Below are 57,671 nucleotides of genomic sequence, written 5' to 3'. Positions count from 1 at the left end.
TCGAACTCCGTCAGGTGCGCACTGCCGCTGGGTGACCATGCGAAGGAGAGGTACGGAGCCCCCTATCTCACCGTCGGCCGCAGCGTCCTCCACCGGGAACTCGTCAACGCCCTGCGGCCGGACACCGTGCGGTACGGCAAGCGGCTGGTGGGGGTCGACGATCACGGCAAGGGGGTGCGCATGCACTTCGCCGACGGCACCACCGCCGAAGCCTCCTGCGTCATCGGTGCCGACGGCCTGGGATCCCAGGTCCGTGAGGTGATGCACGGCGCCGAACGCCCCGGTTTCTCCGGCCAGATCGCGTACCGGGCGACCGTGCCCGCGGACACCCGGATCCCCGTCGACAGGCGGTGCATCACCAAGTGGTGGGCCGACGAGAGCTTCGTCATCGGCTACCCGATCGATTCCCGCAGCGGTGACTACTACTTCGTCGCCGGCACGGCGGCCGAGGCGTGGACGCATCCACAGTCCTGGGTCGACGGCGACAAGGACGAGATGCTGGATGCCTTCGCCGGCTCCTGCGACGAAGTCCTCAGCCTGCTCCGTGCGGCTCGGTCCCTGAGCAAGTGGCCGCTCTTCGAGCGCCCGCCGCTCCAGCAGTGGGGCCGAGGGCGCATCGCGCTCCTCGGCGACGCCTGCCACCCCATGCGGCCGCACATGGCCCAGGGAGCGGCCATGGCCATCGAGGACGGCGTGCTGCTGCTGCGCTGCCTGGAAGCCGAGGAGGAGACCGAGGCGGCGTTCTGGCGCTACGCCGAGAGCCGCAGGGAACGCACCGGCCGGGTCCAGGCCGTGTCCGCCGAGAACTCGTGGCTCAGGGATCCCGAAGACCCGGCCTGGGTCTTCGGCTATGACGCGATGACCGTCGATCTGCACCCACCCGCACTGATCCGCAATGACTCGCACTGATCCACATTGATCTGCGTTGATCTGCATTGACTCAGGAGACATTCCACGTGTACGACACTGACGTCCTGATCGTCGGGAGCGGTCCCGCGGGGGCATCCGCAGGATTGATGCTGAGCACGTACGGCATCGACAACCTCGTGATCACGAAGCACCGCTGGCTCGCCGACACTCCGCGCGCGCACTACAAGAACCAGCGCACCATGGAGGTCTTCCGGGACCTGGACGTGGCGGACGAGATCCTTGCCAAGGCCTCGCCCAAAGAGGTCATGGGCAACGTCGTCTTCTGCACCAGTCTGGTGGGTGAGGAACTGGGCCGGCTGCCCTACGGCGCCAACAGGGCCCGACGGCAGAGCGACTACGCGCTGGCCAGCCCCGCCGAACACTGCGACCTGCCGCAGACCCTGCTCGAACCCATCCTGTTGTCCAACGCCGCGGCGCGCGGCAGTCACGTGCGCTTCGACACGCAGTTTCTGCGGCTCGACCAGGACAAGCACGGTGTCACCGCGCACGTCCTGGACAGGCTGAAGCGCGAGCGTTACGAGATCCGGGCCAAGTACCTGATCGGTGCGGACGGCGGCAACAGTCTCGTGGCCGAACAGATCGGCCTGCCCATGGAAGGGCACATGGGGCTCGCCGGCAGCATCAGCATCATCCTGCACGCGGACCTCTCCCACCTGGTGGCCCACCGCCCCGGCTATCTGTGGTGGATCATGCAGCCGGGTGCCGATGTCGGAGGCATCGGCATGGGCCTCCTGCGCATGGTCAGGCCGTGGAACGAGTGGCAGATCGTCTGGGGCTACGACATGAGCGCGGGCGAGCCCGACGTCTCGGAGATCGACGCGGTCGGCATCGCCCGTCAGCTGATCGGCGACGACTCGGTGGACATCACCATCCGCTCGGTCTCGACGTGGACGGTCAACCAGAAGTACGCCACCCGGTACTCCCAGGGGCGGGTGTTCTGCATGGGCGATGCGGTGCACCGTCATCCGCCGTCGAACGGTCTGGGCTCGAACACGTCGATCCAGGACGCCTACAACCTGGCGTGGAAGATGGCGATGGTCCTGAAGGGGCAGGCCTCGGACCGGCTGCTGCGTACGTACGACCAGGAACGCGCGCCGATAGGCAAGCAGATCGTCGAACGCGCGAACAAGAGCATCGAGCAGTTCGGCAGCATCTTCTCCGCCCTCGGACTGGACGCGAACCTGGACGCGGAGCAGATGCGCGTCAACATGCACGGGCTGAAGGACGCCACCCCGGCGGGCGCCGAGAAGCGGAAGATGCTGCGCGAGGCCATCGAGCTCAAGTCCTACGAGTTCGCCACGCAGGGCGTCGAACTCAACCAGCGATACGCATCGGACGCGGTCTGCCCGGACGACACCGCGGAGCCCGCGTGGCAGCGCGATCCCGAGCTGTACTACCAGGCGTCCAGCCGGCCCGGCGCCCGCTTGCCGCATGCGTGGCTCGACCGGCGGGGCACGCAGGTGTCGAGCCTGGACCTCGTCGGCAAGGGCAGGTTCACCCTGCTGACGGGGCTGAGCGGACGCAGGTGGCTCCAGGCCGTCGAGCTTCTCTCGGAGGAGCTGGACATCGAGATCGCCGCGCACGTCATAGGCCCCGGCCACGACGTGCAGGATCTCTACGGTGACTGGGCGGACGTCTCGGAGATACCGGAGGACGGCTGTCTGCTGGTGCGGCCGGATGCGTTCATCGCCTGGCGCAAGGCGGATTCCTCCGCGGCCGTGGACTCGCTGCGCGCAGCCCTGCGCGGGATTCTCGGCGATGCGGCAGCGGCTCGTCCGGACGTGGTGATGAACAAGGAGAAGAAGGCCGCATGACCATCCAGACGTCTTCGAAGGCGGAGTCCGCCGAGCGCGACGGCTCCGGGACGGGGGCCGCTGCCGCCGGCGACATCCGCAGGATGCAGGAACTGATCCGCGGCATGGCGGTCACCCAGATGATCGCTGCGGCCTGCGAGGTCGGACTGCCCGACGCGCTGGACGAGGACGGATCGTCGCTCACGTCCCTGTCCGGTCACCTGAAGGTGCACGCGGGCGTGCTGAACCGGCTCGCACGAGCGCTGTCGTCCCACGGCATATTCGAGGTCGACGCGGACGGCGGAATCCGCCACAACGAAGCCTCGCGCCTCCTGAGGACCACCACGACCGGCCCCTCGCTCCACTGGGCCGCACGGTTCTGGGCGATGCCGGGCATCTGGCGGTCCTGGGGCGCGCTGAGCCGCTCCGTCGGTACGGGCGGGGAAGCGTTCGCGCCGGTCAACGGCCAGGACTTCTTCTCGTACATGAACGGAAGTCCCGAGGAGGAAGCGCTCTATCAGCGCTACATGGCCAGCGGCTACCCGGGGCGCTACGCGGCGATCGCCGACGTGCTCACGGTGGCCCCGGGTGAACGAGTGATCGACGTCGGCGGAGGAACCGGCAGCCTGGCGCGGACGATTCTCGAACGGAACCCGGGCGCGCAGGCCGTGGTGTACGACCAGGCCAGCGTGATCTCGGCCTGGCCGGTGGCGCCGGGGGACGAGCGGCTGAGTACGCGAGCGGGGAGCTTCTTCGACGCGGTGCCCGCGGGCGGAGACGTCTACGTCCTGTCGTGGATCCTTCACGACTGGCCGGACGAGAAGGCGGAGTCCATCCTGCGCAACTGCCGCAGGGCGATGGAGGCCGGGGCACGCATCGTCGTCGTGGACCGCGTACTGAAGGAATCACCGCAGGAGTGCGACCCGCTCGATCTGGTGCTGGATCTGCAGATGCTGGTCCTGCACGGAGGGCGTGAGCGCACACTGGACGATTTCCGGCGGCTTCTGCAAGCGGCGGGCTTCTCCGCCCCCCAGGTGCTGTCCGCGCGTCCGGAGTTCTCCGTCGTCCAAGCACGTGCCGTGTAGACGTCGATTCCCTATTCTGTCGAGAGAGCAATGACCACTGAGAGTGCAACAAGTCGGACGGCGCAGCTTCGCATGTCGCGCGGACTGACCTTCCTGATGGCTCTGGCCTGCGGCGCGGTCGCGGCCAACATCTATTACGCGCAGCCACTGGTGGCTTTGATCGGGCCCGATGTGGGCCTGACGGAGAAGGCCGCGAGTCTCGTGGTGACCCTGACCCAGATCGGCTACGGAATCGGCCTCGTCGTACTGGTTCCGTTGGGTGACCTCTTCGAGAACCGCCGTCTGATCGTGGTCACACTGACGGCGTGCACCGCGGCGCTGCTGAGTGCTTCCGTCGCATCGAACGCCGGTTTCTTTCTGGCCACTTCGCTGGTCATCGGGCTGAGTTCGGTCGTGGTGCAGATGCTGGTTCCCTTCGCGGCTCACCTCGCCCCGGAGGAAAGCCGCGGTCGGATCGTCGGCAACGTCATGAGCGGCCTGCTGATGGGCATCCTGCTCGCGCGGCCCGTGGCCGGCCTGACGACGGATCTGCTCGGCTGGCGAGCGATATTCGCCATCTCCGCCGGTCTGATGCTGGTGCTTGCCGTGACCTTGCGCGCGGTCCTCCCGGAAAGGAAGCCGGGCACCTCCGTCCCCTACCTGGCGTTGCTGGGGTCGATGGGGCAACTCCTGGTCCGCACACCGATCCTGCGGCGTCGGGCGTTCTACCACGCCATGCTGTTCGGGGCGTTCAGTCTGTTCTGGACCGCGGTGCCGCTGATCCTGGCGAGCCCGGCGTGCGGTCTGAGCCAGGGCGGGATCGCCCTGTTCTCCCTGGCGGCGGTGCTGGGAGCGTTCGTGGCACCGGTCGCGGGCCGCATCGCCGACCGCGGTCTGACGAAACCCGCGACGGCCTTCGCGATCCTGGCTGTCGTGGCCTGTTTTCTCCTGGTGCTGGCCAGTGGCGGACATGCTGTCGCGGCCCTGTTCGTCGCGGCGCTCCTGCTCGACGTCGGGATCTCGTGCAACCTGGTCCTGGGGCAGCGAGCGATCTTCTCCCTGGGGGCGGAGATCCGCAGTCGGCTCAACGGCCTCTACATGGCGATCTTCTTCATCGGAGGCGCCGTCGGGTCCGCCGTGGCCAGTTCGGTGTACGCGACGTACGGGTGGTCGGGCATCGCATGGTGCGGTATCGCCTTCCCGTTGGTGGCCGGCCTCTACTATCTGACGGAGCTGGTGCCCGGACGTCCCGCGCCGGCCGAATGATCCGCCCCTTTCTCGTACCGACACCGAAGGCCGGCGAAAACCGGTCAACGGTGGCCCGGATGCAGGAATATGGGCATCGCCGCCCTCCGGGAAGCTAGGATTGTCCTCGCATTCCCGTGTTCAACGCGTGAACTTGCCTGAGCCGTCACGAACGGATTCGCTCTGCTCCGACGAGAGTGCTCATTCCTCGGAGCCGCCGAGCGCGTAGTCGTCACCCGACGCCGCTCCTAGCGCGCCATCTCGTAGTACCGATTCCCGGACCTACCGTCCGTGCACTGCCGAATTCCGCGCGCTGTCCTTCGAATCAGTCTTGCGAACGGGCGTCCTCCTCTCACCCCACTCGGGTCGGCAGGAGCGCCCAGCATTCGAGCCGAGCCAACAGGAAACGAGCAGATGACCGAAGAGATGACAGGCGCTCAAGCTCTGGTCAGGGCTTTGGAGCACGTCGGAGTGGACACCGTCTTCGGATATCCGGGCGGCCACATCCTGCCCGCCTACGATCCGCTGTACGACTCGACCGCCATCCGCCACGTACTGGTGCGGCACGAGCAGGGCGCCGGACACGCCGCGGAGGGGTACGCCCAGGCGACCGGCAAGGTCGGCGTCTGCATGGCCACTTCAGGACCGGGCGCCACCAACCTGGTCACTCCGATCGCCGACGCGTACATGGACTCCGTCCCGATGGTCGCCATCACCGGTCAGGTGCCGGGCGGCCTGATCGGCACGGACGCCTTCCAGGAAGCCGACATCTGCGGCATCACCCTGCCGATCACCAAGCACAACTTCCTGGTGACCGAGGCCGGCGACATCGCGCGCACCATCGCGGAAGCCTTCCACATCGCCTCCACCGGCCGTCCGGGCCCGGTGCTCGTCGACATCACCAAGGACGCGCTGCAGGCCCGCACCGCGTTCCACTGGGAGCCGGTGACGCACCTGCCGGGCTACCGGCCGGTCACCCGGCCGCACGCCAAGCAGATCCAGGAGGCGGCCAGGCTGATCTACGAGGCCGAGTGCCCGGTGCTGTACGTCGGCGGCGGGGTCCACAAGGCCGGCGCCTCGGCGGAACTGCTCCGCCTGGCAGAGCTGACCGGCATCCCGGTCGTCACCACGCTGATGGCCAGGGGCACCTTCCCCGACAGCCACCCGCTCCACATGGGGATGCCCGGCATGCACGGCAGCGTCTCGGCGGTGGGCGCACTGCAGAGGGCGGACCTGCTCATCGCCCTGGGCGTGCGGTTCGACGACCGGGTCACCGGGCAGCTGTCGTCGTTCGCACCGCGGGCCAAGGTCATCCACGCGGACATCGACCCGGCGGAGATCTCCAAGAACCGGGCGGCGGACGTACCGATCGTGGGTGACTGCAAGGAGGTCATCGGCGCCCTCGTCGACGCGATCGAGCAGCCCGGTGACTACGCCGGGTGGCGTGCGCAGCTCGACAAGCTGAAGGAGACCTACCCGCTGGGATACCAGGACTTCGCGGACGGCTCTCTGGCTCCGCAGTACGTCCTGGAAAGGCTCAGCTCCCTCGTCGGGCCGGAGGCCCTCTACGTGGCCGGCGTCGGCCAGCACCAGATGTGGGCGTCCCACTTCATCGGCTTCGAGAGGCCCGGCGCCTTCATCACCTCCGGCGGCCTGGGCACGATGGGTTTCGCCGTGCCCGCCGCGATGGGCGCCAAGATGGGGCGGCCGGACACGGTGGTCTGGGCCATCGACGGAGACGGCTGCTTCCAGATGACCAATCAGGAGCTGGCCACCTGCACGCTCGAAGGCGTGCCGGTCAAGGTCGCGATCATCAACAACGGCAACCTCGGCATGATCCGCCAGTGGCAGTCGCTCTTCTACGACGAGCGGTACTCCAACTCCGACCTGAAGACGGCCCAGCGCGTCCCCGACTTCGTGAAGCTGGCGGAAGCCTACGGCTGCGTCAGCCTGCGGTGCACCCGGCCCGAGGACGTGGACGACACGATCGCCAAGGCGATGGAGATCAACGACGTGCCGGTGGTCATCGACTTCGTGGTCCACGAGGACGCCATGGTCTGGCCCATGGTCCCCGCCGGGACCAGCAACGACGACATCAAGATCGCCCGGGACATGACTCCGCGGTGGGAGAGCGAAGACTCATGAGCACACACACCCTGTCGGTCCTCGTCGAGGACAAGCCCAGCGCGCTCACCCGGGTCACCGCCCTCTTCAGCAGGCGCGGCTTCAACATCGACTCGCTCACCGTCGTCGCGGCCGAAGGGGAGGGCTTCTCCCGGGTCACCCTCGTGGTCGACGCGGACGACACACCGCTGGAGCAGGTGACCAGGCAACTCGACAAGCTCATCAACGTGCTGAGCGTCACGGAGGTCGGCCGTACGCGGCCGGAGTCCGTGTAACGGCCGAACAGGAGCGGGGGACTCCGTCCCGCCCTCGGCGAGGCCGGCCGGACTCGTGCGAGTCCGGCCGACTTCTACGTGCCTCCGCGTGCCCCCGCGTACGTCCCTGTGCCTCCGCGGACGTCCGCGTAACCACCGCGCACGTCCGCGCACCTCCGCGTGCTCAGGCGTGCGGGACCGCCGTCGCGAGGACCACGTCGAACTCCTCCAGGCTCTGGGTGGTCGCGCGGGCCGTCTTCGTGGCCTCTCCGCGGATCGCCGCGATGGCCCCGCGGGAGGCCACGAGGGCGTCGCGGTCGGCGTAGAGCGCGCCGACCGCGGCCCGGCCCCGGTCGCGGTCGACGAGGAGGGAGATGCCGGAGAGGCCGGGGACCTTCTGGACCTTGGGCAGGGCCGTGTCGCGGAAGGTGTCCACCAGCAGGTCGACGTCCGCCGGCTCGACGTCCATGCGGACCAGGCGGAACCCCGCGCCCGGCCCGAGGTCCTCCGCGCGCCGCGCGACCGGCGCCTCCCAGTTGTCGATCGCCGTCGTCCGCGCGAAGGGCGAGAAGAGCTCCTCCCGCCGCTTGCTCAGGGCCTCGAAGCTGGCCTGCCGGGAGGCCTCGTCCTCCCACCACGACCCCACCAGGAGCTTGCCGAGCTCGCGGTCGACGAACAGCCCCATCCCGCGGTAGCCCGGCTGCGACGACAGCAGCTCGCGCCCCTCGGTCCTGAGCGCCTCGGCGACCCCGTCGAGCGCGGCCGGATCACCCGTTGCGTAGATGCTGCGAACGTACATAGTGCGCCATTCCTGCCTTCCGGTGGACCCGTGCGGGCTCGTCTTCCCCACTCCATGCGAGGGCCGGAAAGGGCGCTCGGCAACGCGGGCGGGGCAGTCAGGTGACATCGCGGGCCGTGGCCGGGGGCCGCGCCTCGGGCGGGCGGCCCCCTCGCCCCACGTATCCTCGGTTCCTCGGAATGGGGGAGAGGATCGCGGAGGTATACAGGTGGAGTTCCGGCTGCTCGGCTCCGTCGCGCTGGTGACGGAGGACGGGGACGTAGCCTTGGGGCCCGCCAAGCGGTCCAGTCTGCTCGCGATGCTCCTGCTGCGGCCCAACAGCGCGGTGAACGTCGGCCAGCTCATCGACGCCCTGTGGGAGGAGGAGCCGCCCACCCACGCCAAGACCGTCCTCCAGGGCCATGTCTCGCGGCTGCGCGCCCTGCTCGCCGAGCACGGCGCCGAGGCGTACGGGGTCGAACTCGCCACCCAGGGCACGGCGTACGTCCTGCGGATGCCGGAGTCTCTCGTGGACGCCCACCGCTTCGAGGAGCTCGTCGGGCTCGCCGGGGTGCAGCGCCGGCCCGCCGACGCCGTACGGATGCTGCGCGAGGCGCTGTCGTACTGGCAGGGGCCCGCGCTCACCGGCACCGTGCACAGCAGGCCCCTCGAAGCCGCCGCCGGAGGCCTGGAGGAGCTGAGGCTCGCGTCGGTGGAGGCGCTGGCGGAGGCGTACGGGCAGCTCGGCGAGCACGGCAGGGCGGCCGCCGTCCTCCGTACCGAGGCCGTCGCCCATCCCCTGCGTGAATCCCTCGCCGCCGCCCTGATGCTCGCGCTCGGACGCTCCGGCCGCCAGTCGGACGCGATCGACTGGTACCACCGGACCCGGCGGCTGCTCGCCGAGGAGCTGGGCGTCGACCCCGGCGAGACGCTCAGCGAGGCGTACGCGACGCTGCTCCGCTCCGCCCAGCCCGTCTCCCTCCCCCGCCCCGCCGCCGAGGTCAGGGCCCCGGCGCCCGAGGGCCTGCCGCGGGCCCCGCGCGGCTTCACCGGCCGCGGCGCCGAACTCGCCGCGCTCGACGCCGCCGTCCGCGCCGGGGACGGCCCGGTCTGCCTCGTCACCGGGCCGGCCGGCGTCGGCAAGACCGCCTTCGCCGTCCACTGGGCCTACGAGCGGCGCGCCGACTTCCCCGACGGACGGCTCTTCGCCGACCTGCGCGGCTTCAGCGACACCCCGGCTCCGGAGACCGCCGCCGTCCTGCGGGAGTTCCTGCTCGCCCTCGGCGTCTCCCCGCAGCGGATCCCGGAGACCGTCGACGCGCGCGGTGCGCTGTTCCGCTCGCTCACCAGCGGGCGGCGGCTGCTCGTCGTCCTCGACAACGCCCGCTCCTCCGAACAGGTCCGGCCACTGCTGCCCGGCGGCGCCCCGTGCACGACGCTCGTCACCAGCCGCGACCGGCTGGGCGGCCTCATCGCCTCCGACGCCGCCCGCCCCGTGCCCCTCGGACACCTGCAGCCCGCCGCCTCGGCGGCCCTGCTCACCACCGTGCTCGGCGAGGACCGGGTCGCCGCCGAACCGGCCGCCGCCACCCGGCTCGCCCGGCTCTGCGACGGACTGCCGCTCGCCCTCCGGGTGACGGCCGCCCGCCTGGCCGAGCGACCGCACTGGACCCTCGACGCCATGGTCGGCGAACTCGCCGACGAACAGAGTCGGTTGGCTCTGCTCGACGTGGAGGACCGGGGCGTCTCCGCCGCCCTCCGGCTCACCGTGCAGCAGTTGCCGGAGTCCGCCGCCCGGATGTTCCGCGCGCTCGGCCTGCACACCGGCTCCGACCTGGACCGGTTCGTGGCGGCCGCGCTCGCCGGAACGACACCCGGACAGGCCTCCGCCGACCTGGACCGGCTCGCCGCCGCCCACCTGCTCACCGAGGCCGTCCCCGGCCGCTGGACGCCGCACGACCTGGTGCGCCTCTACGCCCGCCACCTCGCCCCGCAGGCCGACCCCGAGGGCCTGGCCCGGCTCCTCGACCTCTACCTCTACACGGGGCTCGCCGCCGACGCGGCCGCGGAGCCCGGCTCACAGCCCTGCTACGCGCTGCCCGCCGACGCCCGACGGCCCGCCGCGACCCGGGAGTTCGAGGACCGTACGGCGGCGCTCGACTGGTACGCGGCCGAACGTCCCGCCCTGGAGGGCGCGGTCGCCGCCGCGGCCGCCCTCGGGATGCACGACCGGGCCTGGCGGCTCGCGCTCGTGCCGTGGCCGCTGATGCTCATGCGGATCGGGGACGGCTGGACCCCGCTCCTGGAGACCGGGCTCGCCTCGGCCGAGGCGGTCGGCGACCTCGACGCGCAGTCGCGCGCGCGTGCCCTGCTCGGCTGGATCCTGCACGAGGAGGGCCGCGACGCCGAGGCGCTCGTCCACCTGGAGAAGGCGCCGGGTCTGGCCGCCCGGGCGGGGGACACGATCAGCGAGGCGATCGGGTACGTCAACTACGCCGCCGTCCTGGACGCCACCGGGGAGCACGAGCGGGCCGGGCTGCTGATGCTGCACGCCGTCTCGCTCGCCGACCGCACCGGTCACCCCTCCACCCAGGTGCTGACCCTCCAGCACCTGGCGGGCCACTGCCTGAGGGCGGGGGAGTACGAGGCGGCGCTCGCGCACACCCTTCGCGCCGGGGAACTGGTCGCGCCCGACGCGGTGATCACCCGGGCCTCGCTGCAGATCACCCGGGGCGAGGCACTGGCCGGCATCGGCCGTCTGGAAGAGGCCGCCGACCAGCTGGAACGCGCCATCGTCGCCGCCGACGCGGCGGGTTTCACCGAGGGGTCGGCGCGGGCGGCGGCGCATCTCTCGCGCCTGACAGCGGATCGTTAGCGATACGCAAGCGGGACGGCAGCGGGGGCCGGGAAGCTGGATGCGGCACCGAGCGAGGTGCACCGGCGCGCGTGGACCGCACGCGCCGACCGACGCGTCAACGGGGGAGTACCACCATGCGCAACCACCGCAAGCACACCGTCCTGGCCGCCGCCGCCATCGCCGCCCTCTCGCTGGGCCTGACCGCCTGCGGGGGCGGGGACGACGCCACGGGCGCCAAGGACGCCGGGAGCGCGAGCTCCGCCCCGTCCACCGCCGGTACGGGTGAGGGCGGCGCGGCCGCCGGCGGCACGGCGGACCAGACCGCGTCGAAGAGCGGCTCGGGCTCCACGGGCGGTTCGACGGGCTCCACGGCCTCCACCGGCGGCTCGAAGACCGGCTCCAGCACCGGGTCCACCGCCGGCTCCACCACCGGCTCCACGAGCGGCCAGAGCTCCGCGAAGGCCCCCGCCTGCGCCTACGGCGACATCAAGGTCACGGCGGCGAAGGCCGACGAGGTCCCGACCGAGCACATCGTCCTCACCGCCACCAACACCTCCGGCCGCTCCTGCACCCTGCTCGAGTACCCGCTCATCGCCTTCGGGCCCATCCAGACCGCCAAGGACGTCCCGGCCGTCGCGAAGAGCAAGCCGGCCGCCCCGATCGTCCTGAAGGCCGGCCAGCCGGCCTACGCGAACGTGCGGATCGCGCTCGGCGGCGTCCACGAGGACAACAAGGTCGTGAACGAGTTCAACGTGAACCTCTTCGCCGCCGAGGGCCCGGCCGAGGGCAGCATCGTCGTCAAGGCCCCCGCCGGCGGCCTCGCGGTCGACGAGGCCGCCGCGAAGACGGGCTACTGGACGTACGAGCTCCGCAACGGCGCCGACGAGTTCTGATCCGTACGGGACGGCCGTGATCCCGGTGCGGCTTCAGGGACGGGTCCAGCCGTCCGCGAAGTCGCACCGCAGGTCGGTCCACCCCCGCAGCCTCTCCGGGGTGTATGCCGAGTCGTCGCGCAGCTGGGGCAGGGCGCCGACCCAGGTCTCCCAGAGGCCGCCCGGGGTGAGGAACCGCTCGGCGTACGAGGTGCCGAGCGCGGCGTCGAGCCGCAGCAGGGCGCCGAGGGCCTGGGGCTGGTCGTAGCGGAGGTCGGTACGGGGCAGGTACCTGTCGAGGTAGGCGACGAGGATCTCCGCGTCGGCGCGGGTGCCGAGCCGGGCGAGGGCGAAGCAGTAGGCCCCGCCCGCGTAGCAGACCTCGCTGGCCAGGAGCAGTTCGCCGAGCCGCTCGCGGAAGGAGGCCCGCCGGTCCACGCCGATCAGCCACGCCGCCGTGTACCGCGAGCGCCACTCGTAGGCGAGCAGCGCGTCCAGCTCGTCGTCCGTGACGGCTGCCGCGTCCTCGATGATCCGGCCGACGAAGCCGGGGCGCGGCGGCCGGTCGGGGTGCAGGTACCGGCCGCCGAGCAGCTCCATGTAGCGCGGCCGGCCCTCGCCCTTCGCGATCACGTACCGCTCCACCGCGTGACCGTGGCCGCTGTCGCGGGGGTCCCGCATGACGAGCCGGCCCGTGCCGCCCGCGGAATGCGCCTCGACGCCGGTCACCTCTCGACTGCCGCTCATGGGCGCAGTCTGCCGGGGAACGGCCCCGTACGGCCACGTGTTTCCGTACCGCCTGAGTGGTCGCCGGAACGGGCGGCCGGACGGACTGAGGCCCCCCGGCTCACGGTACGAGCCCCGTCTTCGCGCCCGCCCCGCACAGCGGCACCACGGTGAGCCCGGGGCGCGGCGGGGCCGCGCTCACCGCCGCCCAGCAGGCCACGCCGGTCGCCTCCACGAAGAGGCCCCGGCCGGCCAGGTCCCGCTGGGCGGTACGGATCTGTTCCTCCGTCACCGTCAGGAAGGTGCCGCCCGTCGCGCGCACCGCCCGCAGGATCTGCCGGGCGCGGGGCGGGGCCGGGATCGCGATGCCCTCGGCGAGGGTGGGGCGCGCCGCGGCCGGCTCGGTGAGGTCCTCCGCGCCCGCGTGGAAGGCGGCGGCCAGCGGGGACACGGCCTCCGCCTGGACGGCGACGAGCGCGGGCCGGCGCTCGACGAGCCCGTGGCCGTACAGCTCCTCGACGGCGAGGGCGGCGCCGAGGAGCAGGGTGCCGTTGCCGACGGGGACGACGATCGTGTCCGGGAGGCGGCCGCCCAGCTCCTCCCACAGCTCGTAGACGTAGGTCTTGGTGCCGTGCAGGAAGTACGGGTTGTAGACGTGCGAGGCGTAGAAGACGCCCGGTTCGTCCGCCGCCTCGCGCGCCGCGCGGGCCGTCGCCTCGCGATCGCCGGGCACCTCGACGAGCCGGGCGCCGTGCGCTCGGATCTGCTCCAGCTTCTTCGGGGACGTGCCCTCGGGGACGTACACGACGCAGTCGAGCCCGGCCCGCGCGCTGTACGCGGCGATCGCGGTGCCCGCGTTGCCGCTGCTGTCGGCGAGGACCGTGCGGGGCTCCAGGCGGCGGGCGTGCGCGGCGAGCATCACGGCGCCGCGGTCCTTGAAGGACAGGGTCGGCATGAGGAAGTCGAGTTTGGCCCGAACCGAGCCGGTGGCCGGGCCGGTGGAGCCGATGGCCGGTCCGGTGAGGCGTACGAGCGGTGTGCGGCCCTCGCCGAGGCTCACCTCGGGCCCGTACGGGAGCGGAGGGAGCGCCTCCTCGTAACGCCACAATGAATTCACACGTGACGCGAGTGACGGGAGGGAGACCGGCGCACTCGTGAACGCGAGGTCCCAGGGGCCGCGGCACTTCGGACAACACCAGGTGAGGGCGGAGACGGGGGACTGGATCCGGCAGCGAGGGCACTCGTAGGCGGTCATGGCGGCCAGCATGTCAGCGATGTGGCACGGGTGTTGCGGACGTGTGCGGGCCCTTGTGAGATTCCTATGGATCAGTCAATCTTTCGCTCGGCAGCCGGACGTTCGAGACGGCGCGGGCCCCTCGCGTCGTATTGACATGTCCATGTCGCAGCTCACGTCACAACCCTGTCGTGCTCCTGCCTTACCCCCACGAGGAGGACCCCCACATGTCAGTGATGCGCACACCGCGCCGCCGGACGGCCACCGCCGCGGCCATCGCCGTCGCCGCCCTCGCCCTCGGCTCCCTCACCGCCCTCCCGGCCGCCGCCGCACCGGCCGCCCCCGAGGGCGTCATCGAGAACGCCGGGGCCGAGGGCACCGTCCCGGGCAGCTACATCGTCACCCTGGAGGAGTCCGCGCAGGCGGAGACCGCCAAGGGCCGTGCCGTCGCCGCCAAGTTCGGCGCGAAGATCAAGCGGACGTACACCTCGGCGATCAACGGCTACTCCGTCGAGCTCTCCGAGGCGCAGGCGAAGAAGCTCGCGGCCGACCCGGCCGTGAAGTCCGTCGTCCAGAACCGCGTCTTCCACATCGACGGCACCCAGCCCTCCCCGCCCTCCTGGGGCCTGGACCGGATCGACCAGAAGGCCCTCCCGCTGAACCAGAGTTACACCTACCCGGACTCGGCGGGCCAGGGCGTCACCGCGTACATCATCGACACCGGTGTCCGCATCACCCACACCGACTTCGGCGGCCGCGCCTCCTACGGCTACGACGCCATCGACAACGACAACACCGCCCAGGACGGCCACGGCCACGGCACCCACGTCGCCGGCACCGTCGCGGGCACCTCGTACGGCGTCGCCAAGAAGGCGAAGATCGTCGGCGTCCGCGTGCTCGACAACTCCGGATCCGGCACCACCGAGCAGGTCGTCGCGGGCATCGACTGGGTCACGCGGAACGCCGTCAAGCCGGCCGTCGCCAACATGAGCCTCGGCGGTGGCGTCGACTCCGTCCTCGACGACGCCGTCCGCAACTCGATCGCCTCCGGCGTCACGTACGCGGTCGCCGCCGGCAACGAGACCGACAACGCCGCCAACCACTCACCCGCGCGCGTGGCCGAGGCCATCACCGTCGGCGCCACCACGTCGAGCGACGCCAAGGCGAGCTACTCCAACTACGGCAGCGGCCTCGACCTCTTCGCCCCCGGCTCCTCCATCACCTCGTCCTGGGGCACCGGCGACACCGCCACCAACACCATCTCCGGTACGTCGATGGCGACCCCGCACGTCGCCGGCGCCGCCGCCCTCTACCTGGCGGACAACCCGACGGCGACCCCCGCGCAGGTCTCCACGGCCCTCGTGAACGCCGCCACCCCGAACGTCGTCACCAGCCCCGGCACCGGCTCCCCGAACCGGCTGCTGTACGTCGGCGGCGGCAGCGCCACCCCGCCCACCGGCCCGAAGTTCGAGAACACCGCGGACTTCGCGATCAACGACAACGCGACCGTCGAGTCCCCGGTCACCGTCAGCGGCGTCTCGGGCAACGCCCCCTCGGCCCTCCAGGTGCCCGTGAACATCGTCCACACCTACATCGGTGACCTCCAGGTCCAGCTGATCGCCCCCGACGGCTCGGCGTACACGCTGAAGGCCTTCGGCACCGGCGGCAGCGCGGACAACATCAACACCACGTACACCGTGAACGCCTCCTCGGAGGTCGCCAACGGCACGTGGAAGCTGCGGGTCACGGACAACGCGGACTACGACACCGGGAAGATCGACTCCTGGGCCCTGCAGTTCTGATCCACACCTGACGTCTCCACACCTGACGTAAACAGGGGGGCGGTCGCCTGAGGGCGGCCGCCCCTTCCGTACGATGCGCGACCGAGCGTTTGTTCGCATGCCCGTCCGCAACAGGAGCACGCACCCGTGGAGCCGAGCCAGCCGAGCCAGCCGACCCCGCCGCCCGCAGGGGGCCCACAGCCAGGGGGCGGTGCGCAGCCCGGGGGATGGCCCGTCCCGGGGCCGTACACCTCCCCGGGCATGCCCTACACCGCGTACGGACAGCCCGGCGCGGGCCCCTACGGGCAGCCGCCGCGCCGCTCCACCAACGGGCTCGCCATCGGCTCCCTCGTCTCCGGCATCGTGTGCTGCCTGCCGCCCCTCGGCCTGATCCTCGGCCTCGTCGCCCTGCCGCAGATCAAGAAGAAGGACCAGACGGGCAAGGGCCTCGCGATCGCCGGCATCGTGCTCTCCGCCCTCAGCTGTCTGCTGCTCGTCGTCGGCCTCGCGACCGGCGGCTTCGGCGCGGCCTTGGACGGCTTCAAGAAGGGCATGGACGAGGCCGCGGCCGCCCGGTCGACGTTCGAGCTGCGGACCGGACAGTGCTTCAGCGGCGACGGCAAGCTGGATGACTACACGACGGACGTCACCGTGGTCGACTGCGCCCGCCCGCACGACGGCGAGGTCTCCGGCGACTTCAAGGTGACCGGCTTCGACAAGTGGCCCGGCGACGACGCGCTCGACGACCTCGCGGGGGAGCGCTGCGAGACGGTCAACGGCGAGTACGCGATGGATACCTGGGGGGTCCCGGACGGCGTCTGGACCTTCTACTACCTGCCGAGCAGGGAGAGCTGGCGGGCCGGCGACCGGATGGTGACCTGCGTGTTCGCCTCCGAGAAGAAGAAGTTCTCGGGCTCGGTGCGCTCCGACAAGACCACGCTCACCGCCGAGCAGCGCTTCTTCCTGACGGTCGTGAACCCGATCGAGGCGGCCGTCTACGAGGAGCCGGAGGACGATCCGGACGAGGACTTCGCCTCGAACAAGGAGTGGGCCGGGGAGCTTCTGAAGGCGATCGACGAGGCCCGCTCGGCTCTGGGCGAGCACCACTGGCCGGGCGACTCCGCCGCCCCGGTCGCGGCCCTCGTCAAGCAGCTCGACACGGCGTCGAAGCGCTGGGGCGCGCTGGCCGCCGCCGCCGACGCGGACGCCTACTGGGAGAAGTACGACGCCGCCTGGGACGCCCTTCCCGAGAACCTCGGCGCGCAGGCGCGGACCGCGCTCGGACTGACGGGCACGCCGCCGGCGGGCGAGGGCGGCCAGGCCTGATCCGGCCGCGGGGTGTGCGAACGGGGCCGGGTCTCCCTCCGTGGGAGGCCCGGCCCCGTCGTGTGCGGACCGGAGACGACGGACCGGGGACGGCGGCCCGTGACCGACCGCCGTTCCGGACCGTCGTGAGCGGCGTGGCGCCGGTCCGCGGCTCCGGTGGAGCGTGCGAGCAGGAACCTATTGGTCTGGACCAATAGGGGTCAAGGGGCGAGGGGGAACCTGTCGGAGGTGACCGCCGGTAGCCCAGATCGTCATCACTTCGAGTGAAACTCTGGCCCATGCTTGCGGATCGCGACGTTCGGTTGTCAGGCTGTAGCTGTCAGTCAACCTGAGGGGAGTGTCCAGTGACGTTCGGTGAGCAGCCCGCCTATCTGCGCGTGGCGAGCGATCTGCGGGAGAAGATCGCCAACGGCTCGCTTCCGCCGCATACCCGCCTCCCCTCGCAGGCACGCATCCGCGAGGAGTACGGGGTGTCGGACACCGTCGCGCTGGAGGCCCGCAAGGTGCTCATGGCCGAGGGGCTCGTGGAGGGGCGCTCGGGGTCCGGGACCTATGTGCGCGAGCGTCCCGTCCCGCGGCGGATCGCCCGCTCCGGCTACCGTCCCGCGGCCGGCGCCAGCCCCTTCCGTCAGGAGCAGGCCGCCGAAGGGGCCCGCGGCACCTGGGAGTCGCGCAGCGAGCAGGAGCCGGCGAGCGTCGAGGTGGCCGAGCGGCTCGGCATCGAGCCGGGGGAGCGGGTGATGCGCACGCGGTACGTGTACCGGGACGGGGGCGAGCCCATGATGGTCTCCACCTCCTGGGAGCCCCTCGCCGTCACCGGCCGGACGCCGGTCATGCTGCCCGAGGAGGGCCCGCTGGGCGGCTGCGGCGTCGTCGAGCGCATGGCGGCCATCGACGTGGTCGTGGACAACGTGGTGGAGGAGGTCGGGGCCCGGCCAGGCCTCGCCGAGGAGCTCCTGGCCCTCGGCGGGGTGCCGGGACACGTGGTCATGGTCGTGGAGCGCACGTACTACGCCTCGGGCCGCGCCGTGGAGACGGCCGACGTCGTGGTCCCGGCCGACCGCTACCGCATCGCGTACCACCTGCCGGTGAGGTGAGCCCGCAGAGGCGAGGGGAGCGGTGGCCGACCCGGCGGCCCGGTCACCGTTCAGCGGGGCCGGGTGTCCGAGGGGTGTGACCCGGACTTAACGGGGCGTCAACTCGCGTAACCGCGTGGCAACCGCGTCCCGCCACCGTCCGTCACGCGCGGCTCCTACCTTCCTCGTCCGTACCCGCGACCCGGTCGGACGACAGGAACCCTCATGACGGACACGGTCACCCCACCCACCCCGGACCAGGGCGCGGCCCCGCCGCACTCCGGACCCCGCCGCAGCTACGCCAAGCTCGCCGCGGACGAGAGCCGCGAGGACTACTCCCTGCGGTACGCCCCGCACTCCTTCCGGCGCTGGTCGCCCGGGACCGTCGCGGGCACCGCGCTCGGAGGCATCGCCTACCTCGCCGACTTCGCGATCGGCGCCTCGATCGTCTTCACCTACGGCTTCGGCAGCGGACTCGCCTCGATCCTCACCGCCGCCGCGCTCATCTTCCTCACCGGCATCCCCATCGCCAGGGCCTGTGCGAAGTACGGCCTGGACATGGACCTCATCACCCGGGGCGCCGGCTTCGGCTACTTCGGCTCCACACTCACCTCGCTCATCTACGCCTCCTTCACCTTCATCTTCTTCGCGCTCGAAGGCTCGATCATGGCCCAGGCCATGCACCAGGCCGTCGGCCTGCCGGTGGAGATCGGCTACCTCGTCACGACCCTGATCGTCATCCCGATCGTCTTCCGCGGCATGGGCGCCCTCGCCAAGGTGCAGGCCTGGACCCAGCCGATCTGGCTCGTCGGCCTGGTGCTGCCCTTCGTCGTGCTCGCCTTCGAGGCTCCCGACGCCTGGGGCGCCTTCGCCTCCTTCGGCGGCACGGAGGGCGCCGGCGCGGGCTTCTCCTGGATCGGCTTCGGTCTCGGCACCGGCGTCGCGCTCTCCCTGATCGCCCAGATCGGCGAACAGGCCGACTACCTGCGCTTCATGCCCGCCAAGACGGAGGCGAACAAGCGCCGGTGGAACCTCGCCGTGCTCGCCGCGGGCCCCGGCTGGGTGATCATCGGCGCGGCCAAGCAGCTCGGCGGCGCCTTCCTCGCCTTCGTCGCCCTGGAGGCCGTCGGCAAGACCCACGCCCTGGAGCCCATCGCCCCGCAGATCGAGGCGCTCAAGCCCTGGCTCGGCTCCTTCGCGCTGCCCGCCGCCGCGCTCTTCGTGATCGTCTCCCAGATCAAGATCAACGTCACCAACGCCTACAGCGGCTCGCTGTCCTGGTCGAACTTCTTCTCCCGCGTCACCCACCGGCACCCCGGGCGCGTCTGGTACATCTTCCTCAACCTCGCCATCGCGCTGACGCTGATGGAGATGAACATGTTCGCCGCGCTGAACAAGCTGCTCGGCTTCTACTCCAACGTCGGCATCGCCTGGATCGCGGCCGTCGCCGCCGACCTCGTCATCAACAAGCGGGCCGGCTGGAGCCCCCCGTACATCGAGTTCAAGCGCGCCTACCTGTACGCCGTGAACCCGGCCGGCTTCGGCGCCATGGCCATCGCCTCCGTCGTCTCGATCCTCGCCTTCTTCGGTCTCTTCGGCGGCTACGCCGAGGCGTTCTCCACCTTCATCGCCGCCGGCCTCGCCGTCGTCCTCTGCCCCCTCATCGCCTGGGCCACCAAGGGCCGCTACTACCTGGCCCGCCCCAACACCGTGAACGGCCCCGGTGCCGACGTCGCCGACGAGCGCGCCACCCACGTCTGCGCGGAGTGCGAGACGGCCTACGAGCTGCCGGACATCGCCGACTGCCCGGTGCGCTCCGGCCCCGTCTGCTCCCTCTGCTGCTCGCTCGACGCCACGTGCGGGGACGTCTGCCGCAAGGACCCCGAGGCCGCGGGCGGGCCCGTCCTCATGCCGGTGCCCACCGTCCCCGCGGCGGCGCCCGGGGTGTGACCTTCGGCCTCCCTCCGTCGGTTCCCGGCCGATCCGTGCCTCTTTGTGAAAACCCGTATCCGCTGTGTGAAGGTCAGGCGTAAGCTCCGGCATATGCGGATTGCGGTTTCCCGGAGATCCTTAGCGGCGCCCGGACCGGCGGAGGGAGAAGCCTGATGACCGACAGCGGCCCCGTCCTTCCCTGGCTCGTCATACGGCAGGACGACAACGGCAACCGCTACCGGGTGGGGCGGTACGCGACCAAGGACGAAGCCCAGAAGATCGCGGACAGTCTCGACGACCGCGGTCACAAGCAGCTCTACTGGGTCGAGCGGATCGGCAGCCCCGCCCTCTGACCCCGGCGGGCCCCGACCGGGCCGGGCTACGCTCGCGCCCATGACGGAACGCACCACCGATCCCACCACGCCCCCCGAGTCCCACAGCGACGCCGGCCCCGGCCAGGGGGCCGGCGTCGTGGTCGTCGTCGCGGGCGCCCTGTACGACCGGGGGCGGCTGCTCGCGGCCCGCCGCAGCGCCCCCGTCGAGCTGGCCGGCCGCTGGGAGCTGCCCGGCGGCAAGCTCGAACCGGGCGAGAGCCCGGAGGAGGCCCTGGTCCGCGAGCTCCGGGAGGAGCTCGGCGTGGAGGTCGAACCCGGCGAGCGCCTCCCCGGCGAGTGGCCGCTGAAGCCCGGGTACGTCCTGCGGGTGTGGACCGCCCGGCTGCTCTCCGGCGAGCCGCGCCCCCTGGAGGACCACGACGAGCTCCGCTGGCTCTCCCGGTCGGAGCTGGACTCGGTCGACTGGCTCGACCAGGACCGCCCCGCCGTCGCCGAGGCCGCGCTGAGACTGCCGGCGGCGCCCGCCGGCGGAGCGCGCGACTGAGTCCCTACGCCGTTCGTGCCACCGTGCGCCCGCTGACGCCCCCGGCGGGATATCCCGTCCTAAATAGCGGGTATGTCCAGAATGACCCCTTGGGAGGGGGCATGGACCTTCCTGCTGACGCACGGCTGGGGAAGTGATCGGGTGTGATCGACACCGACGGCGACCGCGCGGAGTGGAACTTCCCGGCGGAAGCGAACGCCGTGCGCACGGCTCGCCACGCGGTGCGCGAGACCCTGCGTGCCTGGGAGCTCGACACGGCCCTCGGCGATGTGACCGTCCTGCTGGTCAGCGAGCTGGTGACCAACTCCCTGCGGTACGCCTCCGGCCCCATCGGGGTCCGGCTGGTCCGCCCCCCCTCCTCCGCCGCCGACCCGGCCCGCCCGCGGGCGCTCCTCGTGGAAGTTTCCGATCCGCTTCCGGATCCCCCCACCGAGCGGGCCCCGGGGCCGGAGGACGAGGGGGGCCGCGGCCTCGGTCTCGTGGCCTGTTCCGCACGCCGCTGGGGAACCCGTAGAGGAAGGACCGGCAAAACCGTATGGTTCGAGCTGGCTCTCCCTGGTGAGTAAACAGGGTGGGACAACGATCACCGGTACTCGGCGAGGGACGAACGAGACCACCCTGTGATCGGGAACGTCGTGCCGTCGGGGCCTGCCGTATTGAATACTGCGGGCATGGCCGGTCCGGTGCGGTGAGCTGGAGGGGACGGTCGCGTGAGCGAGATACCTGAGACGGCGAGCGGCGGCGTCGTGTGGCAGAGCAGCCCGCCCGGCTCGATCTATGACTACATCCGGGTGGCGTCCTTCTCGATCGGGCCCGACGGCCTCGTCGAGCAGTGGAGCCGAAGGGCCGTGGACCTCTTCGGGGTGACCGCCGAGGAAGCCAGGGGCAAGGACCCCGTCGAGGCCTTCATGCCCGCCGACCTGCGCGAGCGCGGCCACCGACGGGTCAAGGAGATCCTCGACGGCAAGGAGTGGACGGGCCTCGTCCCGTTCCGCATGCCGGGGGAGGACCGGCCCCGGGGCATCGCCGAGATGTACGTCATGCCGAGCGAGACCCAGACCGGGGAGAGGGCCGCGCTCTGCATCGTCGTCGACGTGCGCGCCCTCCGCCGCATCGAGACCGACCTCGCCGCCTCCCAGGCGATATTCGGCCAATCCCCCTTCGGCTTCCTTCTCTTCGGCACCGACCTCACCGTGAAGCGGGCCAACCGGCGCTTCGCCACCGTCTTCGGCGGCAAGGCCGACGACCACCGGGGCCGGACCGTCCACGACTACCTCAACCCCGCCGAGGCCGACCGGATGACCACCGCCCTCCGGCGGGTCCTGGAGACCGGCGAGTCCGTCACCGACTTCCAGATCGTCGGCGCCGCCCCCGGCGCCCGGGACCGCCGCCACTGGTCCATCAACCTCTACCGCGTCCACAGCGGCTCCGGCCGGCCCATCGGCGTCGCCGGACTCGGCATCGACGTCACCCGCCGCCACAACGCCGCCAGGGAAGCCGCCAGCGCCCGCCGCAACCTCGCCCTCCTCAACGAGGCCGGCGCCCGCATCGGCAACTCCCTCGACCTGGAGGCCACCGCCCGCGAGCTCCTCGACGTCGCCGTCCCCGGCTTCTGCGACCTCGCCTCCGTCGACCTCTACCAGGGCCTCCTCACCGGCGACGAGGCACCGCCCGGCCGCTGGGGGAACTCCCACGACGTCGGCTACGGGGCGGGCAGCGCCGAACTCCGCAGGGTCGCCTTCGCCAGCGCCGTCTCCGACACCCGCCTCAGAGCCGACGAGGGCCACGCCCCCGGCAGCGGCTGTTGCGGACCCGTCCCCATCGAGGTCGGCGCCGTCCACCGCTACCCCTTCAACTCGCCCTGCGCCGGAGCCCTGCGCACCGGACGCGTCCGCACCGTCCCCGGCTCCGACGGAGATCTCGTCCAGTCCACCCTGGTCGTCCCGATGGTCGCCCACGACACCGTCGTCGGCCTCGTCCAGTTCTCCCGCACCAAGGGCAGCGAGCCCTTCGGGGAGCGCGACCGGGCCCTCGCCGTCGAACTCGCCGCCCGCGCCGCCGTCTGCATCGACAACGCGCGCCTCTACCGCCGCGAGCACGAGCGCGCCCTGATCCTCCAGCGCAGCCTGCTCCCGCCCGGCGACCCCGAGGCCGCCGGACTCGACATCGCCTGCCGCTACCTCCCCGGCACCGCCGCCACCGAGGTGGGCGGCGACTGGTTCGACGTCATCGAACTCCCCGGCCACCGCACCGCCCTCGTCATCGGCGACGTCATGGGCCGCGGCCTGCGCGCCGCCGTCGCCATGGGCGAACTCCGCACCGCCGTCCGCACCCTCGCCCAGCTCGACCTGGAGCCGGCCGAGGTCCTCTCCCACCTCGACGAGATCGCCCGCGGCCTGGGCGCCCCCATCGGCGCACAGCAGTCCCGCGCCCACAAGAACCGGGGCCCCGAACTCTCCGAGGTCTACCTCGCCACCTGCGTCTACGCCGTCTACGACCCGGTCACCCGCCGCTGCACCTTCGCCAACGCCGGGCACCTCCCGCCCGTGCTCGTCGAACCCGGCGAGGAGGCCATGCTCCTCGACGTACCCCCCGGGATGCCGCTCGGCGTCGGCGGGGAACCCTTCGAGGAGGTCGAGGTCGAAGTGCCCGAGGGCGCCCTCCTCGCCCTCTACACCGACGGGCTCGTCGAATCCCGCGACCACCCCCTCGACGAGGGCCTCCAGGCCTTCCGGCGCGCCCTCACCGACCCCGCCCGCCCCCTGGAGGACGTCTGCGACCGGGTCCTCACCAGCCTGAACACCGGCCACGGCGAGGACGACATCGCCCTCCTCATGGCCAGGATCCAGGGCCTGCCCAGCGAGGCCGTCGGCGACTGGCGGCTCCCCAGGGAACCCCGCTCGGTCGGCCGGGCCCGCGAACTCGCCCGCGCCCAGCTCGCGGCCTGGGACCTCGAACCGCTCGTCGACACCGTCGAACTCCTCGTCAGCGAACTCGTCACCAACGCCCTGCGCTACGGCGAGGGGGAGATCCGGCTCCGCCTGCTCCTCGACCGCACCCTCGTCTGCGAGGTCTGGGACGCCGGCCTGGTCCAGCCGCGCCGCCGCAGGGCCCGGGACACCGACGAGGGCGGCCGCGGCCTCCAGCTCGTCGGCCTGCTCTCCTCCTCCTGGGGCTCCCGCCGGACCCCGCGCGGCAAGACCGTCTGGTTCGAACTGGCCCTGCCGGACGGCGAGGGGGCGGCGGAACCCACGGTGGAACAGCTCCTCAGCATGTTCTGAGCGGCCGCCACTCCGTACGCGAGGAGCGCGCGCCCCGCCGCCCCCGCGAGGAGCCTCCGGATCAGCCCTTGAGCGCGGCCAGCCGGGCCTCGATCTCGGCGCTGTCGCCGAGCGCGTCCAGCTGCTCGAACTGGGCGTCCAGCGAGGAGGCGGCGAGCTCCTGCTTGCCCAGGACCCTCGCCTCCTCCCGGCGCACCTTGTCCTCGAAGCGGCTCAGCTCGCTCGTCGGATCGAGCACGTCGATGCTCCGCACGGCGTCCATCATCCGGTTCTGCGCCTGGGCCGACGTGGCGCGGGCCACCAGCTCGTCCCGCTTGGCCCGCAGCTCGCCGAGCTTCGCCTTCATCTGGTCGAGGCCGGTCCTGAGCTTCTGCACGACCTCGGTCTGGGCGGCGATCGTCGGCTCGGCGGTCTTCGCCTCCTTCTCCGACTGGAGCTGGCGGCCCAGCGCCACCTTCGCCAGGTTGTCGAAGCGGTCCGCCTCCGCCGTCTGCCCGCCCGCCCGCAGCTCGTCCGCCTTCCGGCTCGCGGCGAGCGCCTTGCCGCCCCACTCCTTCGCCGCGTCCACGTCCTCCCGATGGTCCTGCTCCATCAGCCGGAGGTTCCCGATGGTCGCCGCCACCGCCTCCTCCGCCTCCGCGATGTTGTTCGCGTAGTCGCGGATCAGCTGGTCCAGCATCTTCTGCGGATCCTCCGCCTGGTCGAGGAGGGCATTGATGTTCGCCTTCGCCAGCTGGGTGACCCGGCCGAGGATCGTCTGCTTGCTGCTCATGCTCGTTCTCCTTGTGTACGAGATCAGAAACGGCCCCCGCCGCCCAGCCGGCCGCGCGTGCCGCTGCCGCCGAAGCTGCCGGGCCCCCCGCCGAAACCCCCGCCGCCCCCTCCGCCTCTGCCGGACCCACCACCGAACAGGCCGCCGAGGATGATGCCGCCGAGCACCGCACCGCCGAGCCCGCCGCCACCGCTCCCGCCCACCCCCGTCACACCGCCCAGGCCGTTCGGGTTCCCGTACGTGCGGACGTCCTGCTCGGCGAGGTCCTGGGCCCGCCGCGCCAGCGCGTCCGCCTGCTGCGCCTCCACCAGGGCCGTCTGAGGGTCCTCCGCCGCCGCGAGCGCCCGGGCCTTCTCCCAGCGCCGCTGGGCCTCGGCGAGGCGCGTACGGGCCTCGCTGCCCACCGCGCCCCGGTGCGTGGTGATGTAGTCCGAGGCCGCCCCGATCGCCGAACGGGCCGTCAGTATCACCTGATCGAGGAGCGCCCTGGCACGCCGCACCCCCGACTCGCGCTCCCGCGCGCCCTCAAGCGTCTCGTCGAGCGCCGCGTCGGCCTCCTCGACCCGGCGCAGGGCCTCGATCGGGTCGTACCGCCCGGCGTCCACACCGCGCCGCACCTCGGCGGCCACCGACTCGGCGCGGGCGATCCGGCCCTGGAGTTCGGCCGTCGACACCCCCTCGGCGGTCCCCTTCAACAGCCCGCGGGCCTCCGCCAGGTCCGCGTCCGTCTCCGCGAGCGCGCCCGTCAGCCTCTCCACCGCCTCGGCCAGCTCCCGCGCCCGCCGGTTCACCGCCTCGATCAGCCGCGCCGCCTGGTCCACCGCGCCCTCGGCGGCCCTGATGTGCACGGCGGCACCGCCGTTGTCGCCGGCGTCGATCTGCTGGCGGGCCTGGTTGACGTGGGTCGTCGCGAAGACGAGGCGGTCCTTCGCCTGCTCGACGTCGCCGGCGACCGGCGCGGCCGCCGACTCGGCGTACCGCTCGCGCATCGCGGTCAGCGCCGCCTCGGCCGTCCCGATCCGCCCGGTCTGCTCGTGGAAGGCCGCCTCCACCCCGGTCAGCGCTTCCGGAGCCGTGCGCTCCAGGGCCCGGAGCCGGTCGAAGTCCTCCGTCTCGGCGTCGAGGCGCGCGTTCGCCTCGGCGCAGCGGCGGAGGATCTCGTCGAGCATGCTCCGGCGGGTCGGGTCGTCCTCGGGGAAGGAGTCGTCGAGCTTCTGCCGCAGCCGGAAGGAGGCCGTCAGCTGTTCCCCGGCGAAGTCGACGGCCTCGGTGAAGGGGCGCACCGCCTCCTCGCCGAACTGGGCGGAAGCGAAGCCGAGTTCCTCCTGGCTGGTGCGGACGGCGTCGTCGGTGGCGACCAGGGTCCGGCGGGCCTCCCCGTCGAGCTCGGCCAGGGACGGCGGCGCGGTCTCCTTCGGCGGGCCCCACCCCTGTCCGCCGCGCGGCGTGGTGCGGGTCTCGGTGCGGCGCCGCCTTTTGGTGTACGCGTAGGCCGCCACGGCCCCCGCGCCGCCGACGAGGACCAGGGGCAGGACGAGGTCGGTCGCGGAGCTGCCTTCGTCGGCCGGGGCGCCGGGGTCCGCGGGGCCCGGGGTGATCGTCGGGGCGGGGACGGGCTGTCCGGCGAGGACGGCGGCGTAGCCGTTCGCGGCGCCGATGGCGGCGCCGGCCCAGTCGTTCTGCCGGAGGGCCGGTTCGATCGCGGTCCGGGCGACGTCGTCCAGCTGGGCCTGTGTGAAGCGTGCGCCGGGGTCTGCCGAGTAGCCGTACTGCCGGTCGTGCGTGGCGACGGCGAGCAGGACGTCGTCGAGGCCGAGCCGGTTGCGTTCCGCGGTGGCGTCGGCCCACTCCTGGCCCGAGCGCCCGGAGAAGTCCCGTACGTAGACGACGAAGAGCTGGACGCGCCGGTCGTCGTAGAGCCGGTCGAGGGCCGCGACCACGTCGGCGCGGCGGTCGCCGAGGGCGCCCACCCGGTCGGTGATCTGCCCGTCCCGGTTCAGGACGACGGGGTCGTCGGCGTGGGCACCGTGTACGGCGGGCACGAGGAGCCACCACGCCGCCACCAGCACCGCGAGAAGGGCTCGGGTGGCTATTCGCGTCACAAGGGCGAGATTATGTCCGCGTATGTCCGCTCGCGACCGGACCTGTGCGGCCGGAAACGTCCAGGCAGCTCCGCTCGCGACCGGGCCTGTGCCGCCGGAAACGTCCAGGCAGCTCCACTCGCGACCGGACCTGTGCGGCGGCCGGAAAGGTCCAGGCAGCTCCGCTCGCGACCGGGCCTGTGCCGCCGGAAACCGATCCCCTCGCCCGAGCGTCACTGTCAGTAGCCGCCGCTACGGTGGTTCCAGTGACGCGACGGCTCTTGGGGGGCTCGGGTGGACGGACGGCTGAGGCGTGTGTGGCGACGGGGACGCTGGTGGGTCCTCGGCCTTGTCCTGGTGCTCGTGGTGCCCCCGCTCTTCGCTGCCCTGGCCCTGCGCGTCAGCTACACGGGCGACCTCAGGGACGACGCCAGGACCCGCGGCAAGGACGCCTTCTGGATCGGGCACGCCTGGGTCGACGGACGGAAGAAGGACGCCGACCTCGACGCCCTCGCCGCACGCCTGAAGGACAGCGGGATACGCGACCTGTACGTGCACGCCGGGCCCCTGGAGCACGACGGGACCCTGCCGGCCGCCAGGTACCCCCGGGCCACGTGGCTGATCGGCGGCGTGCACCGCAGGATGCCCGGGATACGGGTCCAGGCCTGGCTCGGCGACGTCCTGGCCACCGAGGGGCCCGTGGGGCTGCGCCTGGAGGACGCCGGGTCACGCCGGGCCGTGGTCGGTTCGGCCCGGCAGATCCTCGACGCCGGCTTCGACGGCGTCCACTTCGACCTGGAGCCGCTGCACTCCGACGACCGGGACTACCTCTCCCTCCTCGACGGCCTCGGGGAGCTGACCCGGGCCCGCAAGGTCCCGCTCTCGGTCGCCGCCCACCAGATCGACCCGCTGCCGGGCGCCCACACGGCCCTCGGCGCGGTCAGCTCCAACGGCAGCGAGAAGTGGTGGTCCCAGGAGTTCTTCGGCGAGGTCGCCCGGCGCGTCGACCAGATAGCCGTCATGTCCTACGACACCTGGATGCCGCTGGAGAGCCTGTACGGCGGGTACGTCGCCCAGCAGACGGCCCTCGCCCTCGAAGTGACGCCCGAGACCACGGACCTGCTCATCGGCCTCCCCTTCTTCCACGAGGACGACCTCGGCCACCACGAGAACGCGGAGACGGTCGCCGCGGCCGTGAAGGGCGCCCGCCTCGGCCTCGGCCGCACCGACCCCGGCCGCAAGAGGTTCGGCCTCGCGCTGTACGTCGACTTCGCGGCCGAGGAGGGGGACTGGGCGGCCTACCGGACGGGCTGGCTCTGACGTGGTGCAGGATGGGCCCGCACGGCCGGACCGAGGCCGTCACCGAGGGGGGAGTACGACATGACCAGCCGTCTGCTGATGCCGGTCCACACGCGTGACCTCGCAGCGCCCGCGCGCGAGGTGCCCGGGTCCACCCGGGCCACCGCGATCCTGGACCTGGAGCATCCGCTCGTGACCGCGCTCACCGCCCGGGTGCTGCGCGAGGCCGAGGCCCGGGGAGCGGTCACCGACCGCGCCCGGCTCCAGGTGGCCCACGGCATCCTCGTCGCCGCCGTACGGCCCGTGTACTCCGTCGAGGACCGGCGCCGGGTGTCGCGCACCCTGCGGCTCGGCCGCGGCTCCTGCAGCCAGCGCATGGCGGTCCTGGAAGCGGTGGCCCGGTCCCTCGGCGTGGCGACCCGGGTGCGCGGCCTGCTCGTCGACGGCACCTTCTGGTACCCGAGGTTCCCGAAGCTGCGCGCGTTCGTCCCGGAGGAGGTCCTGCTCGCCTGGCCGGAGTTCCTGCTCGACGACGTCTGGGTCCCGATCGCGGAGCTGTTCACGGGTCTTGAGCCCGCCGACGGGCACGGCGGCGGGTTCACCAACTCCGGTGCGGAGACGCTCTTCGAGGCCGTCGCCCGGACGACCGTGGACTGGGACGCGCCCGCCGCCTGCGCCGGCTCGGCCCCCTGCGACCTCTCCGCCCACCTGCGGACGGACCTCGGCCGCTTCTCCTCGCGCGACGAGCTGTTCGACCTCCACGGGCAGACCCTGTGCCGCACCGCCCGCACCCTCGCCGAGCCGGTCCTCGGCCGCTGGAGCGCGGGCGCCGCGGCCTGAGGACGGGCCCGGGGACTCAGGCCTTCCGCCGCCTGATCGTCTTCCCGAGCCAGACGAGCGGGTCGTACTTCCGGTCCACGACCCGCTCCTTCAACGGGATCAGGGCGTTGTCGGTGATCCGGATGGACTCCGGACAGACCTCGGTGCAGCACTTGGTGATGTTGCAGTATCCGAGGCCGTGCTCCTCCTGCGCGGTCCGCCGCCGGTCGAGTCCGGCCTCCTCGGCCGCGTCCAGGGGGTGCATGTCGAGCTCCGCGATCCGCATGAGGAAGCGGGGCCCGGCGAAGGCCTCCTTGTTCTCCTCGTGGTCGCGCACCACATGGCAGGTGTCCTGGCACAGGAAGCACTCGATGCACTTCCTGAACTCCTGCGAGCGGTCCACGTCCTCCTGCTTCATCCGGTACTCGCCAGGGCCGAGCCCGGCGGGCGGGACGAACGCCGGGACCTCCCGGGCCTTCACGTAGTTGAAGGAGACGTCCGTGACCAGGTCGCGGACGACGGGGAAGGCCCGCATGGGCGTCACCGTGACGACCTCGTCCCGGTCGAAGACCGACATCCGGGTCATGCACATCAGCCGCGGCCGGCCGTTGATCTCGGCCGAGCACGACCCGCACTTGCCCGCCTTGCAGTTCCAGCGCACGGCCAGGTCGGGGGTCTGGGTGGCCTGGAGCCGGTGGACGATGTCGAGGACCACCTCGCCGTCGTGCACCTCGACGGTGTAGTCGGTCAGCTCCCCGCCGTCGGCGTCGCCCCGCCAGATCCGGAAGTGGGCCTGATACGTGCTCATGCGTCCAGCTCCTCCTCCGCCAGGTACTTCGCCAGCTCCTCCTTCTCGAAGAGGGCGAGCAGATCGGCTCTGATGGGCTCGGTCCGCACCCGCTCCAGCTCGATCCCGCCCGCTCCGGAAGTCCGGCACAGCAGGTTCACCGGCCGCCACGACCGCTCCATCGCCGGCCGGTCCTCGCGGGTGTGCCCGCCCCGGGACTCGGTGCGCTCCAGGGCGGCCAGGGCCACGCACTCGCTGACCAGGAGCATGTTCCGCAGGTCGAGGGCGAGGTGCCAGCCGGGGTTGAACTGCCGGTGCCCCTCGACCGCGATCCGCCCGGCCCGCCGCCGCAGGGCGGCGATCCGCTCCAGGGCCTCGGCCATCTCGCTCTCCCGCCGGATGATCCCGACGAGGTCGTTCATCGTCTGCTGGAGCTCCTGGTGGAGGGTGTACGGGTTCTCCGCCGGCCCGGCGCCGTCCGCGGGATCGAACGGGGCCAGCGCCTCCGTCCGGGCCGCCGCCACCGCCTCCTCGCCGACCTCGGCGGGCGCGGCCCCGGCCGCGTACTCCGCCGCGTGCAGCCCGGCCCGCCGCCCGAAGACCAGCAGGTCGGAGAGGGAGTTCCCGCCGAGCCGGTTGGAGCCGTGCATGCCGCCCGCGACCTCGCCGGCCGCGAAGAGCCCGGGCACCCCGACCGTGGCGGCCGTCTCCGAGTCGACGGCGACACCGCCCATCACGTAGTGACAGGTCGGGCCGACCTCCATCGCCTCGGCCGTGATGTCGACGTCCGCGAGCTCCTTGAACTGGTGGTACATCGAGGGCAGCCGGCGCCGGATCGTCTCCGCCGGCATCCGGGTCGACACGTCCAGGAACACCCCGCCGTGCGGGGAGCCGCGCCCCGCCTTCACCTCCGCGTTGATGGCCCGCGCCACCTCGTCGCGCGGCAGCAGTTCGGGCGGACGCCGGTTGTTCTCCGGGTCCTCGTACCAGCGGTCGCCCTCCTCCTCCGACTCGGCGTACTTCTCCTTGAAGACGTCGGGGACGTAGTCGAACATGAACCGCTTGCCCTCGGAGTTCCGCAGGACCCCGCCGTCGCCGCGTACGGACTCGGTGACGAGGATCCCCTTCACCGACGGCGGCCAGACCATCCCGGTCGGGTGGAACTGCACGAACTCCATGTTCACCAGCGGCGCCCCGGCGAGCAGGGCGAGGGCGTGGCCGTCGCCCGTGTACTCCCAGGAGTTGGAGGTCACCTTGAAGGACTTGCCGATCCCGCCGGTCGCGAGGACGACCGCGGGCGCCTCCAGGACGAGGAAGCGCCCGCTCTCCCGCTCGTAGCAGAAGACCCCGGCGACCCTCCCCGCGCCGTCCTTGAGGACGCGGGTGACGGTGAACTCCTGGAAGACCTTCAGGCGCGCCTCGTGGTCGCCGGTCTCGCGGTGGTCCTCCTGCTGGAGGCCGACGATCTTCTGCTGGAGGGTCCGGATGAGTTCGAGACCGGTGCGGTCGCCGACGTGCGCGAGCCGCGGGTACTCGTGGCCGCCGAAGTTCCGCTGGGAGATCCGGCCGTCCGGCGTGCGGTCGAAGAGCGCGCCCCAGGTCTCCAGCTCCCAGACCCGCTCGGGCGCCTCCTGGGCGTGCAGCTCGGCCATCCGCCACTGGTTGAGGAACTTCCCGCCGCGCATGGTGTCCCGGAAGTGCGTCTTCCAGTCGTCGTGCTCGTTGGCGTTGGCCATGGAGGCGGCGATGCCGCCCTCGGCCATCACCGTGTGCGCCTTGCCGAAGAGGGACTTGCAGATGACGGCGGTGCGCGCGCCGGCCCGGCGCGCCTCGATCGCGGCCCGCAGCCCGGCGCCGCCCGCGCCGACCACCACCACGTCCCACCGCTGCCGTTCCACGGAGCTCACAGGACTCATGTCAGAAGAACCTCGGGTCGTCGAAGGCACCGGTGGCGAGCAGATACACGTACAGGTCGCAGGCGGCGACGCTGACCAGCGACGCCCAGGCGAGTTGCATGTGACGCCGGTTCAGGCGCCCCACCCAGGTCCACAGCCGGTAGCGGACGGGATGCTTCGAGAAGTGCCTCAGCCGGCCGCCGACGATGTGCCGGCAGGAGTGGCAGGACAGGGTGTACGCCCAGATGAGGACGATGTTGACGAGGAAGACCAGCGTCCCGAGCCCGGCATGGCCCCACTCGTAGTCGGCGTTCCGGAAGGTGAGCGCGGTGTCGTACGTGAGGATCCCGGCGACCGGCAGCGCCGCGTAGAAGAAGTACCGGTGGAGGTTCTGCAGGAGCAGCGGGAAACGGGTCTCACCGGTGTACGTGCGGTGGGGTTCGGCCACCGCGCAGGCCGGGGGCGCCGCCCAGAACCCCCGGTAGTACGCCTTGCGGTAGTAGTAGCAGGTCAGCCGGAAGCCCAGCGGGAAGACCAGGATCAGCAGGGCGGGGGAGAGCCCCCACCAGCTGCCGAAGAGCGCCCAGTTCGGCCCGCCGCGCATGGGGACGCAGTTCTCCGCGAGGCAGGGCGAGTAGAACGGGGAGACGTAGGGGGCGGCGTAGTAGTCGGCGTTCGCGAAGGCCCGCCACGTCGAGTACGCGACGAAGGCGAGCAGCCCGGCCGCGGTGGCGGCGGGGGAGAGCCACCAGCGGTCGGTCCGCAGATGGCGGGCGGCGATGGAGGCGCGCCCCGGGGAGCGCACCCCCGTCGCCGCTCGGTGACTCGTCGGGGGTCGTGTACCTGTGGCCAACAGGGCCTCCTCGGCTCTACGGCGCGTGGCGGTCGCGTGCTCCCAGACCCTCGTCGTCGACGTCGGTCCACTTCCCGGCGTCGTACGGGGCGTCGGGGATGGTCACCATGCTCTCCGCACGGCCGGAGGCGGGCGTGGGAGGCGCGCTCCGCTCCGCTCCGACGCGGCGTTCCAGCTCGTCGACCGTGTGTTCCAGGTCCTGCAAGCGGCGCTTGACGGCCGCCAGATCGTCCTGAACGGACATGGTTGCCCTCACCTTCGTGAGTGTCGCGCGTCACATCCCGCTTGGGAAGTCGTGTGCACGGGCGGTTGGGCCGCACGAGTGGGCTTTGCCGGTCGTGCCGTCGTGTCGCCGTGGCCGGATCTGCTCCGTCCTTTTCAGTGTATGAGCAATAGGTCTGATCATCTCCAAATGGCATAAATCTGGACGAAGGGGTACAAGTCATGTCCCAGATCGGCGCCCCTCGCGGGAGGACATGCTCCAGGAGCCCCCGCTCCCGCACGCTCCGCTCCGTCGCCACCCTCACCAGCGCGGTCCTCGCGGTCACCGTCCTCGCCGGCTGCAGCTCCGGCGACGAGGCCGACGAGACCCCGGCGGCGGCCCAGGACAACGCGCCCGCGCCCCGCGACCGGGTCGCCGACGGGGGCACCCTCCGCTGGGCCGTCGACGCGCTGCCCACCACGCTCAACGCCTTCCAGGCCGACGCCGACGGCACCACCTCGCGCATCGCCGGAGCCGTGCTCCCCTCCCTCTACACGCTCGACGAGCGGGGCCGGCCCAGGCTGAACCCCGACTACCTGGAGTCCGCGCAGGTCGTCGAGACCGAGCCCAAGCAGATCGTCCTCTACAAGCTCAACCAGCAGGCGGTCTGGAGTGACGGACGCGAGATCGGCGCCGCCGACTTCGTGGCCCAGTGGCGCGCGCTGAGCGGCCGGGACACCGCGTACTGGACCGCCCGCAACTCCGGCTACGAGCGGATCGAGAAGATCGAGCGGGGCAAGAACGACCTGGAGGTCCGGGTCACCTTCGCCAAGCCCTACGCCGACTGGCAGGCCCTCTTCACGCCCCTCTACCCCAAGCAGGTGATGGGCTCCCCGAACTCCTTCAACGACGGGGCGCGCTCCACCCTCAAGGCCACTGCAGGACCGTTCCTGCTCAAGGCGATCGACCGGAAGGGCGGCGACGTCACCCTCGCCCGCAACCCCCGCTGGTGGGGACAGCAGGCCAAGCTCGACAGCGTCGTCCTCAAGGCCGTCCCCCGGGCGGACCGGGCCGACGCCCTCGCGGCCGGCGACGTCGACCTGGCCGAGATCGACCGGTCCGTCGCCGACCGGATCTCCCTCGCCCTGCGCGACGCCCGCGCCGGCCGGAACGGCGCCCAGGCCGCCCTCGCCCACGGCCCCGGCGCCGCGACGACCCCCTCCAAGGCCCTGAAGTCCTGGGCCCTCGCCCACGGCTCCGACGACGACAAGGCGGCCGAGGCCAAGGCCGCCCGCAAGGAGAACCAGGAGGCGATCGCCCGGTACGCGCGCGCCCAGGACGCCCTCGCGAAGTACGTGGTCCGCAAGTCCCTGGAGCCCGCCTACACCCAGCTCTCGCTGAACGGCGAGTCCGGCCCGCTGGCCGACGAGCGGGTACGGCGCGCGGTGGCCCGCGCCATCGACCGCCAGGAACTCGCCGAATCCGTCCTCAAGCCGCTCGGCCTCCCCGCGCATCCCCCCGGCAGCCACCTCGCGCTCGCCGGCCAGGCCGCGTACGCGGACAGCAGCGACGCGCTCGGCGGCCAGGACACCAAGGAGGCGCAGGCCCTCCTCGCCGACGCGGGCTGGGTCCCCGGCGGCGCGCTCCACAAGCCCGCCGGCACCAAGGCGGGCAGCGAGGCGGAGAAGAAGGAGGCGGAGAAGGAGGCCGAGAAGAAGGCCACGGAGAAGACCAGGAAGAGCGAGGGCTCCAGCGACGCCAAGAAGCCGGCGAGCGACACCGCCTCCGACGAGGGCCTCTACATCGTCGGCGACGACAAGCCCGGCGACCGCCGCGCGGCCGCCGCCCCCGCCATCGGCGCGAACGGCCCCGAGGGCGGCACCGGCATCCTCGCCCCGGCCTCCGCCGCCGCCCGGCAGAGCGCCGCGCTCCTCGCCCGGGCCGAGGCCCTCGACACCGGCGCCGGCGCCGCCCGCGCCGCCCGTTCCGCCCCCAAGCCCGACCAGGGGGTCGCCGGGGCCTACGCCCCGCGCGGCACCGCCGCCCCCGTGACCGCCCCCGGGGCCGCCAAGGCCCTCGGCAAGGACGGCAAGGCGCTCAGCCTCCGCTTCGTCCTGCCGTCCGGGCCGGGCTCCGAGTCGCTGCGGGCGGTCGGGGACCGGATCGTCCGGATGCTCGACGCCGTCGGGATCCGCACCGAGGTCACCAAGGTCTCCGACGACAGCTTCTTCAAGGACCACGTGGCCTCGGGCGACTACGACCTGGCCCTCTACTCCTGGCCCGCCTCCGCCTTCCCGGCGACCGACGCCCGGCCGATCTTCGCCAAGCCCGAGCCCGCCTCGGACGGCTCGCTCCTGGTCGAGCAGAACTACTCCCGGGTCGGCACCGACCGCATCGACCAGCTCTTCGACCAGGCGGCCGGGACCCTCGACGAGGAGGAGGCCCACGAGCTCGTGCGCCAGGCCGACGCCCGGATCTGGGCCGCCGCCGGCTCCATCCCGCTCTACCAGCGCCCGCAGCTCGTCGCCGCCCGCGCCGATCTCGTGAACGCCGGTGCCTGGGGCCTCGCCGCCCCCCGCTACCAGGACATCGGGTTCAAGAAGCCCGAAACGACCAAGGGTACCCAGTCGAACGACTGAAAGTGCAGGTCACAACCTCAGAAGCAGCTCAAGTTCCTTGCCCGCCGGAGACCCCGGCGGGCAGGATCGCGTCGGCCCCTTGACCCGGTCCGCATGACTTTCCCCACACCCTGAAACCTCCCAGTAGACCCTCTCGGATCAAGCCGGGGAAGCCCCTTGCACGGCAGCCCCGTACCATAGGACATAGCCGTGGCGCGTCCGCCCGGCGGGCGTAAGAGGAACTGACGCCGCATCCCACGATCCGAGAGAAGCGCAAGCACCCATGCCCACGCGCCACGACATCCGTAACGTCGCCATCGTCGCCCACGTCGACCATGGCAAGACGACCATCGTCGACGCCATGCTCAAGCAGGCCGGTGCCTTCGCCGCCCACCAGCAGCTCGACGACCGCATGATGGACTCGAACGACCTGGAGCGTGAGAAGGGCATCACGATCCTCGCCAAGAACACGGCGGTGAAGTATCACCCCAAGGACGGCGGGGCCCCGATCACGATCAACATCATCGACACCCCCGGCCACGCCGACTTCGGTGGCGAGGTCGAGCGCGGTCTGTCGATGGTCGACGCCGTCGTCCTCCTGGTGGACGCCTCCGAGGGTCCGCTCCCGCAGACCCGCTTCGTGCTGCGCAAGGCGCTCCAGCAGCGCAAGCCTGTCATCCTCTGCATCAACAAGACGGACCGCCCGGACTCCCGGATCGACGAGGTCGTCAACGAGACCTACGACCTCTTCCTCGACCTGGACGCCGACGAGGACCAGATCGAGTTCCCGATCGTCTACGCCTGCGGCCGCGACGGCATCGCCTCGCTGACCAAGCCGGAGGACGGCACGGTCCCGCAGGACTCCGAGAACCTCGAGCCGTTCTTCTCCACCATCCTGGAGCACGTCCCGGCCCCGTCGTACGACGAGGAGGCCCCCCTCCAGGCCCACGTCACCAACCTGGACGCCGACAACTTCCTCGGCCGCATCGCGCTGCTCCGCGTCGAGCAGGGCGAGCTGCGCAAGGGTCAGACGGTCGCGTGGATCAAGCGGGACGGCACGATCTCCAACGTCCGCATCACCGAGCTGATGATGACCGAGGCGCTCACCCGCAAGCCGGCCGAGGTCGCCGGCCCCGGTGACATCTGCGCCGTCGCCGGTATCCCCGACATCATGATCGGCGAGACCCTGGCCGACCCGGAGAACCCGATCGCGCTCCCGCTGATCACGGTCGACCAGCCGGCCATCTCCATGACCATCGGCACCAACACCTCGCCGCTCGTCGGCCGCGGTGGCACCGGCAAGGGCGCGGACGCCAAGGCCGCCGTGAAGGACCGCAAGGTCACCGCCCGCCAGGTCAAGGACCGCCTGGACCGCGAGCTCATCGGTAACGTCTCGCTCCGCGTCCTCGAGACCGAGCGCCCGGACGCCTGGGAGGTCCAGGGCCGTGGTGAGCTCGCGCTCGCCATCCTGGTCGAGCAGATGCGCCGCGAGGGCTTCGAGCTCACCATCGGCAAGCCGCAGGTCGTCACCAAGGAGGTCGACGGCAAGATCCACGAGCCCGTCGAGCGCCTCACGGTCGACGTCCCCGAGGAGCACATGGGCGCGGTCACGCAGCTCATGGGTGTCCGCAAGGGCCGCATGGACAACATGTCGAACCACGGCTCCGGCTGGGTCCGCATGGAGTTCGTCGTTCCGTCCCGTGGCCTCATCGGCTTCCGTACGGAGTTCCTGACCCAGACCCGCGGCACGGGCATCGCCCACTCGATCCACGAGGGCCACGAGCCGTGGTTCGGCCCGCTGGTCACCCGTAACAACGGCTCGCTGGTCGCCGACCGCGCGGGTGCGGTCACCGCCTTCGCGATGACCAACCTCCAGGAGCGCGGCGTCCTGTTCACCGACCCCGGCACCGAGGTGTACGAGGGCATGATCGTCGGCGAGAACTCCCGCTCCGACGACATGGACGTGAACATCACCAAGGAGAAGAAGCTCACCAACATGCGCTCCTCCTCCGCCGACTCCTTCGAGGCGATCGTCCCGCCGCGGAAGCTCTCCCTGGAGCAGTCCCTGGAGTTCTGCCGCGACGACGAGTGCGTCGAGGTCACCCCGGAGGCCGTGCGCATCCGCAAGGTCGTCCTGGACCAGAAGGAGCGCGGTCGTTCCGCTTCCCGCGCCAAGAACAGCTGAGTAAGGTCGCATACGGCCGAGCACGGCGGGGTAGATCATGGACCTGTGATCTTCGCCGCTCTCGGTTGACATGACGTCAGCAACGGAGCCCGGGTCCCCACAGACGCTGTGGGGGCCCGGGCTTTTCGTCAAGTTTCGTCAACTCGGTTTCATGGATCAGGTGTCCGCATATCGGCGATCGCTCTCCGGTACGTGTGTTAACAGTCCGTTTCGGGCGTGTCTGTCTGTGCTCATTTTGTCCGGATTTCGGTATCTCGGACCCCGGCGATGTTGTCAAAACGAGACCGCTTAAGTGTGGTTTACAGCCCGGGCGTACTTAATAGTTGGCTCCATTGAGCTCGGGTCAATGGGTCACGCACTGTGGGGAGTGCCGACTCACGAGCACACTCGGGGCACTTGAGTCCAAAGCCGTCAGGGGTGTCGGCAGGGCTCGGGGTGTCCCTCTTGTAGTGACAAAGTGGACTCATGAGGAGGAACCCATGCGCGGTGCCAAGAGCGCCAAGTGGGTAACGGGCGCGATCATCGTCGCCCTTGCTGCGACCGCCTGTGGCGGGGGTAAGAGCGGCGACAGCGGCACGGACGCCAAGGCTGTTGACCCGAACGGAATCTTCTCCATCGAGCTCGGTGAGCCGGAGAAGCCTCTGCTCACCGGTGACACGATGGAGTCCAACGGCTCCGCCGTCATGGCCGGCCTGTTCTCGACCCTGGTCGACTACAAGGCCGACGGCTCCCTGGAGATGATCAACGCCGAGTCGGTCACCACGACGGACTCGAAGACGTGGACCGTCAAGCTCAAGCCGGGCTGGACCTTCCACGACGGCACGCCGGTCACCTCCAAGTCCTACGTGGACGCGTGGAACTGGAACGCCAGCCTGAAGAACGCCCAGGGCCTCGCGTCCTGGTTCGCGGACATCAAGGGCTACGACAAGGTCCACCCGGACGCCGAGGGCGCCAAGCAGACCGCCGACAAGCTCGAGGGTCTGAAGGTCGTCGACGAGAACACCTTCACGATCGAGCTCTCGAAGGCCGTTCCGTACTTCGGTCACAAGCTCGCGTACATCGTGTTCGCGCCGCTGCCGGAGTCCTTCTACAAGCTCGACGCGAAGGCCCGCGGTGCGGCCCCGGTCGGCAACGGTCCCTACAAGTTCAAGAGCTGGGACCACAAGAAGAAGATCGAGATCACCCGCTTCGACGGCTACAAGGGCCCGAACAAGGCGAAGAACGGCGGTGTGGTCTTCAAGAACTACACCACCCTCGAGGCCGCGTACGAGGACCTGAAGTCCGGCAACGTCGACGTCCTGCGTCAGATCGCGCCGAAGGACCTCCCGGTCTACCGCCAGGACCTCGGCGACCGCGCCGTGGACCAGCCGTACTCCGCGATCCAGACCATCGCCGTCGCCTTCTACTCCGACCAGTGGAAGAAGCCGAAGCTGGTCGACCCGCGCGTCATCCAGGGTCTGTCCATGGCGATCGACCGCGCCACCATCACCAAGACGGTGCTGAACGGCACGCGTGAGCCCGCGACCGGCTGGGTCGCCAAGGGTGTCCTCGGCTTCCAGGCCGACGGTGGTGCCGGTGTCACCACGTTCGACCCGGCCAAGGCCAAGGAGCTCATCAAGGCCGGCGGCGGCGTCCCCGGCAACAAGATCTCCATCCAGTACAACGCCGACGGTGGCCACAAGGAGTGGGTGGACGCTGTCTGCAACTCCATCACCCAGGCCACCAGCGTCCAGTGCGTCGGCGACGGCAAGCCGGACTTCCAGGCCGACCTGACCGCTCGTAAGACCAAGCAGGTCAAGTCGCTCTACCGTTCCGGCTGGGTGCTCGACTACCCGGTGAACGCCAACTTCATCTCCGACCTGTTCCGTACGGGTGCGGGCGGCAACCAGGGCGACTTCTCCAACAAGGAGCTGGACGCCAAGATCGCGAAGGCCGACTCGGCCGCCACCCTTGACGAGTCCGTCAAGGCCTACCAGGCGATCGAGAAGGACCTCAAGAACTACATGCCGTCCATCCCGCTCTGGTACTACAAGGTCAACGCGGGCTTCTCCGAGAAGGTCTCGGGTGTCGCCTACGGTCAGGACGGCGACCCGATCCTGACCGGCGTCGAGGTCAAGAAGTAATCACCCGAGCGTAGTCCGCACACCGTCACGGGACCGACGGACCGTCAGTCCCGTGCCGGTGCCTTACGCAGCGGCCGGGGGGCCCTTCCACGACATCGGTATGCCCGGATCCGGGCATGCCGTCGCGGGAGGGCCCGTCGGTTGCGCTGACACATCTCAACGGAGGCATGATGGGGCGTTATGTCGCACGACGACTGCTCCAGATGATCCCGGTTTTCCTCGGGACAACCCTGCTGATCTTCCTCATGGTGCACAGCCTGCCCGGCGATCCCGTGCTTGCCATGTTCGGCGACAAGGGCGCCGACCCGGCGACGCTCGCCGCGAAGCGCCATGAGCTGGGTCTCGACAGGTCCTTGCCGGTGCAGTACTTCACGTACATGCGGGACATGGTCCTGCACCTGGACTTCGGCACCCAGATCCGTAACGGACTGCCGGTCACCGAGGTACTGGGTGACGCGTTCCCCATCACTCTCCAGCTGGCCGCTCTCGCGTTCGCCATCGAGCTGGTCTTCGGCATCGGTCTGGGCATCATCGGTGGTCTGCGCGCCGGCCGCCTGGCCGACAACCTGATCCTGATCTTCACCCTGCTGATCATCTCGATCCCGGTCTTCGTCCTCGGCTACATCATCAAGATGGTGTTCGCCTTCAACCTGGAGTGGATCGCACCGAACGTCAGCACCGAGCCGGTCCTGAGCGAGATGATCGCCCCGGCGATCGTCCTCGGCGGTCTCTCCCTCGCGTACGTGGCCCGACTGACCCGTACCTCCATGGCGGAGAACCTGCGCGCCGACTACATGCGCACGGCCGTCGCCAAGGGCCTGCCGCGGCGCCGCGTCATCGGTGTCCACCTGATGCGCAACTCGATGATCCCCGTGGTCACCTTCCTCGGCACCGACATCGGCGCCCTCATGGGCGGCGCGGTCGTCACCGAGGCGATCTTCAACATCCACGGAATCGGCGGCGTCATCGCCGAGTCGATCTCCCGGCGCGAAGGTTCGACCCTGGTGGGCCTCGTCACCATCCTGGTGATCGTCTACCTCGTCACCAGCCTGCTCATCGACCTGCTGTACGCGGTCCTGGACCCGAGGATCCGGTATGCCTGACGTGACCAAGACCGCTGCCGCCGTCGAGGATGCCGTCGCGCCCCCCTCCGTGGACGCGTCCGCTCCGGTGGCCAAGGCGGAGAAGGCCCGTAGCCTCTGGGGCGACGCCTGGGCCGACCTGCGCCGCAACCCGTACTTCATCATCTCGTCGGTCCTGATCGCGCTGCTGCTGCTGATCTCCGCGTGGCCGACCCTCTTCACCAGCGCGTCCCCGACCGCCGGTGACCTGGTCCACCACTTCCTCAGCAAGCCCGAGCTGGGCAAGGTCGGCTCGCCCGACTGGCTGGGCTACGACCAGCAGGGCCGCTCCGTCTACGCCCGCCTGATCCACGGCACCCGCGCCTCGATCATCGTCGGCATCGCGGTCACCGCGATCGTCACGGTCGTCGGCGGCATCATGGGCATGATCTCCGGCTACTTCGGCGGCTGGGTCGACGCGCTGCTCTCCCGGCTCACCGACGTCTTCTTCGGCATCCCCTTCCTGCTCGGCGCCATGGTCGTCCTGCAGGCCTTCGTCGACCGGACCGTCTGGGTCGTCGTCTTCGCCCTCGCGTTCCTCGGCTGGACCCAGATCACCCGCGTCATGCGCGGTGCCGTGATCACGGTCAAGCAGGCCGACTACGTCCACGCGGCCAAGGCCCTCGGCGCCGGGACCACCCGGATCCTGTTCAAGCACATCCTGCCGAACGCCATGGCTCCCGTGATCGTCGTCGCGACGATCGCGCTCGGCGGTTACATCTCGGCCGAGGCCACCCTGTCCTTCCTCGGACTCGGCCTCGCCGCCCCGACCGTCTCCTGGGGTGTCGACATCTCCGCCGGCGTCGCCCAGATCCGTATCGCTCCGCACGTGCTGCTCTGGCCCTCGATCATGCTGAGCCTCACCGTTCTGGCGTTCATCATGCTCGGCGAAGCCGTCCGCAACGCCCTCGACCCCAAGCTGCGCTGAGGAGGGCGTAACAGATGAGCATCACTGACAAGACCGCGGCCGTCCCCGCCCCGCGCGGCGGTTCCGACCACACCGGTCCGCTCCTCGAAGTCAAGGACCTGCACGTCGAGTTCCACACCCGTGACGGTGTGGCCAAGGCGGTCAACGGCGTCAACTACTCGGTGAACGCCGGCGAGACCCTCGCCGTCCTCGGCGAGTCCGGCTCCGGCAAGTCCGTCACCGCCCAGGCCATCATGGGCATCCTCGACATGCCGCCCGGCAAGATCCCGCAGGGCGAGATCCTGTTCCGCGGCGAGGACATGCTGAAGATGTCCGAGGAGGACCGCCGGAAGATCCGCGGCCGGAAGATCGCGATGATCTTCCAGGACGCGCTGTCCTCCCTCAACCCGGTCCTCACCGTCGGCTACCAGCTCGGCGAGATGTTCCGGGTGCACCAGGGCATGTCCAAGAAGGACGCCACGCGCAAGGCCGTCGAGCTGATGGACAAGGTCAAGATCCCCGCCGCCAAGGCGCGGGTCTCGGACTACCCCCACCAGTTCTCCGGCGGTATGCGCCAGCGCATCATGATCGCCATGGCGCTCGCCCTGGAGCCGGACCTGATCATCGCCGACGAGCCCACCACGGCTCTCGACGTGACCGTCCAGGCCCAGGTCATGGACCTCCTCGCGGAGCTCCAGCAGGAATACAACATGGGCCTGATCCTGATCACCCACGACCTCGGCGTCGTCGCCGACGTCGCGGACAAGATCGCCGTGATGTACGCCGGCCGGATCGTCGAGCAGGCGCCGGTGCACGAGCTGTACAAGCGCCCGGCCCACCCGTACACCCGAGGTCTCCTCGACTCGATCCCGCGCCTGGACCAGAAGGGCCAGGAGCTCTACGCGATCAAGGGCCTGCCGCCCAACCTGCTCAAGGTGCCCACCGGCTGCGCCTTCAACCCGCGCTGCCCCAAGGCCGACGACATCTGCCGCACGGAGATCCCGGCCCTGGTGCCGGTCTCCGAGCGGGACGGCGCGGATCTGCCCGGCCGCAAGAGCGCCTGCCACTTCTGGAAGGAGACGATCCATGGCTGACCTCAGCACGAACGACGAGGCCGTGGCCGCCGCCCTCGACGCCCCTGTGGGCCGCGGCGAGCCGATCCTCCAGGTGCGCAACCTGAAGAAGCACTTCCCGCTGACGCAGGGCATCCTCTTCAAGAAGCAGGTCGGCGCGGTCAAGGCCGTGGACGGGGTCTCCTTCGACCTCTACCAGGGCGAGACCCTCGGCATCGTGGGCGAGTCCGGCTGTGGCAAGTCCACGGTCGCCAAGCTCCTGATGAACCTGGAGCGGGCCACCGCCGGCGAGGTCTTCTACAAGGGCCAGGACATCACCAAGCTGTCCGGGCGCGCGCTGAAGGCCGTCCGCCGCAACATCCAGATGGTGTTCCAGGACCCGTACACCTCGCTGAACCCGCGCATGACGGTCGGCGACATCATCGGCGAGCCCTTCGACATCCACCCCGAGGTGGCCCCGAAGGGCGACCGGCGCCGCAAGGTGCAGGAGCTGCTCGACGTCGTCGGTCTGAACCCGGAGTACATCAACCGGTACCCGCACCAGTTCTCCGGCGGCCAGCGCCAGCGCATCGGCATCGCCCGCGGCCTCGCGCTCAACCCGGAGATCATCATCTGCGACGAGCCGGTCTCGGCCCTGGACGTCTCCGTCCAGGCGCAGGTCATCAACCTGATGGGGAAGCTCCAGGACGAGTTCAACCTCTCCTACATCTTCATCGCGCACGACCTGTCGATCGTCCGGCACATCTCGGACCGCGTCGGCGTCATGTACCTCGGCAAGATGGCCGAGATCGGTACGGACGAGCAGATCTACGAGCACCCGACGCACCCGTACACCCAGGCGCTGCTCTCCGCGGTGCCGGTGCCGGACCCGGAGGCCCGCGCGCACCGCGAGCGGATCATCCTCACCGGCGACGTCCCCTCGCCGGCCAACCCGCCGTCGGGCTGCAGCTTCCGCACCCGCTGCTGGAAGGCGCAGGAGAAGTGCTCGCAGGAGGTGCCGGTCCTCGCGATCCCGCAGCGCTTCCAGGGCGAGGACACCCCGGCCGCGCACTTCTCGGCGTGCCACTTCGCCGAGGAGAAGCAGGTCCTTTCGGTCTGACCCTTTCGGCCTGACCCGACCCGGAGCCCGAGAGGCCCCCGCCACCCGCAAGGGTGGCGGGGGCCTTCGCCGTTCCCGGCCCCCGTCCGTCCCGCGCGGTGCCGACGCGCGACGGGAACGTCCCGCGGGACGGGCGTACGGGAGTCCCGTTCCCGTCCCGCGTCCCCCGGCCCGTCCCGTGCCCCGCGGGACGCCGCCTCCCGTCCGTGCCCCTGCCTCGGCCGTCGACGGCGCCCCGTCCCACCGGGCCCGCGCACGGGACGGCCCGGTCCGACGGGACAGCACGGACAGCGGGCGGGACTGGCAGCGTGTGCCGCGGCGCAGCACAACTGCCGCCCACCGCCTACTACTTCAGGACCAGGGGTCACCGTGAAAGCACTCACCCGCAAGCTCGCCACCGTCGGCTCGGCCCTCGCGATGGCCGGATCGAGCCTCCTGCTCGCCTCGTCGCCGGCCTCGGCCGCGACGTACTGCTACGCGTCCAGCTGCCAGGGTCTGGACCCGGCCACCACGATCTGTCAGAACGACGCGCGGACCGTCGCCACTTCAGGCTGGAGCAACCTGGAGCTCCGCTACAGCCCCACCTGCCGGGCGGCCTGGGCGCGCCTCGCCAACGGCGGCTCGGAGGGCAAGTACGTCACCGTGAGCCGCAGCGACGGCAACGGGGCCTACTCGACGCACTACTACGGCAACGGTGCCACCGTCTGGACCGCGATGGTGAACGACGCGGGCATCACCTCCAGGGCCTGCGAGTACTGGGACAACGGCTCCGGCTACTACGACTGCACGGGCTGGTACTAGGAAGCGGGGGAGCGCTCTCGTGAACACCCTCACCCGCAAGCTCGCCACCGCCGGCTCGGCCCTCGCCCTCGCCGCGTCCGGCCTGCTGTTCGCCTCCTCCCCGGCCTCCGCCGCGACGTACTGCTACGGGCCGTCCTGCACGGGCCTCGACCCGGCCACCTCGATCTGCCAGAACGACGCCCGCACCGTCGCGAGGAACAGCATCGGCACCGAGCTCCGCTACAGCCCGACCTGCCGGTCCGCCTGGGCGCGTCAGAGCAGCAACTCGTCCATGATCATCTGGGTCGAGAGCAACACCGGTCTGTACGAGGAGGCCCGCTACACCGGCAGCGGCACCGTGTGGACCACGATGATCGACGACAAGGGCATCATCGACCGCGCCTGCGGCTACATCACGGGATTCGAGTGGAACTGCACGTCGTGGTACTAGCCTCCGGGGCGCTCGTCCGCCACCTCGCGACCGCCGCTTCGGCCCTCGTGCTCGACACCGCCGTGACCCACTGCACCGACAGCCACTGAGGTGAGGAACGCACCGTCATGACCCCTGTCAGAGAACCGAATTCCCGCCGGAGCTTCCTCGCCGGCGGCCTCGCGCTCGGCGCCGCGTCCCTGCTGCCCCTGGGGGCTGCGGGCCCGGCGCGCGCCGCGACCGGGCCCGTCATCGCGGACACCACCGCGTGGGGCGCCCGCCCGGCGAGCAGCCCCGTGAAGGTGCTGTCGACCCCGCCGCAGAAGATCATCGTGCACCACACGGACACTCCCAACACCACCGACTACTCGCAGGCCCAGGCCTTCCAGCTCGCCCGCTCCATGCAGGACTGGGCGATGGACACGCGCCAATGGATCGACACGGGCCAGCACTTCACCGTCTCGCGCGGCGCGTACGTCCTGGAGGGCCGGCACAGCAGCCTCACCGCGCTCCAGGGCGGCACCCAGACCGTGGAGTCGGCGCACTGCACCGGGCAGAACACCGTCGCCATCGGCATCGAGAACGAGGGCACGTACAGCACCGTCGACCCGCGCGGCGAGCAGTACGCGGCGCTCGTCGAGCTGTGCGCGTACATCTGCCGCCAGTACGGGCTGCGCGCCTACCAGATCTACGGGCACCGGGACTTCAACGCCACCCTGTGCCCCGGCGACCGCCTGTACGCGCTGCTCCCGCAGCTGCGGCGGGACGTCGCCGCCCGCGTCGGCGGCGACCCGACGGCCCCCGTGTGGCCGCTGCTGCACAACGGCGACGCGGGCGACCGGGTCCGCGCGCTCCAGCACCTCCTCGTGAGGCGCGGTGCCACGATCACCGTGGACGGCAGCTTCGGCCCCGCCACCGAGCAGGCCGTACGGGACTTCCAGTCGCTCGTGCACGCCACGTACGACGGCTACGCGGGCAACCAGACCTGGCACCAGCTGGTGGCGCCCGTACGGCAGGGCGACACCGGCGCCGCGGTCCAGACCGTCCAGCTGCTGCTCACCGCCAAGGGCGTCCCCACCGCCCAGGACGGCGTCTTCGGCCCCGGCACCCTGGCCTCGGTCGTCTCCTTCCAGAACGCCGCCGGGCTGCCCGCCGACGGCGTCGCCGACGCGCGCACCTTCAGCCGCCTCCTCGCCTGAACGCCGTTGCAGGGGTCTGCACGCGCCTGGGTAGGCGTCTGCAGGCGCCTGGGTAGGCACCCGAACGCACCTGAAGTCCACCCACCGACACAGGAGGAGTCCACCGTCATGCCGTCGACCATCCGGTCGTTCCGCCCCCTGCGCGGGCCGGTCCCGCTCGCGGCCCTCGCCGCCCTCGCCGCGCTGCTCGTGCTCATCGGCCTGGGCGCGCCCGCGCACGCCTTCTCGGGCGCGTTCGTCCCCACCCAGAGCAAGGGCAACCGGGGCTCGGACGTCACCGCCCTCCAGTACCTCCTCAACGGCCAGGGCGCGCAGCTCTCCGCCGACGGCGTCTTCGGCTCCGGGACCGACACCGCCGTCCGCTCCTTCCAGTCCTCCCACGGCCTCGCCGCGGACGGCATCGTCGGCCCGAACACCTGGCGGGCGCTGACCCCGACCGTCCGGGAGGGCAGCCAGGGCGAGGCCGTGAAGGCCGTCCAGTACCTGCTCAACGCCAAGCGCGGGGCGGGCCTCTCGGTCGACGGCGCCTTCGGCCCCGGCACCGCCTCGGCCGTCCGCACCTTCCAGAGCCACGCCGGCCTCGGCGCGGACGGCATCGTCGGCCCGGACACCTGGACCAACCTGCTCTGGCACTACGAGTACGCCGACTACAACGCCGGCACCCTGTGCAACCAGAACCCCGACGGCAACAGCTCCGCCGACTGGGGCACCGCCGCCGCCATCGGCCAGCTGGAGGCGGGCGCCCGCACCTTCGCCGCCCTCGGGCGGGGCAAGGTCCCGGTCGGCGACATCTCCTTCGAGCACGGCGGCTCCATCTCCGGCCACGCCAGCCACCAGGTCGGCCTGGACGCCGACTTCTGGCCCGTGCGCACCGACTCGGCGCAGTGCACCGGCTCCCGGATCACCTGGGACTCGGGCAGCTACGACCGTGCCGCCACCCGCGAGCTGGTCAAGGCCATGCGCGCCGCCGCCCCGGGCCACGTCAAGTTCATCTACTTCAACGACCCGCAGCTGATCGCGGAGGGGCTGACCGTCCAGTACCCCAACCACGACAACCACCTCCACATCCGTTACTGCGAGCCGGTCCACCCCGACGCGAACTACCAGTGCTGACACGAGAGGTCGAGGATCCCGCCATGACACTCGCGAGAAGACTGCCCGGCCTCGCGGCCGCGCTGCTCGCCGCCCTCGTCACCGCCCTGGTGGCCGGCGTGCTCCAGGCCGCCCCCGCCCTCGCCGCCGACTGGCCGCTGGTCAGGAAGGGCAACACCGGCGCCCAGGTGACCACCGTCCAGCACCTGCTGACCGCCCGCGGCTACGCCACCTCCGCCGACGGCGTCTTCGGCGACGGCACCGAGTCCAAGGTCCGCGGCTTCCAGAGCGCGAGCGGCCTGTCCGCGGACGGCATCGTCGGCGCCGACACCTGGTCCAGGCTGATCGTCACCGTCCGCAAGGGCGACAACGGCTCCGCGGTGAAGGCCGCGCAGACGCAGCTCAACCGGTACGGGGCGGGGCTCGCCGTCGACGGCGCCTTCGGCGACGGCACCGACGGCAAGGTCCGCAGCTTCCAGTCCTCCCACGGCCTCGACGCGGACGGCATCGTCGGCCCGGACACCTGGCGCGCCCTGGTCACCGGCTCCTCCGGCGGCAGCGGCGGCAGCAGCGGCCTGCTGACCCACGCCCAGGCCGCCGCCCTCTTCACCGCGGCCGGCATCACCTGGAGCTCCTCGGGCAACTGCTCCGACCGCTACAGCAGCAGCTGCACCTCCTTCGACGGCCTGCGCCAGGCCTCCGCCGACGGCGCCGTGGCCCTGCGCCGGGCGAGCGGCTGCGCCATGAACATCACCGGCGGCACCGAGACGGGCCACGCGAGCGGCACGTACAGCCACTGGAACGGCTACAAGCTGGACTTCGCGATGTCGAGCTGCCTGACCGGCTACATCACCGGGAACTTCCCCTACTCCGGCCAGCGGGGCGACGGCGCCGCCCTCTACACCGCTCCCTCGGGCAACATCTACGCCAACGAGGGCAACCACTGGGACGTGACCTTCCTGAACTGAGCCGAAACCGACCCGGGGCGACGCAACCCGGACAGCGGTCGCCGAGATGCGACCCTGTCCGGGTTGCGGTGATATGGGGGCCTAAGTCTCGGCAAGACCATCGGGAGGCACTCCATGCGCGGAGCCACACACGCCAAGTGGGCCGCACTGGCCACCGCCGTCGCCCTCGCGGCGACGGCCTGTGGCAGCGACGACAGCGGCGGTGGTGGTGGCGGAGGGGCCGACGGCATCGTGAGTTCCTCGTGGGGCGACCCGCAGAACCCGCTGGAGCCCGCCAACACGAACGAGGTCCAGGGCGGCAAGGTCCTGTCCATGATCTTCCGCGGGCTCAAGCAGTACGACCCGAAGACCGGCGAGGCCAAGGACATGCTCGCCGAGAAGATCGAGACCACGGACTCGCAGAACTTCACCATCACGGTCAAGGACGGCTGGACGTTCTCCAACGGCGAGAAGGTCACCGCGAAGTCCTTCGTGGACGCCTGGAACTACGGCGCCAGTCTGAAGAACAACCAGAAGAACGCGTTCTTCTTCGGCCAGATCGAGGGCTACGACAAGGTCCACCCCGACAAGGGCGAGCCCACCGCCGAGACCATGTCCGGCCTCAAGGTGACCGGCACGCAGACCTTCACGGTCAAGCTCACCCAGAAGTTCTCCACCTGGCCCGTCACCCTCGGCTACGCGGCCTTCTCGCCGCTGCCCCAGGCCTTCTTCAGCGACCACGCCGGCTGGCTCTCGAAGCCCGTCGGCAACGGCCCGTACACGGTCGACTCGTACTCCAAGGGCTCCCAGATGTCCCTGAAGCGCTGGGACGCCTACCCCGGCCCCGACAAGGCCCAGAACGGCGGCATCACCCTCAAGGTCTACACGGACAACAACACCGCCTACACGGACCTGACGGCCGGCAACCTCGACCTCGTCGACGACGTGCCCGCCTCGCAGCTCAAGAACGTCGAGTCCGACCTCGGCGGCCGGTACATCAACGTGCCCGCCGGCATCATCCAGACCCTCTCCTTCCCGTTCTACGACCCCGCGTGGAACAAGCCGGGCCAGGAGAAGCTCCGGCAGGGCCTCTCCATGGCGATCAACCGCCAGCAGATCACCGAGACGATCTTCCAGAAGACCCGCACCCCCGCCGTCGACTGGACCTCCCCGGTGCTCGGCTCGGAGGGCGGCTACAAGGACGTCTGCGGGGACTTCTGCAAGTACGACGCGGCCCAGGCCAAGAAGCTCGTCGCCGAGGGCGGCGGCATCCCCGGCGGCACGATGACGATCTCGTACAACGCCGACACCGGCTCCCACAAGGAGTGGGTGGACGCCGTCTGCAACTCCATCAACAACGCACTCGGCAACAACAAGGCCTGCGTCGGCAACCCGATCGGCACCTTCGCCGACTTCCGCAGCCAGGCCAGCACCCAGAAGCTGAAGGGCCCGTTCCGGGCCGGCTGGCAGATGGACTACCCGCTCATCCAGAACTTCCTCCAGCCGCTGTACTACACCAACGCCTCGTCGAACGACGGCAAGTACTCCAACCCCGAGTTCGACAAGCTGGTCAACCAGGCCAACGCCGAGTCCGACATCAACAAGGCCGTCGGGCTCTTCCAGCAGGCCGAGGGAGTCCTCCGCGACGACATGGGTGCCATCCCGCTCTGGTACCAGAACGGCAGCGCCGGCTACTCGGACCGGGTCAGCAACGTGACCCTGAACCCCTTCAGCGTCCCGGTCTACGACCAGATCAAGGTGAAGTGACGCCGTAGCAGTACGACGGTGTACGGCCCGGGCCGCGGATCACCGCTCCGGGCCGTACGCCGTCCCGCAACCCACCCTTCCTGGAGGCCTCCGTGGGTCGATACGTGATCCGGCGGCTGCTGCAGATGATCCCGGTCTTCTTCGGCGCCACGCTGTTGATCTTCCTGATGGTGAACGTGATGGGCGACCCCATCGCCGGCCTCTGCGGCGACCGCGCCTGCGACCCGGCCACCGCCGCCCAGCTGGAGAAGGAGTTCGGCCTCGACAAGCCGGTCTGGCAGCAATACCTGACCTACATGGGCAACGTCTTCACCGGCGACTTCGGCACCGCCTTCAACGGCCAGCCCGTCACCGAGCTGATGGCCGACGCCTTCCCGGTCACCATCAGGCTCACCATCGTCGCGATCATCTTCGAGATCGTCATCGGCATCAGCCTCGGTGTCGTCACCGGCCTCAAGCGCGGCCGCCCCGTCGACACCACCGTCCTGCTGCTGACCCTCGTCGTCCTCTCCATCCCCACCTTCGTCACCGGCCTGCTCGTCCAGTACCTCCTGGGTGTCGAATGGGGCTGGATCAATCCGGCCGTCTCTCCCGAAGCGACCTTCGACGAGCTCATCGTCCCCGGCCTGGTCCTCGCCTCCGTCTCCCTCGCGTACGTCACCCGGCTCACCCGGACCTCGATCGCCGAGAACAAGCGCGCCGACTACGTCCGCACCGCCGTCGCCAAGGGCCTGCCCCGCCGCCGGGTCATCAGCCGCCATCTGCTGCGCAACAGCCTCATCCCCGTGGTGACCTTCATCGGCGCCGACGTCGGCGCGCTCATGGGCGGCGCGATCGTCACCGAACGGATCTTCAACATCCATGGCGTCGGCTACCAGCTCTACCAGGGCATCGTCCGCCAGAACACCCAGACGGTCGTCGGCTTCGTGACCATCCTCGTCCTGGTGTTCCTGCTGGCCAACCTCCTGGTCGACCTCCTGTACGCCGTCCTTGACCCGAGGATTCGCTATGCCTGAGCCGTTTGAGCCGCTTGAGTCGTACGGAGAGGAAGGGCGTGCCATCGCCTCCACCGGCGCGGGGGGCGCTTCCGACTTCGGCACGGCGGAGGCGGAGACCCTCGAACAGAGTCCGTCAGCCGCCTCCGGCGGAGGGGCTCCCGCAGGAACCGGCGCCGACAAGAAGCCCCGCTCCCTCTGGTCCGACGCCTGGCACGACCTGCGTCGCAACCCGATCTTCATCATCTCCGGGCTCGTCATCCTCTTCCTGGTGATCATCTCCATCTGGCCCTCGCTGATCGCCTCCGGAGACCCCCTGGACTGCGACCTGTCCAAGGCCCAGGAAGGCTCCCAGCCCGGCCACCCCTTCGGCTTCAACGGCCAGGGCTGCGACGTCTACACCCGGGTCGTCTACGGAGCCCGGACCTCCGTCACCGTCGGCGTCTGCGCCACCCTCGGCGTCGCGATCTTCGGCAGCATCCTCGGCGGACTCGCCGGCTTCTTCGGCGGCGGCTGGGACGGCTTCCTGTCCCGGATCACCGACGTCTTCTTCGCGATCCCCGTCGTCCTGGGCGGCCTGGTCTTCCTGTCCGTGGTGTCCAGCGCCACCGTCTGGCCCGTCATCGGCTTCATGGTGCTCCTCGGCTGGCCGCAGGTCTCCCGCATCGCCCGCGGCTCCGTCATCACCGCCAAACAGAACGACTACGTCCAGGCGGCCCGGGCCCTCGGCGCCTCCAACTCCCGGATGCTGCTCCGGCACATCACGCCGAACGCCGTCGCCCCGGTCATCGTCGTCGCCACCATCGCCCTCGGCACGTACATCGCGCTCGAAGCGACCCTGTCGTACCTCGGCGTCGGACTGAAGCCGCCGACGGTCTCCTGGGGCATCGACATCTCGTCGGCGTCGCAGTACGTCCGCAACGCGCCCCACATGCTGCTCTGGCCGGCCGGAGCGCTCGCGATCACCGTGCTGGCGTTCATCATGCTCGGCGACGCGGTGCGCGACGCCCTCGACCCCAAGCTGAGGTAGGGACCCATGCTGCTCGAAGTGCGCGACCTGCACGTGGAGTTCCACACCCGGGAGGGGGTGGCCAAGGCGGTCAACGGCGTCAACTACTCCGTCGACGCGGGGGAGACGCTCGCCGTCCTCGGCGAGTCCGGCTCCGGCAAGTCCGTCACCGCCCAGGCCGTCATGGGCATCCTCGACATCCCGCCGGGGAAGATCAGCGGCGGCGAGATCCTCTTCCAGGGCCAGGACCTCCTGAAGCTCAAGGAGGACGAGCGGCGCAAGGTCCGCGGCGCCAAGATGGCGATGATCTTCCAGGACGCGCTGTCCTCGCTCAACCCCGTCCTGAGCGTCGGCGAACAGCTCGGCGAGATGTTCGTCGTCCACCGCGGCATGTCGAAGAAGGACGCCCGCGCCAAGGCCGTCGAACTCATGGACCGGGTCCGCATCCCCGCCGCCAAGGAACGCGTCGGCCAGTACCCCCACCAGTTCTCCGGCGGCATGCGCCAGCGCATCATGATCGCGATGGCGCTCGCCCTCGAACCCGAGCTGATCATCGCCGACGAGCCCACCACCGCCCTCGACGTCACCGTCCAGGCCCAGGTCATGGACCTCCTCGCCGAGCTCCAGCGCGAGCTCAACATGGGCCTCATCCTCATCACCCACGACCTCGGTGTCGTCGCCGACGTCGCCGACAAGATCGCCGTCATGTACGCGGGGAAGATCGTCGAACGGGCGCCCGTCCACGAGATCTACAAGGCCCCCGCCCACCCCTACACCCGGGGTCTGCTCGACTCCATCCCGCGCCTCGACCAGAAGGGCCAGGAGCTCTACGCCATCAAGGGCCTTCCGCCCAACCTCCTCGCCATCCCGTCCGGCTGCTCCTTCAACCCGCGCTGCCCGCTCGCCAGGGACCGCTGCCGCACCGACGTGCCGCCGCTGTACGAGGTGACCGAGTCCCCGGTGCCGCGCGCCAGCGCCTGCCACTTCTGGAAGGAGTGCCTCCATGGCTGAGGCCATTCTCGAAGTCCGGGACCTCCACAAGCACTACCCGCTGACCCAGGGGATCCTCTTCAAGAAGCAGGTCGGCGCGGTCAAGGCCGTCGACGGGGTCGACTTCGACCTCGCCGCCGGCGAGACCCTCGGCATCGTCGGCGAATCCGGCTGCGGCAAGTCGACCGTCGCGAAGATGCTGGTCAACCTGGAACGGCCGACCTCCGGCACCATCCGCTACAAGGGCGAGGACCTCACCAAGATGTCCCCGCGCGCCCTCAAGGCCGTCCGCCGCAACATCCAGATGGTCTTCCAGGACCCGTACACCTCGCTCAACCCGCGCATGACGGTCGGCGACATCATCGGCGAGCCGTACGAGATCCATCCCGAGGTCGCGCCCAAGGGCGACCGGCGCCGCAAGGTCCAGGACCTGCTGGACGTCGTCGGCCTCAACCCCGAGTACATCAACCGCTATCCGCACCAGTTCTCCGGCGGTCAGCGCCAGCGCATCGGCATCGCCCGCGGCCTCGCCCTCCAGCCCGAGGTCATCGTCGCGGACGAACCGGTCTCCGCGCTCGACGTCTCCGTCCAGGCGCAGGTCGTCAACCTCCTCGACCGCCTCCAGACCGAGTTCTCCCTGTCGTACGTCTTCATCGCCCACGACCTCTCGATCGTCCGGCACATCTCCGACCGCGTCGGCGTCATGTACCTCGGCCGGATCGTCGAGATCGGCACCGACGCCCAGATCTACGACCACCCCACCCACCCCTACACCCAGGCGCTGCTCTCCGCCGTGCCCGTGCCCGACCCCGAGGCGCGCGCCCACCGCGAGCGGATCCTCCTGTCCGGCGACGTCCCCTCCCCGGCCAACATCCCCTCCGGTTGCCGCTTCCGCACCCGCTGCTGGAAGGCGCAGGAGCGCTGCGCCCTCGAAGTCCCGCTCCTGGCCGTCCCGGCCGTCTTCCGTCTCACGGACAGCCCGGCGAAGCACGACTCGGCCTGCCACTTCGCCGAGGAGAAGCAGGTGGTGCCTCCGGAGGAGCCCCAGGAGCCGTAACGCGCGGGCAACCCGGCGGAATTGGATCCGATATACGGATATTGGATATTGGCACCTGTACGGCCGTGCGGGTGCCGTGAGCCGGCCGGGGCGCGCCATGTCGCCCCGGCCGGCTGCCATCCGACGTTCATGCGGAACCGCTTGTTTCGCTCGGTCGCGACCGTGAGTATCGGGGCCGTGACTGTGACACGACCGGCACGTCTCACCGGCGCCGCGCTCTGCGCCGCGCTCGCCCTCATCGCCGCCGTGTGGATCCTCAAGGACCTCGCCGCGCTCGGGTCGCCCGCCGACCTCGCATGGTACTGGGCCGGGGACCACCACTTCCTGATCCGGGGGCGGTCCACCACCTCCCTGATCGACCCCGTCCTCCTCGCCGTCTACGCCGCCTGCGCCGTCGCCGCCCTCCGCTCACGGCACGCAGGCTCCGCCCTCGCCGCCGCCGGCACGGTCACCCTCGCCCTGCGCCTCCCCGGGGTCTGGGCGGCCGGCAGCGGCGTCCTCGTCACCGCCCTCCTCGAACTGGCCCTGGGCGCCGCACTGGTCCTCACCGCCGCCGTCGGCCGCCGCCCGGCGGACGCCCCGTACGAGCAGGAGCCCACCCGCCCCCGGACCGGCCCCGCCGTCGCCGCCGGGATCCTGCTCGCGCTCGCCGCGCTCTTCACCATCCTGTGGGAGCTGTACTGGGCCGGCGAACTGCCCCTCGAGATCACCGTCGACCGGTTCACCGGCGGCCGCTCCGTCGTGAAACCCGCCCTCGCGCCCCCGCCCGGCTGGCTGTCCGCGATCGCCCTCGGCCTGTACGGCACGGCCGCCGTCTCCTGCCTCGCGCGGGCCCGGCACAGCCGCGCCTTCGGGCTCCTCGCCGCCCTGCTCCTGACGGCGGGCGGCCTCGGCGGGGTCGCCCGCGCCGTCCGGTACGAGACCCTCATCCACCTCGCCGACCTCACCACCGTCGACGGGGCCGACGTCCTCAACTCCGTGTTCGAACTGCTCGCCGGCCTCGCGGTGCTCGTGCTCCTGGCCGGGCGCGGCGCCCCCGCCGCCGTACCCGGCCCGTACCCGACGACCGGGGTGCGTCCCCCGGCCCCGCCCTACCCGACGCCCCCCGGCTGGTGACTCAGCGGGGCAGGCCCAGCGACCGCTTCAGGAAGTCCACCTGGAGCAGCAGCAGGTTCTCCGCGACCTGTTCCTGCGGCGTCATGTGCGTCACCCCCGACAGCGGCAGCACCTCGTGCGGCCGCCCCGCCGCGAGCAGCGCCGAGGAGAGCCGCAGGGCGTGCCCCACCACCACGTTGTCGTCCGCGAGACCGTGCACGACCATCATCGGCCGGGCCGGCTCCTCCGGCGCCGACAGGCCGTCGTCGGTCAGCAGCGACTGCGCCGCGTACACCTCCGGATCGTCCTGCGGGGTGCCGAGGTACCGCTCCGTGTAGTGCGTGTCGTACAGCCGCCAGTCCGTCACCGGCGCCCCGACCACCGCCGCGTGGAAGACGTCCGGCCGCTGGAGCACCGCACGCGCCGCCAGATAGCCGCCGTACGACCAGCCGCGGATCGCCACCCGGTCCAGATCGAACGGGAAGCTCCCGGCCAGCGCCCGCAGCGCCTCCACCTGGTCCTCCAGGGTCGGCGAGAGGTCCCGCAGGATCGACTTCTCCCAGGCGGGGGAGCGGCCCGGCATGCCCCGCCCGTCCGCCACGACCACCGCGAAGCCCTGGTCGGCGAACCACTGCGAGGTCAGGTACGGATTGTGCGCGGCGAGCACCCGCTGCCCGTGCGGACCGCCGTACGGATCCATCAGGACCGGCAGCGGCCCGTCCCCCTCCTCGTACCCCGAGGGCAGCAGCACCGCGCACGGGATGCGCCGGGCCCCCGCCTCGGTCAGGCGGACGCGCGCGGAGATCACCGGCCGCTGGGCGTACGAGGCCACCACCGCCGCCTCCCCGCCGTCCCGCAGCACCCGCGCCACGCTCCCCGGCTCCTCCGGCCGCGCCGACACCAGGACCGTCACCGCGCCCGAGCGCACCGCGCCGTGCACGCCGGCACCCTCCGAGAGCCGCGTGTGCCGCGTCAGCCCCTCCGCGTCCGGCCCGGTCACCCGGTACACATGGATCTCGCCGGTCTCCGGCTCCGCCGCCGCCTCACCCGCCGAGGCCGACACCAGGACGTCGTCCGCGCCGACATCGAGCACCGCCCGGACGTGCAGCTCGGCCCCCGTCCACGCCTCCTCCCCGACGGCCAGGACCCGTGCCCCGCCCTCGTCCGTGACCCGGACGAGCCCGCCGCCCGGCCCCCAGGCCGGCACCCCGTGGTGCAGCTCGAGCCACGCCGGGTCCGCCTCCGTCCGCACGGTCGCGGTCTTCCCCGACTCCGGGTCCACCGTCAGGAACAGCTGCTCCCGCTGGTCCCGGGTCTGCACGAGCAGCAGCGGCGCCCCGGCCGCCGACCAGTGCACCCGCGCCAGGTACGGATACCGCTCCCGGTCCCACACCACCTCCGTACGGGACCCGTCGAGGCCGAGGCAGAAGAGCCGCACCTCCGCGTTGTCCGTCCCCGCCGCCGGGTACCCCACCCGCTGCGGCTCCCGCTCCGGATGCGCCGGGTCCGCGATCCACCAGCGGCGCACCGCCCGGTCGTCCGCGCGCGCCACGAGCAGCCGGTCCGAGTCGGGCGACCACCAGTAGCCGCGCTCCCGGCTCATCTCCTCGGAGGCGATGAATTCGGCCAATCCGTAGGAGACGTGCTCGTCCTCCGGAACGGCCAGCTCCCGGTCGCCCGAACCGTCCGACCCGACCACCCGCAGCGCGCCCTCCGCCACGTACGCCACGAACCGCCCGTCCGGCGAGGGACGCGGGTCGATCACCGGGCCCGGCACCGGAAGCTCCCGCGCCGTCCCCGCCCGCAGCTCCGCCGTGAACAGCCGCCCCGACAGCGCGAACGCCGCCAACTCCACGGCCCCGTCCACCGCGTACGCCACGATCCCCGCCGAGCCCTCCCGGCTCCGCTCCCGACGCGCCCGCTCCTGCGGCGACAACTCCTCCTCCGCGCCCGCGAGCAGCGCCGCCGGATCCGCGGCCACCCGCTCCCCGGGCCGGCCGTCCCGGGGCAGGTCGAGCACCCAGAGCCGGTGCGAACGGTCCGTCCCGGAACCGGATCTGACGAACACCACGCGCTCCCCGTCCGGGGAGACCGAGAAACCACGCGGGACCCCCAGGGTGAACCGCTGGGTCCGGGCGTGCTGACGGGGGAAGGAGAGCCCGGCCGAGGGTGTGGCCGGCTGCTGCGAAGACAAGGTCATGCGGCTGAAACTAGCGCCGTGCGCCCCCCTCGTGCCTCCGTCCGCCGATCGATGCGGCCGCACGGATAGTTATGATCCGTAGCGCTAGGTGGGTATGCATCGGACTGGCATGCCCTCTGGCACA

45 protein-coding genes and 2 pseudogenes (1 of these 47 running past the window's edge) are annotated in these 57,671 nt (G+C 71.1%); 37 read left to right on the top strand and 10 right to left on the bottom strand.

From position 1 onward, the window contains the following. The 6 genes and pseudogenes from ABT041_RS15515 to ilvN all read left to right on the top strand — a co-directional run. Nucleotides 1–909, top strand: partial view of an FAD-dependent monooxygenase gene (locus tag ABT041_RS15515; RefSeq protein WP_351184201.1) — the 3' portion only. The gene continues 249 nt to the left of window position 1, outside the view; the window shows 909 of its 1,158 coding nt (coding positions 250–1,158); the start codon falls outside the window, past its left edge; its stop codon occupies nt 907–909. Nucleotides 910–956: 47 nt separating this feature from the next. After that, nucleotides 957–2,744 (top strand): FAD-dependent oxidoreductase, encoded by a 1,788-nt coding sequence (locus ABT041_RS15510; RefSeq protein ID WP_351184199.1) that lies wholly within the window; start codon nt 957–959, stop codon nt 2,742–2,744. Further along, on the top strand, nt 2,741–3,808 hold the full coding sequence (locus ABT041_RS15505) for a methyltransferase (protein ID WP_351184197.1): 1,068 nt from the start codon (nt 2,741–2,743) through the stop codon (nt 3,806–3,808). Before ABT041_RS15510 ends, ABT041_RS15505 begins: the two co-directional genes overlap by 4 nt. A gap of 72 nt (nt 3,809–3,880) precedes the next feature. Then, nucleotides 3,881–5,053 carry an MFS transporter gene (locus tag ABT041_RS15500; protein ID WP_351184195.1) on the top strand — a complete coding sequence of 391 codons (1,173 nt, stop codon included), beginning with the start codon at nt 3,881–3,883 and terminating at the stop codon, nt 5,051–5,053. Nucleotides 5,054–5,416: 363 nt separating this feature from the next. Then, nucleotides 5,417–7,177: an acetolactate synthase large subunit gene (locus ABT041_RS15495; RefSeq protein ID WP_502976494.1), complete on the top strand. Its 1,761-nt coding sequence runs from the start codon at nt 5,417–5,419 to the stop codon at nt 7,175–7,177. Next, nucleotides 7,174–7,404 (top strand): annotated as a pseudogene (gene ilvN / locus ABT041_RS15490) (acetolactate synthase small subunit); the annotation flags it as partial. The gene ABT041_RS15495 and the pseudogene ilvN, both read left to right, overlap by 4 nt. A gap of 190 nt (nt 7,405–7,594) precedes the next feature. Here the strand turns inward: ilvN and ABT041_RS15485 are convergent. Next, nucleotides 7,595–8,209 (bottom strand): antibiotic biosynthesis monooxygenase, encoded by a 615-nt coding sequence (locus ABT041_RS15485; protein WP_351184191.1) that lies wholly within the window; start codon nt 8,207–8,209, stop codon nt 7,595–7,597. A 208-nt stretch (nt 8,210–8,417) separates the two neighbouring features. Here ABT041_RS15485 and ABT041_RS15480 point away from each other — a divergent pair, with 208 nt between their 5' ends. Next, nucleotides 8,418–11,063 (top strand): AfsR/SARP family transcriptional regulator, encoded by a 2,646-nt coding sequence (locus ABT041_RS15480; protein ID WP_351184189.1) that lies wholly within the window; start codon nt 8,418–8,420, stop codon nt 11,061–11,063. A 116-nt stretch (nt 11,064–11,179) separates the two neighbouring features. Then, nucleotides 11,180–11,938, top strand: a complete 759-nt coding sequence (locus tag ABT041_RS15475; protein ID WP_351184187.1) for a DUF4232 domain-containing protein — start codon at nt 11,180–11,182, stop codon at nt 11,936–11,938. A gap of 33 nt (nt 11,939–11,971) precedes the next feature. Here ABT041_RS15475 and ABT041_RS15470 read toward each other — a convergent pair whose 3' ends face one another. Continuing rightward, a complete protein-coding gene (locus tag ABT041_RS15470; protein ID WP_351184185.1) occupies nt 11,972–12,664 on the bottom strand; it encodes a DUF6000 family protein in 693 nt (230 codons plus the stop codon). 100 nt (nt 12,665–12,764) lie between these two features. Beyond that, the gene (locus ABT041_RS15465; RefSeq protein ID WP_351184183.1) at nt 12,765–13,910 is read right to left on the bottom strand and encodes a threonine synthase; all 1,146 of its coding nucleotides are present in this window, start codon (nt 13,908–13,910) and stop codon (nt 12,765–12,767) included. A gap of 194 nt (nt 13,911–14,104) precedes the next feature. Here ABT041_RS15465 and ABT041_RS15460 point away from each other — a divergent pair, with 194 nt between their 5' ends. The 8 genes from ABT041_RS15460 to ABT041_RS15425 all read left to right on the top strand — a co-directional run bounded on the left by ABT041_RS15460 (nt 14,105) and on the right by ABT041_RS15425 (nt 24,152). After that, a complete protein-coding gene (locus ABT041_RS15460; protein WP_351184181.1) occupies nt 14,105–15,679 on the top strand; it encodes a S8 family peptidase in 1,575 nt (524 codons plus the stop codon). 240 nt (nt 15,680–15,919) lie between these two features. Beyond that, entirely contained in the window at nt 15,920–16,984 is a 1,065-nt protein-coding gene (locus ABT041_RS15455; RefSeq protein WP_351184179.1) for a DUF4190 domain-containing protein, read from the top strand. A 344-nt stretch (nt 16,985–17,328) separates the two neighbouring features. Further along, nucleotides 17,329–18,081, top strand: coding sequence for a GntR family transcriptional regulator (locus tag ABT041_RS15450; RefSeq protein WP_351184177.1), 753 nt, complete (start codon nt 17,329–17,331; stop codon nt 18,079–18,081). A gap of 204 nt (nt 18,082–18,285) precedes the next feature. Next, nucleotides 18,286–20,010 carry a purine-cytosine permease family protein gene (locus ABT041_RS15445; RefSeq protein WP_351184175.1) on the top strand — a complete coding sequence of 575 codons (1,725 nt, stop codon included), beginning with the start codon at nt 18,286–18,288 and terminating at the stop codon, nt 20,008–20,010. Between the two features lie 155 nt (nt 20,011–20,165). Continuing rightward, nucleotides 20,166–20,345: an SPOR domain-containing protein gene (locus ABT041_RS15440; RefSeq protein ID WP_093874257.1), complete on the top strand. Its 180-nt coding sequence runs from the start codon at nt 20,166–20,168 to the stop codon at nt 20,343–20,345. A gap of 40 nt (nt 20,346–20,385) precedes the next feature. Beyond that, nucleotides 20,386–20,871, top strand: coding sequence for a (deoxy)nucleoside triphosphate pyrophosphohydrolase (locus ABT041_RS15435; protein WP_351184172.1), 486 nt, complete (start codon nt 20,386–20,388; stop codon nt 20,869–20,871). A gap of 143 nt (nt 20,872–21,014) precedes the next feature. Continuing rightward, on the top strand, nt 21,015–21,437 hold the full coding sequence (locus ABT041_RS15430; protein ID WP_351184170.1) for an ATP-binding protein: 423 nt from the start codon (nt 21,015–21,017) through the stop codon (nt 21,435–21,437). A 144-nt stretch (nt 21,438–21,581) separates the two neighbouring features. Next, complete coding sequence (locus tag ABT041_RS15425) at nt 21,582–24,152, top strand: SpoIIE family protein phosphatase (protein WP_351184168.1); 2,571 nt, start codon at nt 21,582–21,584, stop codon at nt 24,150–24,152. 61 nt (nt 24,153–24,213) lie between these two features. Here the strand turns inward: ABT041_RS15425 and ABT041_RS15420 are convergent, their stop codons facing one another. After that, nucleotides 24,214–24,924, bottom strand: coding sequence for a PspA/IM30 family protein (locus ABT041_RS15420; protein WP_351184166.1), 711 nt, complete (start codon nt 24,922–24,924; stop codon nt 24,214–24,216). Between the two features lie 23 nt (nt 24,925–24,947). Next, nucleotides 24,948–27,026, bottom strand: coding sequence for a TPM domain-containing protein (locus tag ABT041_RS15415; protein WP_351184164.1), 2,079 nt, complete (start codon nt 27,024–27,026; stop codon nt 24,948–24,950). 273 nt (nt 27,027–27,299) lie between these two features. Here ABT041_RS15415 and ABT041_RS15410 point away from each other — a divergent pair, with 273 nt between their 5' ends. Further along, entirely contained in the window at nt 27,300–28,325 is a 1,026-nt protein-coding gene (locus ABT041_RS15410) for a glycoside hydrolase family 18 protein (RefSeq protein WP_502976485.1), read from the top strand. A 60-nt stretch (nt 28,326–28,385) separates the two neighbouring features. Then, entirely contained in the window at nt 28,386–29,144 is a 759-nt protein-coding gene (locus ABT041_RS15405; protein WP_351184163.1) for a transglutaminase domain-containing protein, read from the top strand. A 16-nt stretch (nt 29,145–29,160) separates the two neighbouring features. Here ABT041_RS15405 and ABT041_RS15400 read toward each other — a convergent pair whose 3' ends face one another. From ABT041_RS15400 to ABT041_RS15385, 4 genes are read right to left on the bottom strand one after another with little or no spacing between them, the layout of a single operon-like run. Beyond that, complete coding sequence (locus ABT041_RS15400) at nt 29,161–29,931, bottom strand: succinate dehydrogenase/fumarate reductase iron-sulfur subunit (RefSeq protein ID WP_351184161.1); 771 nt, start codon at nt 29,929–29,931, stop codon at nt 29,161–29,163. Further along, nucleotides 29,928–31,817 carry a fumarate reductase/succinate dehydrogenase flavoprotein subunit gene (locus tag ABT041_RS15395; protein WP_351184478.1) on the bottom strand — a complete coding sequence of 630 codons (1,890 nt, stop codon included), beginning with the start codon at nt 31,815–31,817 and terminating at the stop codon, nt 29,928–29,930. The genes ABT041_RS15400 and ABT041_RS15395 overlap by 4 nt, the downstream gene beginning before the upstream one ends. Nucleotides 31,818–31,827: 10 nt before the next feature. After that, nucleotides 31,828–32,658, bottom strand: a complete 831-nt coding sequence (sdhC, locus tag ABT041_RS15390; protein WP_351184159.1) for a succinate dehydrogenase subunit SdhC — start codon at nt 32,656–32,658, stop codon at nt 31,828–31,830. A 16-nt stretch (nt 32,659–32,674) separates the two neighbouring features. After that, nucleotides 32,675–32,902 carry an Rv0250c family protein gene (locus ABT041_RS15385; protein ID WP_351184157.1) on the bottom strand — a complete coding sequence of 76 codons (228 nt, stop codon included), beginning with the start codon at nt 32,900–32,902 and terminating at the stop codon, nt 32,675–32,677. A 200-nt stretch (nt 32,903–33,102) separates the two neighbouring features. Between ABT041_RS15385 and ABT041_RS15380 the strand changes: the two genes are divergently transcribed. The 19 genes and pseudogenes from ABT041_RS15380 to ABT041_RS15290 all read left to right on the top strand — a co-directional run bounded on the left by ABT041_RS15380 (nt 33,103) and on the right by ABT041_RS15290 (nt 55,368). After that, nucleotides 33,103–35,499 (top strand): ABC transporter family substrate-binding protein, encoded by a 2,397-nt coding sequence (locus ABT041_RS15380; protein ID WP_351184155.1) that lies wholly within the window; start codon nt 33,103–33,105, stop codon nt 35,497–35,499. Between the two features lie 262 nt (nt 35,500–35,761). Then, nucleotides 35,762–37,663: a translational GTPase TypA gene (gene typA / locus ABT041_RS15375; RefSeq protein WP_351184153.1), complete on the top strand. Its 1,902-nt coding sequence runs from the start codon at nt 35,762–35,764 to the stop codon at nt 37,661–37,663. A 479-nt stretch (nt 37,664–38,142) separates the two neighbouring features. Continuing rightward, entirely contained in the window at nt 38,143–39,786 is a 1,644-nt protein-coding gene (locus ABT041_RS15370) for a peptide ABC transporter substrate-binding protein (RefSeq protein WP_351184151.1), read from the top strand. A gap of 170 nt (nt 39,787–39,956) precedes the next feature. Beyond that, nucleotides 39,957–40,889 (top strand): ABC transporter permease, encoded by a 933-nt coding sequence (locus ABT041_RS15365; RefSeq protein ID WP_351184476.1) that lies wholly within the window; start codon nt 39,957–39,959, stop codon nt 40,887–40,889. Continuing rightward, complete coding sequence (locus tag ABT041_RS15360; RefSeq protein ID WP_351184149.1) at nt 40,882–41,835, top strand: ABC transporter permease; 954 nt, start codon at nt 40,882–40,884, stop codon at nt 41,833–41,835. The genes ABT041_RS15365 and ABT041_RS15360 overlap by 8 nt, the downstream gene beginning before the upstream one ends. 14 nt (nt 41,836–41,849) lie before the next feature. After that, nucleotides 41,850–42,908, top strand: coding sequence for an ABC transporter ATP-binding protein (locus ABT041_RS15355; protein ID WP_351184147.1), 1,059 nt, complete (start codon nt 41,850–41,852; stop codon nt 42,906–42,908). Then, entirely contained in the window at nt 42,901–43,986 is a 1,086-nt protein-coding gene (locus tag ABT041_RS15350; protein WP_351184145.1) for an ABC transporter ATP-binding protein, read from the top strand. Before ABT041_RS15355 ends, ABT041_RS15350 begins: the two co-directional genes overlap by 8 nt. A gap of 369 nt (nt 43,987–44,355) precedes the next feature. Beyond that, entirely contained in the window at nt 44,356–44,787 is a 432-nt protein-coding gene (locus ABT041_RS15345; protein WP_351184143.1) for a DUF2690 domain-containing protein, read from the top strand. 19 nt (nt 44,788–44,806) lie between these two features. Beyond that, nucleotides 44,807–45,217, top strand: a complete 411-nt coding sequence (locus ABT041_RS15340) for a DUF2690 domain-containing protein (protein WP_351184141.1) — start codon at nt 44,807–44,809, stop codon at nt 45,215–45,217. 107 nt (nt 45,218–45,324) lie between these two features. Continuing rightward, complete coding sequence (locus tag ABT041_RS15335) at nt 45,325–46,395, top strand: peptidoglycan recognition protein family protein (RefSeq protein WP_351184139.1); 1,071 nt, start codon at nt 45,325–45,327, stop codon at nt 46,393–46,395. A 108-nt stretch (nt 46,396–46,503) separates the two neighbouring features. Continuing rightward, nucleotides 46,504–47,508, top strand: a complete 1,005-nt coding sequence (locus tag ABT041_RS15330) for a penicillin-insensitive murein endopeptidase (protein ID WP_351184137.1) — start codon at nt 46,504–46,506, stop codon at nt 47,506–47,508. 23 nt (nt 47,509–47,531) lie between these two features. Next, nucleotides 47,532–47,819, top strand: a pseudogene (locus ABT041_RS15325) (peptidoglycan-binding domain-containing protein); the annotation flags it as partial. 48 nt (nt 47,820–47,867) lie between these two features. After that, on the top strand, nt 47,868–48,455 hold the full coding sequence (locus ABT041_RS15320) for a peptidoglycan-binding domain-containing protein (RefSeq protein WP_502976493.1): 588 nt from the start codon (nt 47,868–47,870) through the stop codon (nt 48,453–48,455). Nucleotides 48,456–48,569: 114 nt separating this feature from the next. Then, nucleotides 48,570–50,201: a peptide ABC transporter substrate-binding protein gene (locus ABT041_RS15315; RefSeq protein ID WP_351184135.1), complete on the top strand. Its 1,632-nt coding sequence runs from the start codon at nt 48,570–48,572 to the stop codon at nt 50,199–50,201. A gap of 92 nt (nt 50,202–50,293) precedes the next feature. Next, nucleotides 50,294–51,217 carry an ABC transporter permease gene (locus tag ABT041_RS15310; RefSeq protein WP_351184133.1) on the top strand — a complete coding sequence of 308 codons (924 nt, stop codon included), beginning with the start codon at nt 50,294–50,296 and terminating at the stop codon, nt 51,215–51,217. Further along, nucleotides 51,210–52,226 (top strand): ABC transporter permease, encoded by a 1,017-nt coding sequence (locus ABT041_RS15305; protein WP_351184131.1) that lies wholly within the window; start codon nt 51,210–51,212, stop codon nt 52,224–52,226. The genes ABT041_RS15310 and ABT041_RS15305 overlap by 8 nt, the downstream gene beginning before the upstream one ends. A gap of 6 nt (nt 52,227–52,232) precedes the next feature. Continuing rightward, complete coding sequence (locus tag ABT041_RS15300) at nt 52,233–53,216, top strand: ABC transporter ATP-binding protein (protein WP_351184129.1); 984 nt, start codon at nt 52,233–52,235, stop codon at nt 53,214–53,216. Beyond that, nucleotides 53,209–54,252, top strand: coding sequence for an ABC transporter ATP-binding protein (locus tag ABT041_RS15295; protein WP_351184127.1), 1,044 nt, complete (start codon nt 53,209–53,211; stop codon nt 54,250–54,252). Before ABT041_RS15300 ends, ABT041_RS15295 begins: the two co-directional genes overlap by 8 nt. 177 nt (nt 54,253–54,429) lie before the next feature. Beyond that, nucleotides 54,430–55,368, top strand: a complete 939-nt coding sequence (locus ABT041_RS15290) for a hypothetical protein (RefSeq protein ID WP_351184125.1) — start codon at nt 54,430–54,432, stop codon at nt 55,366–55,368. A 1-nt stretch (nt 55,369) separates the two neighbouring features. Here ABT041_RS15290 and ABT041_RS15285 read toward each other — a convergent pair whose 3' ends face one another. After that, complete coding sequence (locus ABT041_RS15285; RefSeq protein ID WP_351184123.1) at nt 55,370–57,547, bottom strand: S9 family peptidase; 2,178 nt, start codon at nt 57,545–57,547, stop codon at nt 55,370–55,372. Between the last annotated feature and the right edge of the window lie 124 nt (nt 57,548–57,671).

It is taken from the genome of Streptomyces sp. NPDC002825, from assembly GCF_040295385.1.
GTDB lineage: Bacteria > Actinomycetota > Actinomycetes > Streptomycetales > Streptomycetaceae > Streptomyces.
This window is presented reverse-complemented; position numbering and strand designations above follow the sequence as displayed.

Excerpts from the sequence above, each read along its gene's own strand:
- ABT041_RS15505 (WP_351184197.1), top strand. The coding sequence starts at position 2,741 with ATGACCATCCAGACGTCTTCGAAGGCGGAGTCCGCCGAGCGCGACGGC.
- ABT041_RS15500 (WP_351184195.1), top strand. The coding sequence starts at position 3,881 with ATGTCGCGCGGACTGACCTTCCTGATGGCTCTGGCCTGCGGCGCGGTC.
- ABT041_RS15485 (WP_351184191.1), bottom strand. The coding sequence starts at position 8,209 with ATGTACGTTCGCAGCATCTACGCAACGGGTGATCCGGCCGCGCTCGAC.
- ABT041_RS15475 (WP_351184187.1), top strand. The coding sequence starts at position 11,180 with ATGCGCAACCACCGCAAGCACACCGTCCTGGCCGCCGCCGCCATCGCC.
- ABT041_RS15470 (WP_351184185.1), bottom strand. The coding sequence starts at position 12,664 with ATGAGCGGCAGTCGAGAGGTGACCGGCGTCGAGGCGCATTCCGCGGGC.
- ABT041_RS15465 (WP_351184183.1), bottom strand. The coding sequence starts at position 13,910 with ATGCTGGCCGCCATGACCGCCTACGAGTGCCCTCGCTGCCGGATCCAG.
- ABT041_RS15460 (WP_351184181.1), top strand. The coding sequence starts at position 14,105 with ATGTCAGTGATGCGCACACCGCGCCGCCGGACGGCCACCGCCGCGGCC.
- ABT041_RS15455 (WP_351184179.1), top strand. The coding sequence starts at position 15,920 with ATGCCCTACACCGCGTACGGACAGCCCGGCGCGGGCCCCTACGGGCAG.
- ABT041_RS15445 (WP_351184175.1), top strand. The coding sequence starts at position 18,286 with ATGACGGACACGGTCACCCCACCCACCCCGGACCAGGGCGCGGCCCCG.
- ABT041_RS15440 (WP_093874257.1), top strand. The coding sequence starts at position 20,166 with ATGACCGACAGCGGCCCCGTCCTTCCCTGGCTCGTCATACGGCAGGAC.
- ABT041_RS15435 (WP_351184172.1), top strand. The coding sequence starts at position 20,386 with ATGACGGAACGCACCACCGATCCCACCACGCCCCCCGAGTCCCACAGC.
- ABT041_RS15420 (WP_351184166.1), bottom strand. The coding sequence starts at position 24,924 with ATGAGCAGCAAGCAGACGATCCTCGGCCGGGTCACCCAGCTGGCGAAG.
- ABT041_RS15405 (WP_351184163.1), top strand. The coding sequence starts at position 28,386 with ATGACCAGCCGTCTGCTGATGCCGGTCCACACGCGTGACCTCGCAGCG.
- ABT041_RS15400 (WP_351184161.1), bottom strand. The coding sequence starts at position 29,931 with ATGAGCACGTATCAGGCCCACTTCCGGATCTGGCGGGGCGACGCCGAC.
- ABT041_RS15385 (WP_351184157.1), bottom strand. The coding sequence starts at position 32,902 with ATGTCCGTTCAGGACGATCTGGCGGCCGTCAAGCGCCGCTTGCAGGAC.
- ABT041_RS15380 (WP_351184155.1), top strand. The coding sequence starts at position 33,103 with ATGTCCCAGATCGGCGCCCCTCGCGGGAGGACATGCTCCAGGAGCCCC.
- typA (WP_351184153.1), top strand. The coding sequence starts at position 35,762 with ATGCCCACGCGCCACGACATCCGTAACGTCGCCATCGTCGCCCACGTC.
- ABT041_RS15370 (WP_351184151.1), top strand. The coding sequence starts at position 38,143 with ATGCGCGGTGCCAAGAGCGCCAAGTGGGTAACGGGCGCGATCATCGTC.
- ABT041_RS15365 (WP_351184476.1), top strand. The coding sequence starts at position 39,957 with ATGGGGCGTTATGTCGCACGACGACTGCTCCAGATGATCCCGGTTTTC.
- ABT041_RS15360 (WP_351184149.1), top strand. The coding sequence starts at position 40,882 with ATGCCTGACGTGACCAAGACCGCTGCCGCCGTCGAGGATGCCGTCGCG.
- ABT041_RS15355 (WP_351184147.1), top strand. The coding sequence starts at position 41,850 with ATGAGCATCACTGACAAGACCGCGGCCGTCCCCGCCCCGCGCGGCGGT.
- ABT041_RS15350 (WP_351184145.1), top strand. The coding sequence starts at position 42,901 with ATGGCTGACCTCAGCACGAACGACGAGGCCGTGGCCGCCGCCCTCGAC.
- ABT041_RS15335 (WP_351184139.1), top strand. The coding sequence starts at position 45,325 with ATGACCCCTGTCAGAGAACCGAATTCCCGCCGGAGCTTCCTCGCCGGC.
- ABT041_RS15330 (WP_351184137.1), top strand. The coding sequence starts at position 46,504 with ATGCCGTCGACCATCCGGTCGTTCCGCCCCCTGCGCGGGCCGGTCCCG.
- ABT041_RS15315 (WP_351184135.1), top strand. The coding sequence starts at position 48,570 with ATGCGCGGAGCCACACACGCCAAGTGGGCCGCACTGGCCACCGCCGTC.
- ABT041_RS15305 (WP_351184131.1), top strand. The coding sequence starts at position 51,210 with ATGCCTGAGCCGTTTGAGCCGCTTGAGTCGTACGGAGAGGAAGGGCGT.
- ABT041_RS15300 (WP_351184129.1), top strand. The coding sequence starts at position 52,233 with ATGCTGCTCGAAGTGCGCGACCTGCACGTGGAGTTCCACACCCGGGAG.
- ABT041_RS15295 (WP_351184127.1), top strand. The coding sequence starts at position 53,209 with ATGGCTGAGGCCATTCTCGAAGTCCGGGACCTCCACAAGCACTACCCG.
- ABT041_RS15285 (WP_351184123.1), bottom strand. The coding sequence starts at position 57,547 with ATGACCTTGTCTTCGCAGCAGCCGGCCACACCCTCGGCCGGGCTCTCC.